Raw genomic sequence first — 57,671 nt, 5'->3', positions numbered from 1 at the left:
TGTCAATTGTTGAACGCACCTGTTAGAGGAGGATGGAAATCTTGCACTTTAGCAATGCCGGCTTTTGCACCTTCTTGGGAATAGGGGGAAGGCGCTGATGTTTCCCCCGTGAAATTTATTAATTAACCCAAACAATGTAAAAAAAATGGTAAAAAAAATGTATAAAAAATTGTGTTTTAACTGGGAAGCTGCTATACTAAGCTTAGGCCCTTCGCCGATCGCTCGCACAATTGCACACACAAGTTAAAAAGATGAATTTGACACTAAATCAGGTAATTTCCGAAGGTCATACGCGCATTTTGTGTTGGTATCTTAATAATACTAGCAAAGTGCAAATCGCTCGCATTACAAATATTCCTAATTGGTATTTTGAGAGGACGGTGTTTCCGGGGGAACGTTTTTTGTTTGAAGCACTGCCGGAAGCTCAGTTAGAAGTTTGCAGGAGTGCGGATACGGGTGCTATAGTGTGCGAGCGAATTTTGTGCGATCGGCTGCGAGTTGAAGAATTAAGCACGGCTGATTAAAGATAATCCTTAGACTTACCAACGAGAGGTAGAAACCCGGTTTTTTTTCAGAAACCGGGTTTCTCTGTATGATTATAAAAACTTAGTTGGCTTACACACTCGCGACCTCAAAAACCTCGTTTCTTCGTATACTTCTGGTTCCTCGTCGCAAAATTCGTAGAAAGCGGGTTTATAACCCTCATGCGTCAGCCCTGAAACTGTCGCAAATGTTAATCTAAGCTAAATTATAAAAAATCCACCACTCTTCAATCCTAAAACCCGATGTCCCTCACCGAACAAATCCTCTCCCAACTGCCAGGAGACGCCCTCGGAGGCCTGAGAAAAGTCGATCGACTCTGGGAAAACCTCAAACAAAACCCCGCACCAGCACCCCAAGCAGTCAAACACAGCCAACAACCCCTGGAAATTCTCGACTTCGACATAGTTATCGGCGGTGGAACCCTAGGAATATTAATCGGTACAGCCTTAGCCGTGCGGGGTTGGCGGGTAGCCCTGCTCGAACGCGGTACCCTGCGAGGGCGCGAGCAAGAATGGAACATTTCTCGCAAAGAATTAGACGCCTTCTTAGAACTAAATTTGCTATCTGTTGAAGAGATAGAAAAGGCGATCGCCACCGAATATAACCCAGCCCGCATCAGCTTTGCCAACACCCCAGACATTTGGGTGCGCGACGTACTCAACATCGGAATAGACCCACTTTACCTCCTAGAAACCTTGAAACAGCGATTTCTCCAAGCCGGAGGCGAACTATTTGAAAATACACCATTTAAAACAGCCACAATTCACCCAAATGGAGTCCTTATAGAATCTGAAAAAAACGACTCACCACCTGCTAAAAATTTATTTAAAACCCGATTATTATTAGACGCAATGGGACATTTTTCGCCGATTGTCCGCCAAGCAAGACAAGGCAAAAAACCCGACGCCGTATGTTTAGTAGTCGGCAGTTGCGCTCAAGGATACCCCAAAAACGACACTGGCGATATATTTGCATCCTTCACCCCAATGCAAAATCAGTGCCAATATTTTTGGGAAGCATTTCCAGCCAGAGACGGCCGCACAACCTACTTATTTACTTACATAGACGCCGACACAGAAAGATTCAGTTTACAAACATTATTTGAAGAGTATTTGCGCTTGCTTCCCCAATATCAAAACGTCGAACTCGAACAGTTAAAATTCCAAAGAGCACTCTACGGATTTTTCCCCTGCTATCGTCAAAGTCCTCTAAAAACGGCTTGGAATCGCATACTCCCAGTCGGAGACAGCAGCGGTAGCCAATCTCCCCTCAGCTTTGGCGGTTTCGGCGCAATGGTGCGCCACCTCAAACGCTTGACTCTAGGAATTGAGGAAGCTTTGACAAGCGATAGTCTCAGCAAAAATTCCCTCGCACTTTTGCAACCCTACCAGCCCAATCTATCAGTTACCTGGTTGTTCCAGCGTTCGATGAGTGCTGCGATGAATCAAAAAATAGACCCCAATCAAATCAATCAACTTTTGGCTGCCGTATTTCAGGTAATGGAAGAGTTGGGAGAACCGGTACTCAAACCGTTTCTTCAAGATATCGTGCTGTTTCCGGCTTTGTCCCAAACCCTGTTTAAAACAGCAATAAGCCATCCCGGATTAGTTATGAAAATTATCCCGCAGGTGGGAATAGCCAACTTGCTCGATTGGATGACTCATTATGTAAATTTAGGGGTTTATACGGGATTGCAGCCTTTGGGGAAAGCCGTAGAACCGCAGTTAAAAAAATTAGCCCCGGAGCAGCAATACTATTTTCACCGATTAGTTGAAGCGTGGCAATATGGCGCTGGAGGCGATTATTAACTGATTAATTGTGGCACGGGCATCTTGCCCGTGGCTAATATATGAAAAGGCTTCCCGGCCTGTTCCACAACATAATTATATTAGTTGTGAGTCATGAAGGAGCTATAACTGCTAAAGCTTGGGGAATCACTCGGAATTTGGCAGGGGTGTAAGTTGTGATTTCACCGTCGGTATTAATCGGACGACGTTTGCTAGTATTAACCTCAAATTCTTGAGCGTGCAAGGCGCGAACGTTAGGCCAAATGGTATGATTTCCTTGCCTCATAGCTGGCAGCAAAGCAATGATTTCCCACCATTTTTTTATTTCCAAACTGTACAAATCCAGTCGCTTGTCGTCGATTGTGGCATCTTCGGCAACTGTCATCCCACCACCGTAGTAGCGGCCGTTGCCAATGGCAATTTGAATAGTTTTAACATTAAAAGATTGGTTTTTTACCTTAATTTCGGCTCGGAACGGTCGCGCTGACAAAATTGTTTGCAAAGCAGTAAAAGCATAAGCTAAAACTCCCCAGCGCTGCTTTACGTCTTTAGTCAGCCGCTGGGTAATTTCCACGCTCAATCCCAAACTTGCCACATTAAAAAAATGCTTGCTGTTCACCCAACCCAAGTCTATGAGCCGAACTTTACCGCTGGCGATGACTTGACAAGCTGCTGATAAATCTGTAGGAATTCCCAGAGTCCGGGCTAGGTCGTTAGCAGTTCCCATCGGCAAAATCCCCAAGGGTAACTTGGTGTCTATCAAACCTTCTATTGCAGCGTTGAGGGTGCCGTCGCCGCCGCCGATTATTACTAATTCGACGCGATTTTGGTAGCGGCGAATAGTCTCTGGAAGTTCGTGGGCGTGGTCAGTAGATTCTATAATTAACTCAAAACCCAGTGCTTCTAATTCTACAGTGGCTTGAGACAATAGCTTTTGCCCTTTTAGGGAGTGCTGGTTTACTAAAAGTAGAGCCTTCTTCATTTGTTAATTTTTAATTAGGAATATTGCTGATTTTAAATTACAAAAAGTATAGCTTGATGCCTTAAGTGCATCAAATTAATGCTTTACTTCCATTTTAGCAGTTATGCTGGATTGACAAAAATGTTAAAAAATGGATAATTATAGCAAAAGATTCGTAAAAATTAGCTCTCTACCGCTCTGACCTAGCAGCAAAAAACCTCGCTGCTCGATCGAACTTAATTTAAAATTATGTATAATTTTTTACAAAAAGCGCAAGTCGCTGCCGATCGCCAAAACTGGCCTGGGTTAGTCGAATGCTTGCAGCAAGTGACAGCCAAGGGCAGTAAGCCACAGGAACAAGACATTTTAGAGCAAGCTGTCAGTTTAGCAATAGAAGCCTTAGAATGGGGCGATTTTCAAGACCGCTGGGAAATTGCTAAAGTATTGCCCAATCTGGGAAATGGCGCGATCGCACCTTTAATTGCCGTGCTCGAAGACGAAGACGCAGACACCGAGCCCCGGTGGTTTGCAGCCCGCATTCTCGGAAAGTTCGATCGCCCGGAAGTGATTCAAGCTTTAGTAGAATTGGTCAAAAATTCCGACGAAGAATTGAGCCAAATCGCCGCCGAAACCCTAGGGAATTTCGGCCCGACAGCCATAGAATCCCTCGCAACTCTCCTACTCCAAGAAGACTCGCGACAGTTTGCCACAGCAGCACTTGCCCAAATTCGGCGCACCGAAACCATCCCACCGCTGTTGAGCGTAGTCGGAGACTCTCAAGTGGCGGTGCGGGCGCACGCAATCGAGGCCCTGAGCAGCTTTCACGACTCCCGCATCCCGCCGGTACTGGTAGCAGCACTCAAAGATCCGGCGACAGGAGTCAGAAAAGAAGCCGTGCGAGCTCTCGGGGTGCGCGCCTATTTAGACGCAGAATTAGATTTAGTTAACTTGCTCAAACCGTTGCTTTCGGACATTCGATTAGAAGTTTGTCAGCAAGCGGCGATCGCGATCGGGCGAGTGAAAACCGATGCTGCAGCGGCTGCTTTATTTGAATTGCTGCGATCGCCCCTAACTCCGGTTGAATTGCAAATCGAAGCTGTGCGCGCCCTAAGCTGGATGGAAACTGCAACCGCTTTAGCATATTTGCATCAGACATTAAGGGCACAATTTACTAACATACATTCTACTGTTTATCAAGAGATAGTCACTGTTTTAGGGCGAGTAGAAAAGCCGGAATTAAAAGCTGCTGCTGCTGAAATTCTGATTGATTTGCTGAAAACCGGTCATCCGGCCGTGCAGGAGGCAGTTAGCAAAAAATCTTTAGCTTTAGGTTTAGGAAAATTAGGAGATATGAGAGGGCTAGATGCTCTGATTCCAATGTTGGGCGACGCAGACAGCAGCGTCAGGCTGCACTGCATGGCAGCGATCAAACAGCTAGGTGCTGCCGAGGTCAGGCAGAAATTAGAAAGCTTAGTTAAGCAAGACAATCTCGAACCAAGATTGAAACAGGGAATTGTGATCGCGCTGCAAGAATGGCAAGAAAATTAATCAGAAGATAGAATACCCAAATCCCCAACTTTTTGGAAAAGTCGGGGATCTAATAGCGATCGCATCTTTCTTCTTCCGGACCTCCGTTACATCCGTTAGAGAATCTGTTGCCGAACTTCCTGCGGCTAGATCATCGATTTTTTTTGTGAATTTTGGCGATCGCACTTGTCACCCGCTCTAAATCTTCATCAGTTAAATTAGAGCCAGAAGGCAAACAAAGCCCGTACTCAAATAACTCTTCAGCCACCGCACCGCCCAAACATTCGCAATCAGCAAATACTGGCTGTAAGTGTAAAGGTTTCCAAACCGGACGCGCTTCTATTTTCTCTTGAGCAAGCGCTAGGCGAACTTGTTCTCTATCTGCACCGAAAGCTGCCGGAGCGATGGTCAAACAAGTCAGCCAGCGAGTAGCTTTTCCAAAAGCCGCTTCCGGCATAAATTCGATTCCCGGCAAGTTTCCTAAAGCTTGTTTGTAAAACTCAAAATTGCGTCGTCTCGCTTCCACTCGCTCCTCCAAAACCCGTAATTGACCGCGACCAATTCCCGCCAAAACATTGCTGAGACGATAATTGTAGCCAATTTCTGAATGTTGGTAATGAGGAGCGGTATCACGGGCTTGTGTTGCCAAAAAACGAGCTTTTTCTACCAGTTTTTGGTCATCTGAAACTAACATTCCTCCGCCGGAAGTGGTGATTATTTTATTGCCGTTGAATGAGAAAATGCCGATTTTACCAAAGCTTCCAGGCGATCGGTTTTTATAGGTAGCCCCTAGAGATTCTGCCGCATCTTCTATTAGGGGAATTTCATAAGCATTGCAAGCTGCCAGAATTGGGTCGATATCACAACTTTGACCGTAGAGGTGTACGATTACAACAGCTTTGGGTAATTTACCAATTTTTGCTCGTTTGTCAAGTGCTTCTCGGAACAAATCGGGGTTGAGATTCCAAGAAGTGCGATCGCTATCAATAAAAACAGGTTTTGCGCCAAGATAAGTAATCGGGCTAGCAGTTGCAATAAAGGTCAGAGTAGAGCAAAAAACCTCATCTCCCGAACCGACACCAATTAATTGTAAAGCCAAATGCAAAGCTGCGGTACCGGAACTAACAGCCGCTGCGTGTTTAGCGCCAACTACATCGCAGAATTCTTGCTCGAAAGCGTCTACATGGGGACCAACGGGGGCGATCCAGTTGGTGTCAAAGGCTTCTTTGACGAACTCCTGTTCGAGGGAACCCATGTGAGGTGTTGAGAGGAGGATTTGTTTGTTCATTTTATCTTCAGTTGGGAGATGGATAGGCAGGAAAAAAGTTTGACTTGAGGAGTTATTTAGGCTGAATGTTTAAAAAATTGACCCGCACTCCCACTAAATAATTATATTTTTCTTTGTGTCGTTTTAGTGTCTTATAGATTGAGCAATCAGAGAAGCCAGGGGATTTAACCCCGGGCTCATAGCTTAAGTGCTTTTTAGAAGACTCTCAAAAATCTTTAGTCAGTTTTAATAAACGAACTTCTACCGACTGGCACTATTAGTTTGGGAATCGTCTAGCACACCTGTAAATTCAGGGGCTGTAGCATAGCCTTCTCGGTTAATTCCGTCTCTTTTCAAGACTTTCAATACTGTCAGAAACAGAATTTTCAAGTCTAACCACAGAGTCCAATTATCGACATACCAACCATCAAGTTTGAATTTAGCATCCCAGCTAATAGCATTGCGACCATTGACTTGAGCCCAACCTGTAATTCCCGGCATAACTTCGTGGCGACGTGCTTGTTCTGGAGTATAGCGATCGAGGTATTTTACGAGTAAAGGACGAGGGCCAACAAAACTCATGTCACCTTTGAGAACGTTCAAGAGTTGAGGGAGTTCGTCCAGACTTGTTTTGCGAAAAAATTGACCGAGGGGTATGAGACGCTGTGCGGTGGGCAGCAAATTGCCATCAGCATCGCAATCGCTTGTCATAGTGCGAAACTTATAGAAATTGAAAACGTGACCGTTTTTACCGGGACGGGGTTGGCAGAAAAAGATTGGCCTGCCCATGCGGATGTAAATGGCGATCGCAACCATTAACATTACGGGAGAGAAAACTGCCAGCGCGATCGCGGCCACTAATCTATCTAATATTGCCTTTAGCAGTCTGCTGTATTTACTGAAACTATTGGTAGAAGCAACTTCTGAATTCATGATCACCATCCTTTTGAGCTTAAAAAATCTGTCAATTCCTTCACGAACATTTTTAAACTTTAGGTTCTTAAAAGACGAACTCTAATTCGCGATCGCCCCCAAATTCAGAACCGGCATTATTACCGCACTTAAGACAAAGTTCATGAATCGATCATAAAATTGTCTCTAGTTCAGCCAAGGAAAGAATTGTGCGATCGGCTTCCTAGCCCGGTGCTGGTGGAGTCTTGCAATACTCTCATCTTGACGAGCGATTTGAACTGTTAGCAAACTCAGTTTCTTGGCCGTGACGAAATCTTTGTGAGGATTATCTCCTACATAGACGCATTTTTAGCCTTGAAATCCCATGAATTCCCTGACTTTTAAGTAGGGTATTGGGCTGCGCTTCCAGTTTTCTCTACCGTATTCATCGCTGTAAATGATAGTATCACAACTATTTGCTATGTGCAATCCTTCAACTTTATTGCGTTGAGTTGTTAGGTAGCTATCTGTGCTCGCGCCTAGTTTTTTGTTACCTTTAAAATATTCGCTCGCCGAGCATCGCTATACAGAGAAATCTGCCGCTTATGTTGTCGCTCCATTGAGATGATCTCCTGAATTATTTGAGAGTCATCCTCCATGCTAATTTCTGCTAAAGCTCAATTAAAAATTTAGCCTCTGTTTCCTGGCACAAAAGACTTCCAAGCTATTTCAAAAATCTGGGAACCGCATATTTATTTACTATCCAATCCCCGACTGCGTGAAATCCGAGCCGCACAAATAGTTCGGAAAACATAGTATCATCTACATCAAAGACGGTAACTTTAATCATGCCAGCATTTCCTTTGTTACAAAAATTGCCTCGTCGTACCGCAGCATGACAACTCCATCCTGCCAATCGTCAATTTTAATTTCAAGGTTTTTCCCCAAAACCATTTCGATAATCCAGAGAGGGAAATTAGCACCGGCTTGAAATGCGAGAGGAAATCCTCCGCCAAATCGTGGATTAATTTCAATAAATTTAATCTCACCGCTGGCGAGCAAAAAACATTGCACCGTAATGCAGCCTATCGCACCGGGCAATGACTCAGCCACCTTTTTTCCCGCCTCAATCAAGGCGGGATTTTTAACTGTTATCCCCTTACTAATTTCCCCAGCTCTGGTTTCAATGCGGAGCCGGGGAACCACCGATCGCACCTTTCCTTGGAAATCCACTAAAATATCTAATGTGTATTCTTCACCAATGAGAAATTCCTGAATAATCGCATTAGCAATGTACTCTCTAAAAAAATCCAACTCTTTAGCATTTCTGACCTGATTTACTCCCACACTGCAACTGCCCTTCGCAGGTTTAATCAGAAAAGGATAGCAGGCGTTAGGATCTGCGAGAATTGTGTCTCCATCTAACAATTCAGGGGTGGGAACACCAATCTCTTTGAAAAACTTAAAAGTATTACGTTTGTCATAACAAATCTCATTGGTTTCAGGAGAACAGACGAGTAGGGTAACGCCTTTCGCTTCAAATTCTAGTCGGTGAAGCGAGAGCAAATACAGTTCCGGGTCGATCAGCGAAATCAATAGCTTAATTTGATGTTTTTCACAAATTTCTAGCAAAATATTGATGTAATTGGCATCAGTAATTCGCGGAACAACTTCTGAAACATCAGCGACGAAAGCAGCAGGAGCATTGTTCTGAGAATCGGTCGTGACAATAGTGCCAGGAAGTCCTATATTGCTCAAAACTTTTTTAAAGGATTGAATTAGTGCTACCCTTCTGCCTGCACTGGTGAAAAGAATGTTGAAAGCATCCATAAGTTGATAAAAGTGGTGAGTTTCCGGTAAAAATTCTGGAATCTTTGCGTATTCAGAAAGATTTTATCCGCGTGTATAACTTGATGCGTTCTCAGACAAAGCCTCGCTATAAAGACGTTCGTAAAGCTTTATGATATGTGGCGCGTCATAATTAACCATATCCTTTCGTCCGCGCTTGCCCATCTTTTGAGCTTCGTCTGGACGATCTAAAACCCATGCCATTGCTTCAGCCATTCCGTTGATATCTCCCACTTTTACCAGCCGCCCATTTCCATCTACTAATAAATCGCGAGTGCCGCGAATTTCTGTACCAATGACGGGGGTTTCCATGCACAAAGATTCCATAACGCAATTGGGAAGTCCTTCGTGTGCAGAAGCAATCAAAGTAGCTACAGACGCACGCATTAAAACTGGAATATCCCTCCTTCGTCCCAAAAAATGCACTTGGTTTTGAATCCCCAACTTGGCTGCGAGTTGCTGCATTTCCTCAAAAATTCTTCCATTTCCGGCGAAGGCTAAATGTACTTGAGGCCGACCGAGTTGGGCAAATGCCTTTAAAATATCCCCTGGACGTTTGCGGGGAATAAATTCAGCTACCGACAAAAACAAAGGGTTTTCCGGTGCTAATCCCAACTCTTGACGTACTCCCATTATCTCAGCTTCGGAAATAGCATCGGGATTAAAGCGATCGAGATTTAAACCAGTTCCGGGGATATAACGAACTCGTTCGGGAGAAATGAGTCCATAGCGCTTTGCTGCTGACTCATCTTCCCGATTCACTACTACTAAATAGTCTGTCCAAGGCCCAGCAATCTTTTCTAGTCCCAAGAATATAGCATTTTTATGGGGTGCGCCTCCCTGGTAGAAGTGAAAACCTTGAGCAGTGTAGATTACCTTGAATTTTCCCTGCTTTCTCCAATTGTTAAGAGCATAGCGGGCAACAAAAGCAGCTACTGGCGTGGAAACATTTACTAAATTGTATTCTTGCTGAGCAAACACCTGACGAATTTGTTGGGGAGCCGCGATCAAGTTTTTCGGATCTAGGGGGTTGCGCGACCACTCGATATCCCAAACGCGATCGAAAAAATGTGCATATTCCTCGCTAGTAGAAAGTTCTTTTGCCATTGCATCCACCTGCCAGCCTTGACTGCGTAGGTGCTTGGTGAGAGGCAGGAAAAATTTAAGAGTAGATGGAATAGTGGTGATAATTAGCAGGCTCTTCATGATGGCTCCTCAATTTCCTCGTAAACGCTAGTCGGCATAAAATTAATCCTTATTAAATCTGACCAACATTGAGACCGTCCTAGTTTTTTTGCTTCAGCCAAGCTTCAGTCATCTCTCGTACGTAGCGGTAAAATTCATTCCGCTGCTCGCGGAGGGCTTCATCGCGGTACTCTTTAGCTTTTTCCAAATTCCTGGCTGACATTCGAGCCATGCGTTCTGGATCAGTCGTCACCTCGCGGATTTTGCTCGCCAAAGCTGCTACATCACCGGGGGGTACTAAATCTTCCGGGAGGAGCAGTTCTGGGATGCCGCCAACTGTCGAGCCGATGCAGGGTAATGCGCGCCCCATTGCTTCCACCATTGCTCTAGGTAAACCTTCTTGATGGGAAGGAAGAACGAAAATGTCAGCTAGATCCAACTGATTTTGCACCGCATCACCTGCAGTCAATTGACCTTTGAAACAAACCCGATCGCCCAAACCGTGCCCTTGAGCTCGCGCTTCCAGTTTTTGACGATACTGGCCGTCTCCAACTAGAACCAACTTGATATCTAGTCCTTCTGAGACGCAAACAGCAACGGCATCGATGAGTACATCGGGAGCTTTGTAAAGTTGAGCCAAACTGGCCAGTGTAATCAATGTCAGCGACTGCTTTTCCTGAAAGCCCGATCGCGGTGTTGCCGCAAATGCTGAATCCGGCAATTCCGTCATCGAATAGTGAGCGGTAAAAACCCCTGGATTTGGCGGATATCGGCGCTGGAGAGCCTTTTCTGTAATGTAAGCAGCGGCGCTAGCGTTCACGCACTGATTTCTGAGCCGACGCGGTGACCACCAGCGGAAGAACGGGCGCACAGGGCTTTTGACGGAGCCGGGAGCGAATACGTCGTAAGGGTCGGCGATGACATAAATGCCGTAGGGATGACCAATCCGGCGCAACATCGGTTCGATACAGGATGAAATTTGAGAAGAAAGATAAAAAATCACAGCATCCTCTGTGCGGACAGCTTTTCTGGCAGCCTGCTGAACTTGCCTGGCCTTGAAGAGGTACTGCCAGGGGCCTATATAGTAAGGTATTGCTGCAAAGGAAACTCTTTCCCCGTCAGCTCGCTTCCAGTCAGAAGGCACGTCAGGTACGTCGCGCACGCGGGCTACTGCCAGGAGCTCGTCAAATACCTCAAAGTAACGCTGCCAGTAGGAATGGGCGAACATTGTCTGCGTCCACACTGCCCCGTCCGGCGTGCGAACAAAGCGGTGTTCAACAGCTACAACTACTCTCATACAATCGGTAACTCCTTTAACAAAAACATTTCTACATTTGATTCATAAGTTGTTTGCTGTCATTCATTGTGCCAATAGCGATCGCATCGATCGGTCATGGCACTCTGGTATCGTCACAGAATAAGTCTGTAAACGTGAACGTCTAAAGGGTCGATCGACCCAAAAAGTTTACCTTCCTTGACTGCCATACCCGCAGGTCGATTTTGAAACATCGATCGCGCTTCCCTAACTGCGATCGGAAGTTCAAGTGCTACTTCTCTTGGTTTCCCGTAATTGCTGTTGACGACAACAGCGACACCTTGGTTTTCGCGTGTCCATATCCCCGCTACTATATTCGACATCTTGGTATCAATTTTTTGGAACTCTCCATCAAGCAATAGCGGACTAATTGATTTCAATTCAGGCACTAAAGATTTAACTCCCTCCCACAAATCCGGGTGGTCTCGCAAATGCCAAACGGGATCGTCATAAGTGTAATAGAGAATCCCTTTTGTCCCTGCAAGCAAAGCTTGATAGGTCATATTTCGCACTTCGTGAAATGTAGGGGCTTGAGAGCCATCGTATTTTTTAGAAGGGTGTAAGTCCCAGTTATATGTTTGTAAATTAGCATAAGTGGAGCGATTGAATTTTGCAGCGGCTGCCCGTGCATTTGATATGTCAGAATAAGTCGCCGGCAATTCTTCTGGCTTCCTCCATTTAATCGGATAAGATTGCCTCGCAATGACATCAGAACAATTCGCAAACTGCTTGAGTTTATTTGAGTAGCCGCTAACATAAGTGATGTGGTTGGGATCTGCTGTCTTCGCTTGCTGGTGAGATTTCAACAGATTGTCTACACTCCATTTACCGTTGTCAACATCGTCAGCTATACTCCAGCCGAGTACCGCTGGTTTTTGCTTAAAGGCGTTGATTAAATTCAGAAGTCCGATGGAATTTTGCTCTGTTAAAACATATACTCCCAGCCGCTCTGCTTCGTCTAAAAATTCTCCATAATCATCTAGGTTGGTAGCCGAAGCGTGAATTGTGTTAAATCCAGCAGCAGCGATGTCGCGGAGTGCCGACTTGCGCTCTTGGGCGGTGGATTCCCAGGAAACATGATAGAAACCGAAGGGAAAAAATGGTTTCTTGTCTATCACCGTAGTTCCGTCAACCCTAGTTTCTACTATTCCCTGGTTTTTGGGAGTTTGAGTGATAGGTGCGGCAACAGCAGCAGGACATGATGAGCCAACCTTTAAAATCTGAGAATAAGCTAAAGCCAAAATAATTCCAGATATTAAGAAAGATGCGAATAGCGTTAATCCTCGCAATTTATTATTTTTAGGGTTTCTGTGATTCATGTCGGCGTTTTTAATTCAGGGCTGATTGTCAAAAATCATTCAAATCAGAAGTATATTTTTTTTAATGATACCTTCTGCCTTCCTACTGCTGCATTTTCCCGGTGAGCGGCCTTGATATCACAATACCTATAGACAGCATATAGGCAAGTGTCATGGCATTACCTAATGAGCCAAACATCCCTTCAGCCATAGACAAAAACCAGAAGCATACTGTAATCAGGAATGGAGCGATCGCAGCACAATCCTCTTTGGCATAAGTTTTGAAATAGGCGTAAGTATAGAAAAAACTGGCGATCGCAAAAGCGACTAGCAAATTTGCTGCTATAATGCCATTTTGTCCGATGACTTCAATAATTGTGTTGTGTCCTCCCAGTCCAAAGTTTAACTGAAAGTATTTGCTGCCGTGACCCAATAAATCTGATTCATCTAATGTCTGTCCCCAGATGCGATCTCTTCCGCTCAAACCTTCCTTAGCTTCAAAGTTGTTGTTGAGACTCTTATTCATAGCCTCAATTTGTTCGCCTCCAAATAGCAAGACTGCCGTCACAGCCACAGTGGCGATCGCTATCATTCTTTTAACTGCTTTGGAATTTTTTACAAACTGGCTAAAAAACACAGAAAACATGATAAAACATACTATCATTGAAGTCCGAGAGTTCGCTAAAATTATCAGCACAAAAAGGCTCAACAGAGCAGCAGATATTGGCAATAAATACCGCGCATCTTTTTTTGCAGACCAAGCACCAATCAACAAAATAAATAAACCCGCAGACATTGTGGCACAGGTAAATCCCATTTGATTCGAGTTGGCAAATACCCCACGATACAGCGTACCATTCCCCGGAGGATGCGACACAAGAGACGTAACAATATAGGGAATGTGGCCGAGGAAAAGTCCCATTCCCATTAGCAAGTTGGCATTTTCTTTCAGCGCCTTTGGGACAGCATTAAACAGAATTAACGGTACAGCAATCATTTGCCACAACCCGTCTCTAAAAATAGTTGTGTCATTGTTAGCAAGTCCCGATATGAGTAATCCGCAGCCGAATAGAATCCACAGCAAGAGGAGAGGTCGAGCTTGACGGTGGAAACCCCACTGTTTAAAGGGAGACATGAGGATGAGGATTAGTAAACTTGAGGCAACTAACAGATAGCGCAATTTGAGGACGGCTGGATCGAGGGGAATATTATAACTGCCCAAGCTAATCAGAGATGTGCCACCAAATAGCACAGATAGCGCCATAACTATAATGACTTGTCTTAGCATAAATTGAATAACTGATTTAAGACCAAGTATCCGATGGGATTGCTGTCATGATTTTGAGAGATTAGCCTCGTAAACCTCTGTCAGCTTTTTGACGCTGGCTGCTATATTGAAAGGGCTCTTTTCAACGACTGCTAAGGCATCTCTTTGGCTAATTGCGGATGCGCCGCTTCTTGCTGACATAACCGCTTCTGCCCAAATTGATGCGGGTTTTGACAGGGAAATTCGTTGCAGCAGAGGTCTGACTAAATCAGCTTCTTCTGGAACAACATCTGAGAAAATGCAGGGTAGTCCGGCTGCTTGTGCCTCGATTAATACTAAGCCCAAACCTTCGTGGAGGGATGGAAACAGAAATACATCTACAGCCTTTAACATTAGTCTGGGTACGTCAGACCTATTGCCGGTAAAGGTGACGCGATCGCTCAAACCCATTTGCACAACTTTCTGTTCGATATCCGAACGCAGTGAACCGTCTCCGATCAGCAACAGGTGCATTTTCACTTCTTGTTTCGCAACTTCTGTGGCAATTTCTAGCAGGAACGGATGATTTTTTTGCGTTTCAAATCTGCCGATATGACCGATCACAAAAGCATCTGCAGGAATGCCGAATTCAGCGCGAACGCCGATGGAATCTACCCGATCGTAGAACGGTTTCAGGTCAACGCCGTAGTCAAGCACCTGCCAGCGGGTATCAGTTTTCCAAGCTGCACCGAATAGATCCGCTACAGCATTACAACTGCATCCCAGACCAACTGTTCCGCACCTGGAAATCGACCATTTGGTTAAACTTAGATACAACTGCCGATGTAATCCTGCTGTGGCATCAATTGCAGAGGTATCATTATGGCTGTGGGCAATGCGGACAGGTACTCCTGCTTGTTTCGCCAAATAGAGAACGTAACCGCTAAAGTGGTGGACATGACTGTGAACAATGTCATAGGGCCCGTATTCGCGTAGAATTCGTTTAAAGTTGCGACCGTAAAGCCAAGGTTTTGACGGAGAGAGGCACGGGATAATCTTGCTACCAAGAGCACGAGCTTCGTCATCGTAAGGACAGGGTTTCTCAGTGTGAACTAGAAAGTCCATCTGGAAGCGATCGCGATCGATATTTCTCAAAACGTGCATCAGCCAAGTTTCTACTCCGCCCCGATTCATTCCGCCGACGACATGAAGAATACGGATGGGACGCTGCTTACTCAATATTTGATTTTGTTCCTTGATATCTATCGAGTCTGTATACTGCATAAGCAATCACTGCAAAACTAAAAACTGCTTGAACGATCGCCCCAACGATTAGCGCGATTACGGCCCCTTGCACTCCCATCGTCGGAATTAACCAAAGACAAGCGAGCCCAGAAGCCCCTGTCACTAAAGCAAACAAAGGCATTTGCACTTGAAAGTACCTAGCTGCCGTCATCCCGTAACCCAAGAAGGATGACACATAGCTAATACCTGCAACCACCATTAGCCAGGCGAACAAATCAGCTCGCTCGCCATACTCCGGTTTATAGAGTAAAGTTAGGATTTGCCTGCCGGCAACAACAGCGACAAAAACGCCTCCCGCACCTAACATCAAGCCAACCCCCACCAGCTTAAATAAAAGTGTGCGAAAAGCAGTGCTATTTCCCGCTGCATAATATTTTGCCAGCCGCGGACTAGCAGACTGCGCTAGGGCACTGACTACCATGTTCCCTGCTACCATCAGGTAAGATATTGCAGAGAAAATCCCCAGTTCGCGTTCGCCCAAATACCGCTCGAGAAAGTATCGAGGAATGTTAGTATTCAGGGAAATTAACATCATCACCAAACCCAGAGGTAAAGCCAGCCAAACTAACTTGGCCAAAGTTTTTCCCTCCCAGCGGGGGTACAAGGGATTTTGGCTGTTTGCAGGTTCAGCATCGGCCACTAATAAATCTTCTCGAGCTCTCCCCTGCGAAGAATTCTTTAAAATTAATCTACCATTGCGAAGATCCCAGCCGAATAGGACTAAACCCCACGCAACTGCTAATCCGATCGCTCCCCCTACAACACTCCCAGTCAGAGAAACTCCGATGCCTAAAAGTAATAACGACAAAGGCCCTTTAATAATCAAGGCGATCGCAATTCGATCCATCCGTTCGTGTTGTTGAATCAAGCCGTAAAACACATCGCTGATCGACTCAAAAGCCTTTGCCAGGGCGATCGCCCAAATCACCTGCGAAGTTTCCCACCGATATCCAGCTTTGAGCGTAATTCCGGCAATTATCAAGAATGCTACCGCCGTTGCAATTAACCTCAGACCCAGATAATCGCTAAAAACATACTCGCCTTTGGCATCTGTTGCTTGGATCTGACGCAATTGGAGATTGGTAAACATGATCACAGGTGCTGTCACCGCCAGACCCAAGGTAAATTGACCCACCATTTCAGGACTGCCCAATTTAGCAAGCAACACCAACATCCCCCACTGGGAAGCCGCATAAACGAGGTGCCCAGTGAAAGTCCATGAAAAATTTCGGCGTAATGTTAGTGGTTTCAACTGTTGCATTAGTAGCTAATTACCTGCTTGCTAATTGGTGTATTTCCCATTGCAAAGTTATTCACAAATGCCCCATTAATTTTGAGCAACCTTAGCCCTAATCAATTTCCCTACCGCCGCACCTTCCACAGGCTCCGAGAAAAAGTATCCCTGTCCGTAGACGCAATCCAGGGATTTTAGCTGAGCTATTTGCCACTTCGTTTCTACTCCTGTGGCAATCATGTCCATACCTAACTCTTGAGTGATTGCAACAATTTTATGAAGAACTTCTAAGTTGGGGTTGCTAGCATCCAGCCCGCTGACTAGAGAGCAATCTAGCTTCAAACTGTCGAATTTCCCATACTTCAGCCGCGTCAATTGGTAAAGGTGAGTTAATGATAAATCACTCAGACCACAGTGGTCTATTTGTACTTGCAACCCTAAAGTTTTAAGTTTGAAAAAAACAGCTCCAGCCAACTCGGAATTTTCCGTCACCACATATTCAGGAATTTCTAACCTCAAACTAGAAGCCTCGAGATTTGTTTCCTTCAATATTTGGTTGATCGTCTCGATTAAGTCCGCTTGGAAAAACTGTTTGCTAGTCAGATTCACGCTGACTGTTAAAGGAGAGTTAAGACGAAATTGCGACTGCCAAATCCGCATCTGGCTGCAAGCTTGCCGGAGTACCCACTCGCCAATAGGAACAATCAAGCCAGTTTGTTCGGCCGCTGGTAGGAATTCGTCTGGCCAAAGCAAACCTCGATTCGGGTGCTGCCAGCGCAACAGCGCTTCAAAACCACTAATTTGATCGGTTTCCAGGCAGACGATCGGCTGATAGTGCATCCGAAACTCCTCATTGGCAAGAGCCATCCGTAAATCATTCTCTAACTGAACAGATCCTGCACTGCTAATCTTTGCCACAGCGGTTGTTTTTTGGGCTGTCTTGACGTGCAAATTGGTAGTTGAATACCCTTGTACATACTCAGGCACTAACTGCTGTAGCATTGAAACAATTAAATTTTCATCATTGCGATCGCTCGCTTGACAAAGGGCTTCTACTTCCTGGTCAATATTCTCTTTGACTAGGCGGCTGGCATTGCCAAGACTGAGAATTTTTTGGTGTTTAGTGCGGTTGTATTTCTCGCCCGGAATAAACAGCTCTTCAAACAATTTTTCTCCCGGCCGCAGCCCTGTAAACGCGATTTCTATGTCTTTGCCCACTTCATATCCTGAGAGCTGAATCAAATCTTTTGCTAAATCAAAAATTCTAACTGGTTCCCCCATCTCAAGCATGAATACTTCCCCGCCACTGCCGATGACTGCCGCCTGCAAAACCAGTTGAACAGCCTCGGGAATTGTCATGAAATAGCGAGTGATATCTGGATGGGTAATTGTGAGCGGCCCACCCTCAGCAATTTGTCGCTGGAAAGTAGGTACGACACTACCCCGGCTGCCAAGAACATTACCGAAACGAACCACTACAAACGGGTTTTTACTTTTTTTGGCTGCTTGCAGCACCAGCATTTCGGCAACTCTTTTGCTAGCTCCCATAATGCTAGTTGGATTCACCGCTTTGTCGGTGGAAATCATCACAAATTGTTCCACATTGTATTTCAATGCCAGATCCAGCAGATTTTTCGTCCCCCGCACATTGTTAGTAATCGCTTCCGGCGGGTTTAATTCCATCATGGGTACGTGTTTGTGAGCCGCCGCATGAAAAATGATGTCTGGTCTTATTGTTATAAAAAGGTACTCTAAGCGATCGCGAAAGCGAATATCGGCCATAAAGGCTGTCACGCGAGTAATATCTGTTGGGGTTTTGCTGGTTTTTTTGAGTGCGGACAGGACTTTTCCTAATTCTTGTTGAATGTTGAAGACAGAATTTTCTCCGTGTCCGACGATGATAATTTCCGCAGGAGCGCACTTTAATATTTGCCGACAAAGTTCGCTGCCGATGGAACCCCCGGCACCCGTAATTAGAACTTTCTTGCCTCCTATCAATCCCAAGACTTTCTGGGTATCGGTTTGGATGGGGGCGCGGCGGAGCAAGTCCTCAATCTGTACTTCTCTGAGGCTACCTAAACTGACACGACCGTTGATGATTTCATTGAGGCCGGGGAGGGTGCTGGTGGGAATTCCAATTGACTGACAAATTTCTACGATCTCCCTAATCTCTTTTCCCGGAGCTGAGGGGATGGCAATCATGACTTTGCCGATGTTTAGCGAGCGAACTACTTCGGGAATGCTATAACGATTGCCGACTACAGTTAGTTTGCGAATCCGCTTGGTGATTTTTTTTGGGTCGTCGTCAACGAAAGCGATTGGATCGAGTCCTACCTCCGGGCTCCTCTGCATCGTTTGCATCATAGATGTGCCTGCACTGCCTGCACCGACTATCAGGACCCGATCGCGTTGCTGAACTTTCCACGGTTTTTGGTTCCATCTTTCGAGGGATGGAATGCTGAAACGAATGGCTGCAACTAACAAAAAGCTGATGATAGCGTCTAGTAGTGGCAGCGAGCGTGGCAGATTTGCGATCGGCGAATTATTTAGCTGGTAGAGTTGTTGGAACACGATAATTTCCACTGCTAGGGATATACCTATCAGCATGGTTATTTGTGACATTTCTTCCAGACCCGCATACTGCCAGTAACGCTTGTACAAGCCGCCGCCATAAAATACTGTAAGCTTGACTGCTAAAAATAATACTGTAACTACCGCTAGGCTCTGTAAGTATGGAGCCAGATTCAATATGCCATCTAAACGAATTTCCAGAGCCAATAACGGTGCGATCGCCAAACAAATTGCATCGATTATCAAAAAATGACGGGTTCTTAATCCCACCAACACTTTGCTAATTTTTTTTATGATCATATCTCCATCATACTCTATTACACAAAAACTTTACTAAAACTCTATCTACTACCTAATGCTGAGGTATTTTTATTAGACCACCCTGACCACTGAAATTAATCACCCTTTCTTTTAATCGGGCATCACTCAAGTGATATCATTAAGGCGATTACCAAGAATATTTTTCGCCTCCTATTTTTTGATTTTATTGTATTAAATTTTGTTATCTTAATGCTGTGTCGATTTTATTCTAAAACTGGTTCCATTGCTCGTAAATTTATAATTCTTTACTTCTTTTTAACAAAAGTATTTTTTTTTGTGATGTAGATCACAAATATATTTGTTAAAACCAGGACAGTGCTTGAATTAAGTGATACAATATATATCCTCAATAATGAGTTGAAGAGCCTAGAGTGTTACTGTTTACAAAAAATCATTTTTCGGGAGTAACTAATGGAATCAACTGAAAATGGTATTGGATTTCAGGAATACTGGCAGATTTTGAAGCGCAGGTGGCTGCCAGCCTTAGCTGTATTTGCCTCGGTTGTTGCACTCACCACCTACGGCACGCTGCAGGAAAAAGCCGTTTATGAAGCAGAAGGAAAGCTGTTATTTAAGAAAACGACTCCGGGATCTGCTTTAACAGAATTGGGCAAAGAAATCGGAGAGTTGACTCCTGCGGCGGAGCAAAGCAACCCTCTGACTACCGAGATAGAACTGATTCGTTCTGTCGAAATTATCCAAAAAACTATAAATAGGCTTCAGTTAAAAGACGAAAAAAATAATCCTCTAAAAACGAAAGATTTTTTTAAGAAGCTGACCGTAGCTACTATTAAGGGCGCTGATATCCTAACGGTTTCATACAAAGACCACAACCCGGAAATAGCAGCCGAGGTCGTAACAATTATGATGAGTTTTTATATAGATAACAATCAAAAAGTGAATCGATTAGAAGCTGTGTCTGTTCGACAGTTTATTGAAAGAAAACTGCCTAAATCCGACCAAGCTATGCGGAAAGCAGCGGCCGAATTGAGAAAATTTAAAGAAGATAATAAAGTTGTAAATCTTGAAGAAGAAACTAAATCAGCGGTAGCAGTTATGGCGGAACTAGAAAGTAAAATCGACCAAGCTAAGTCGGATTTACTCAATGCCAGTGCTAAGTCCAAAGCATTTGAATACGAATTAAAAATGAACCCTCAGCAAGCATTGGCCGCCAGCACTCTCAGCCAATCTAGCACTGTGCAGGAAGCTCTGAAAGAGTACAAACAAATAGAGCGTCAGTTAGCAACTGAGCAAAATCGCTACCTGGATAATTCGCCTATAATAACTAGGTTAGAAACTAAAAAAGCTACCATAAAAGCTTTACTAGACCAACAAATACAACAAGTTTTAGGTGACCAACAGCCGTTGCCCAATCAAAGTTTACAGATAGGAGAGGTGAAACAAAAACTGATCGAAGAATTTATTAAGGTAGATGTAGAGCGCCAAGGTTTGGCTGAGCGAGTGACTATTCTCTCAAATGCTCTAGCTGGCTACAAGCAGCGGGTAAAAGTTTTGCCGAAGGTAGAGAAGGAACAGCGGGAACTAGAAAGAAAACTTCAAGAAGCGGAAGCGGATTATCAGGAATTGCAAAAAAAACTCCAGGAAATTCGGATTACTGAAAATCAGCAAGTGGGGAATGCTCGGATTATCCAAAAGCCGAGTGTTCCGGAGGAACCAGCGCGTTCTCGCAAGTCTTTATTGCTGGTATCGGGCGGTTTGTTGGGAACTCTGCTTGCTATAGGTGCGGCGCTGCTTTTAGAATCTCAAGATAAGTCTGTCAAAACTATTGAAGAGGCGAGGGAATTATTTGGGTTTACTTTGTTGGGGGTGATTCCTTTCCATAGAAAGTCTGAAAAAAATCCTCGGCGCAATTCCTGGCGACATAAGTCTGCCGCACAGGATTTAGAGCTATCTCCTCGACAGATTGTGGTTAGAGATACTCCTCATACTTCGAGCAGTGCTGCTTACCGGATGCTTCAGGCAAATCTGAGGTTTTTGAGTTCTGATAAAGAGCTGAAAGTGCTTGTCGTGAGTAGTTCGCTACCGCAAGAAGGCAAGTCTACTGTATCGGCTAATTTGGCTGTAGCTATAGCTCAATTAGGACGGAAGGTTTTGCTGGTAGATGCGGATATGCACTGTCCTGTTCAACATCGGGTTTGGGAGCTTCCCAATCAAGTAGGTTTGAGCAACGTGATAGTTGGACAAGCTGGGTTTGGGGATGCGATCGCCCAAGTTATGGAGAATTTAGATGTGCTGACTTGCGGGGTGATTCCGCCTAATCCAATGGCTCTGTTGGACTCGCAGCGGCTCACTTTATTAATTAAGCAATTTTCGGCTAGTTATGATGCCGTGATCGTTGATACTCCTGCTTTGAATGTTGCTGCTGATGCTCTAATTCTCGGAAATAAAGCCGATGGGATTTTATTGGTAGTGCGACCTGGAGTTCTTCATTCTGGTACTGTGGCTTTTGCGAAGGAGCTATTGAAGAAATCAAATCAGCACGTTCTGGGCTTAGTGGTGAATGGAGTAAGTCCTAAAAACGAACCGCACAGCCATTACTATTTTACCAATGAATCTTACACTCAAGAGCAGAGTCCTGGTATTAAAAAAACGAATAACCAGTAACCAATAACAAGAGTTAACTGTTGTTATTGATTATTGGCAGCCGCACTCCGAAAGTCGATCCGAGTCCTTCCCCAGGACTTTCGGCCCAGACACTGCCGCCGTGGAGTTCCACGAGATGGCGGACGATCGCCAATCCCAGTCCCAGCCCGCCGTAATTGCGCGTAGAAGTGCTGTCAGCTTGGCGGAAGCGATCGAACACAAAGGGCAAAAACTCCTTGCTGATGCCAATCCCCGTATCGCTGACAACGATCAAAACAGAGTGAACCGGAGACGGCCCCGACAACATGGCGCCACCCGCTGCTCCCGGTTCCCCATCCTCCGAGAGCGTGATTTCCACGCGACCCGATGGCGGCGTAAACTTAATAGCATTCGAGAGCAAATTCCATACCACCTGCTGCAAACGAGTAGCATCGCCCCTCACCAAGCTCACCCCTTCGCTACAAAAACTCACTAATTCAATTCCCCTAGCTTCAGCATCAGGGGTCAGCGCCTTCACCGCCGTTTCTACAATCCGCACCAAATCCACCGGGAACAGCTTCAAACACACTTTGCCACTCACAATCCGGGAAACGTCCAGCAAATCCTCAATCATCTGAGTCTGCAACCGCGCGTTTCGCTCAATAGTCTCCAAACCGACAGCCGTTTTTTCGGCACTCATCTGACGCTGCCGCAGCATCTGCGCCCAGCCCAAAATGGCGTTCAGAGGCGTCCGCAACTCGTGAGAAAGCGTTCCCAAAAACTGGTCTTTAATCCGGTTAGCCTCCGCTGCTTCCCGGTAAAGCCGCGCATTGTCGATCGCCACCGCCGCATCCCGCGCCAAATCCTCCAGCAAAACCAAATCCTCCTGCCCGCAGCGGCGGCCCGACTCCCCGCACAGCAACGAAATCGCTCCCAGCGTCCGCCCGCGAGCGATCAGCGGCACGCAGATTGCCGAGAGCACTTGGGATTGGGATCGCAGCACCAACTGCAGTTCCTTGTCCGGCACAACCGCTTCGATCACCCATTCCGGTATTTCTGGGTAGAGCTTCGACTCACCAGTCCGCAGCACCTTTGCTACTCCGTGCCGTCCCTGGGGGTCTAGTGGCATACGCCGATCGACTTGCCGCAGCAGAGCGACTTTGCTCGGATCTGAGTGAGCAACTGCTTGCAAGCGGATTGAGCCGTCTGCATCAAGCAAATGCACGCAGCACCAATCCCCCAGCCCCGGTACTGTTAAATCTGCCAAACCTTGCAGCGCCTTCTCGTAATCCAGGGAAGCCGACGACAGCAAAGCCAAAGCTTGAGCGTTAAAATAGGCTGTTTGGGCCGATCGCTGGCGATCGTCAATATCAGTACAAGTCCCGAACCATTTGAGAATTTTCCCCTCAGCGTCCCGCACGGGCAATGCCCTGCCCAGATGCCAGCGATAAGATCCGTCAGATGCCCGTTTAAAGCGGTATTCAACCTCGTAAGTCTTCCCTGTCTCCACCGAGGTCTTCCAGCTTTCTACAGCATCTTCCACGTCATCTGGATGCAGGGCTAGCTGCCACCCCCAGCCTTGAGTTTCCTCCAGGGTCAAGCCAGTATATTCAAACCAGCGCTGGTTGTAGTAGTCGAGCCAGCCGTCGGCTTTGGCAGTCCAAACTATTTGCGGGATGGCTTCAGCGAGGACGCGGTACAACTGTTCGCTGGCTTCGGCTTGGCGACGGGCGGCCTGTTCCCGCGCCAATGCCCAATTCCGCTGTTCTTCGGCCTCTTTGCGAGCGGTGATGTCGCTAATCACGCCGATCCATTTGTAGGGATTGCCTTGTTTGTCAAGCACTGCTTTGCCTCGATCGATCCAGTGGAGCAAGCGGCCCCGCTGGCACTGAACGCGGTATTCCTGAAAAAATGGGGCGGCAGAACTGTCTGGCGCACTCAAATACCGATCGACTGCGGCCAAAACTCGATCGCGGTCGATCGGGTGCAAGATACTGTTCCAAGCTGCTCTTGTCCTCGGAAATCCCCCTTTTGCGTACTCCAAATGTTCGTCTACGTGACCGAACCACAGCACGATCCCGGTTTCGATATCCCATTCGTAAATCAAATCGCTGGCACTTTCTGCAGCAATCCGAAACCGCTCTTCAGACTGTCGCAGCACTTCCAGAAATTTAAAGCGTTCCGTCACGTCCAAAACCAGAGACAGCACCGATACCAACTGTCCCGAATCGCTGTAAAAAGCCGAATTGTACCATTCGCAGTGTACCAACGAACCCCACTTATTATAATTGCTGTTGCGAACTACATTGCAGCGATTTTCGGGTTTTTTTAAACTATAAATTGCCGATTCTACCTCTTCCAAATCGCCCTTAGAAATAAAGTTCCATTCGCTAAAATGCTTGCCTAAAACTTCTATTTTTTCCCACCCAAAAATCTTCTGTGCCGCCGGCGACCACCCGCTGAGACGAAAATTTTCATCCCACTCAATCACCGCTAGGGGCGTATTTTCAAAATGAGAAGTGAGTTTTTGTAGCGCCTCGCGCAGGGATGCTTCTACTTGCTTACGCCCAGTAATATCGCTAAAAGAAATAGCAATGCCGTCGCCCAATTTAACAGTCATAATCCGAAACCAGGCGACAATGCCTTCGTTGTTGTAATAAATCTCGGTATCGAGGGGAATTCCTGTTTCTACAACTTGCACGTAACGGTCGAACAAATTGTTATCTTTATGACCAGGCAGCACTTGCAGCAATCGCTTGCCCGTTAATTCTTCAGGGGTACGGTGTTGCATTTTTGCCGCTGCGGGATTGACGTATTCCCATTCAAAATCCACAATTGTGGATTCGTCGCGGATGCTGCGGAATACGTTAAATCCGTCTAGAGATAATTCCTGAAAAACGCGGAAGCGTTCTTCGCTTTCTTGCAACTTGTCTACAGTGTCAAGCAGGAGGTCCTCGACTCGCTCGCGCTGTGTTATTTCTGCAAGCAATTGCTGGTTAATTTGCTGGAGTTCGGTTGTGAGGGAGGGGACGGAATTTGTAATAGCAGAGTTGGCTTGCAGTCGATCGACCTTTTCAGTTTCCAGCGCCGTATTTGCTGGTAAAGAGGCCGCCCCAGCCAAAGCCAACACTTGAGGAACCCAGGGTATCAGGGACGCTACAGCCCACAAACAGATGATAGCGGTAACGGCGGCGATCGAACTTGACAGCCAGTAGCTGGGATGCACCAGCATCCACACTTGCATCAAGTGAGTTGTCCCGCCGCAGAAAAACCAGGCTCCCAATAGCAGAAACCCCTTGCTCAAAGGCACGTCCCGCTGCTTCCGGGCATAGTATGTCAGAATTGCTGGAATTGAATAATAAGCCAAGGCAATTAACAAATCGCTGACCGCGTGCAGTCCCATCAACTGGGGTTGCCACTGGCAACAGCCATCTTGGGGAATAAAATTGTGGTTAAATGACATAATCTTAATAAATGGCAGCATTTCGGCTTTCCTGTGCGATCGATCCTAGTTGCACTTGTGTTGCTGAACCGCTAATTTCTAGTTTATACACAAAAAAACATAAAACAAGAGTGACTTTAGTCCGGGGAGGAAAGTTCACAGCAGGCTTTAACCTGCCTGAAATATTCGTAAATTTATTGAGAGGTTAAGGGAGAGTGAGGTACTATAATTCCCCAGGAGGTACGAAATTCAATGCTATATTTTGAATTCACAACTTACGGAAAAACAAAGCAATTGAGCGCACGGGATGAAGGGATTACTAGAGTGCCGTTCATTGACACGGTTTAGCTAGAAGCTTGCAATATTCGATAAATTCATCTTTATTGAATCTATTTTTTGATAACTTTGCAGATTCAGAAATCCCTTCAACATAGGAGAATCGACCTCTACTTCGAGGCTCAGAAATCCTGCCGGAGCAGATTCATACTTGGAGCGAACCATCCCCGCCTCTCGCCTCGGAATGAAAACTAATCTGTACCTGTATCAAAGTCTACTAAATTCTGCTACTAAATCGGTTAATGTCACAGATTATCTTCCAGTCAAATTTCTGAAACCACCTCGAATTAAACCTCCATGCGCTTAGAGCAGCTTCAAGCATTTCTTTCAGTTGCTGAAACTGGTAGCTTTCAGCAAGCGGCCCGGAAGTGTGGCGTTACCCAATCGACTATTAGCCGCCAAGTGCAGGGATTAGAAGCGGAAGTGGGTTTGTCGCTGTTTCACCGCACGGCCCACGCGAAACTGACTGTGGGAGGGGAATGCCTGCTACCTCACGCTCGCAAAATCTGTCAGACTTGGCAAAATGCTGCTGAAGAATTGGGAGACTTACGGGCGGGAAAGCAGCCGGAACTTTGCGTGGCTGCGATTCACTCGGTTTGCGCTGCTTATTTGCCACCTGTGCTGCAAAAGTTTTGCCGCGACTATCCAGACGTGCAGTTGCGGGTGACTTCCCTCGGAAGCGATCGAGCCCTGAAAGTCCTCAAAGATGGTTTGGTGGACATAGCGGTGGTGATGAACAACCGCCATTTTACTCAAGCCCCGGAAATGTTGGTTGAGGTGCTCTACAATGAGCCGATCGAGGTGTTGATGGCGGCGGGTCATCCCCTGGCTCAGTACGAACGAGTACCTTGGCCGGAATTGATTTGTTACCCGCAAGTGGTGTTTAAGGACGGGTACGGAATGCAGCGGATGGTGCAAGAACAATTTGGACGCATCGGTGCTAAACTTCATGCTGTTTTGGAACTCAACACTCTTGATGCTTTTCGGGGTGTGGTGCGACAGGGAGAGTTGATTGCTTTGCTGCCGCATTCAGCTTTGCTGGAGGCGAAGGGCGATCGCACTTTAGCTATTCGGTCGATCGCCCAAGATCGGTCAAATTCCAAGGTTTCGACGATCGGTCAATTGGCAGCAGATCCCACTTGGACTCGCGAAGTGGTGTTGGTGACAACTCACGATCGAATGCAAATTCCGCCGATCGCCCATTTCTGGAATCTGGTACGCGAATTTGTGCCGCCATTTGATTTAATCAAGCTAGAAAAATCAGGGAGTTAATTCGATAATTTTGAATTGAATTTTGGGAAGTTTAAATTTAAACGGATTCAAATATTACCAATTACTAACTACCAATTACTAACTACCAACTACCCATTACTAACTTCAAAAGTTATGAGTGACGCATTTAGAGAACTGCTGCGAAAAATTGGCAGCGGAGTACACACAGGAGAAAACTTAACTCGCTCCGAAGCAGCAGCAGCCACGCGGATGATGCTGCTGGGGGAAGCAACACCAGCTCAAATCGGAGCTTTTATGATTTCCCACCGCATTAAACGGCCCACCGGCGAAGAATTAGCCGGAATGCTGGATGCTTATGAAGAATTGGGGCCTATGCTTGCCCCCCCAAACCGAGAAAAAGGTTTTTCCGTCTCAACCGTCGCCGTGTTTGGCGTTGCTTACGACGGGCGATCGCGCACGGCTCCAATTAGCCCTTTAACAGCCCTAATTTTAGCCGCCTCTGGCGTCCCAACTCTCATGCACGGGGGGGATACCATGCCAACGAAAGAAGGCATTCCCCTGATTGAAATTTGGCGTGGTTTGGGAGTGAATTGGGGAAAACTCAGTTTAGAAAAAGTCCAGCAAGTTTTTGACAATACAGGTTTGGGTTTTGTTTACCTTCCCAAGCATTTTCCTCAAGCCACCGCTTTAGTTCCCTACCGCCGCGAAATTGGTAAACGGCCACCTTTTTCGACAATGGAGTTGATGTGGTGTCCCTGTGCCGGCGACGTTAACGTCATCTCCGGCTACGTCCACCCGCCCACAGAAGGTATGTTTCAAAAAGCCTTTGAGCTGCGCGGAATCAAAAATTATACCACAGTCAAGGGATTGGAGGGAAGCTGCGATTTGCCGCGCGATCGTACTGCGATTATCGGCATTGCTAAGCCGGACGCTGAGTTTGAACGAGTGCTTTTAGCTCACGGAGATTACGGTTTTAGCAACACAAATCCTGCCTTTGAATCAGCCCCAGAGTTATTCAAACAAATGCAGGAAGTGTTGCTGGGAAAACCCTCGGAATTGATGCAGTCCGCTATCTGGAACGGCGGATTTTATCTGTGGCGCAGCGGAGTTTGTTTGGATATAAACTCGGGTTTGATTGAGGCCGAAACTTTATTAAGTCGCGGTCAAGTGGTGCAAAAACTTGAGGAAGTTAGCCAAGCCGTTAGTGTTTTGAGTTGACTGTTGACTGTTGACCGTTAACTAATGACTACTGACTACCAGACATCTCCAATAATTATTGTGGAACAGGCATCTTGCCTGTTCAAAACAGGTAATTCTTGCGATGACTACTGACTACTTACTGCTGACTACTGACTACTGACTAATGACTAATCATAAAATTGCTGTAATTGTGCTTGCAGGCGGTCAAAGTTCGCGGATGGGTAAGGATAAAGCTCTACTGGAAATTGAGGGCAAATCCCTATTGCAGCGGGCGTTGGAAGTGGCCGCAGTTGTAACCCCCGAAGTTTATGTTCTGACTGCTTGGCCCGATCGCTATCGATCGACCTTAACCGAAACATCCCAATTTCTGGTAGAGTACAATCCGGGTTCCGGGCCTTTGGTTGCATTGACTCAGGGATTGACAGAAATTGCCGCCGAGTGGATTTTACTGTTAGCTTGCGATTTGCCTTTGTTGGATGCCCAGATTATTCAGAATTGGGCAAGTCAGTTAACAGAATTTTCCCCATCAACTTTAGCAGTTGTGCCTTATCAAAATTCGCGCTGGGAGCCTTTGTGTGGCTTCTACCGCCAACAATCTCTGCCCAGCTTGCAAAGTTTTATTGACAAAGGGGGACGTTCCTTTCAAGTGTGGTTAAATCAAATCTCCTCAATACCTCTACCTGTAGGGGAACCAGAAGCAGTAATGTTATCCAATTGCAATACATTAGAAGAGTTTGAGCAATTAAAAGGTAAAATGGTTAACGGTTGACAGTTGACTAATGACTAATTACTAATTACTAATGATTAACCAATATTGGTTGCTTGATCGCAATATAACTTTCCTCAATCACGGCTCTTTTGGGGCCTGTCCCATTCCCGTACTCGAAGCGCAAACCATTTTTCGAGAACAACTGGAAAGAGAACCATTGCGCTTCCTTCTGCGGGAATTTGAACCCTTGTTGGATAATGCGAGAAATCAGTTAGCAGCATTTCTCGGTGCGGCTGAGGATGACTTGGCTTTTGTGCCGAATGCCACGACGGGAGTAAATGCTGTTTTGCGATCGCTCTGTTTTTCTCCGGGCGACGAATTGCTAACTACAAATCAGGAATACAACGCTTGCCGCAACACACTTAATTTTGTAGCCGAGCGTACAGGCGCTAAAGTAATAGTAGCAGAAGTCCCCTTTCCAATTGAATCACCCGACCAAATTATTGAAGCAATAATTAAGTGCGTTTCACCGCAAACAAAGTTAGCTTTATTAGACCACGTTGTGAGCCAAACAGGTTTAATTTTTCCCATCAAACAGTTAGTGGGCGCGTTAGCTAACCGTGGCGTGGATGTATTGGTAGACGGAGCTCATGCGCCGGGAATGGTAGCACTGAATTTAGATGAAATTGGCGCGGCTTACTATACGGGAAATTGCCATAAATGGCTGTGCGCGCCCAAAGGTGCGGGCTTTTTATACGTGCGGCGCGACAAGCAAGATGCAATTCGCCCAACTACGATCAGTCACGGTGCTAACTCGCCGCGCGCTGATAAATCGCGCTTTCAATTAGAATTTGACTGGATGGGGACAGTCGATCCTAGCCCCTATTTGTGCGTACCTGTAGCTATTGATTTTATGGGTTCTTTGTTGAGCGGCGGCTGGCCGGAATTGAGGGCAAAGAATCATGCTTTAGCATTGGCGGGGAGAAAAATATTGGCGGACAAATTAGATTTGCCACTGCCTTGTCCTGATGAAATGGTGGGTTCGATGGCTGTTGTGCCTCTGGCAGACGGCCAGTCTGATGAGGTTGCAAAGGGAGGAATTCCACCTTTGCAAGAGGCGCTGTGGGAGATTTTTAAAATAGAAGTTCCGGTGATTCCTTGGCCGAATGCTAGTAAGCAGTTGGTGAGGATTTCGGCTCAGTTATACAATACTTTGCCGCAGTATCAATATTTAGCTAAGGCGCTGGTTGAACTGACGAGAATTTGAGCTGGAGCTTCCCCAAAAGAAACATCACACCCAGCTACCAACAGTTATAGGTTTGTAGTTAGGGTGTCGGTTATCATAGTTTGGGAGAAGACAGACTATTCGTCCTTACTCTAAACGTAGTAAGGGTTATACAAATAGGCAGAATAAAAGTAAAAATCCTGCAAGGAATCACCTTTATTCCTCTTTAATTTTGCTACTATTTACCTCAAATAAAAAACTCAAAAAAAAATTGCTCTAAAACCCCATCGCCCTCAACTTCGCCCATCCACCCAAACCGAATAAAATTTTTAAATAACCCGGAAAAATTCCTAAGTTAAAACAGGCTGGTCAAAGCGGATAGCGCACAACTTCCGCGCAACAGAATATAATGTATCCACACTTGCATTTTTGCAAACAAAACAAAGGAAATGAAAAGAGGCGAATACCATGTCCAATGCCATGATGGTAATTTACCCCTATCGCGAACAGTACACCTGGGTTTTTGACGACGAGCGAGTCGGACTTGTCCGAGAACCATTTGTTCAGGGCGTCCCCGAAATGATTAACGCGCTTGTCGCAGACATTCCCAATGCCGCTCAAGGTTTCCGACTTTTATTTTCAGCCAATCCATTTCCCGGATATCAAGCAGAAATGCTGTGGTTGAAAGCAGAATACGGCGGTAACTGGTATCGGTGGGAATCGAAAAATCTCGAAGGCTGGCTGTGTCCGGCTATGTTCAAATACTTTCCCGAAGCACCGCCCAAGTTTTACTGCAAAGCTGAAAAACTGCAATAACCAACAGCAAGTCAATGAAAAACTTGTCAATTTTTAAAAGAAACTTTGTTGAACGAGTCGATAAAACATCTCGAAAAAAGCCTAAATTCTTCCTATATATAGTGGGGCTATTTTTCTTAGTTTTCACAGCCGCCATCTCAGCCACAATGGGAGCAATTACTGCCCTGTTAGCTCCCGTGGAACCGCCAATTATCAATAGAGTATTAGAGGCGACTGGCTTTGACTATCTATCCTCCAACCGCTCTGGATACCGCCTTTCGCGGCCCGTTAATATCTTGATATTGGGAATTGACCGCGTGCCGGAAGCTGCAGCCAATGGCCCTAAGATATTTAACGGTCGCAGCGATACAATACTCTTATTACACCTCGATCCTAGAGATAAATCTATTAGTTTGCTTTCTGTTCCACGAGATACTAAAGTCGAAGTTCCCGGAATTGCCTTCAGCAAAATTAGCGAAGCCAATGCTAGAGGAGGAGCAGCTTTGGCGACGCGATTGGTTAGCAGTATGCTGAACAATACGAAAATTGAACGATACGTGCGAGTCAGCAGCAGTGCGTTTCGGGAATTAGTGGATTTGTTAGGCGGAGTTGAGGTATTTGTACCTCGACCAATGTCCTATACAGATACCGCCCAAAAGTTAAAAATAAACTTAGCTAAGGGATGGCAAACTCTCAACGGAGAACAAGCAGAACAATTTGCTAGATTTCGCAACGACGGTTTAGGAGATATCGGCCGCATTCAGCGGCAGCAATCTTTAATTCAAGCTATTCGCGATCGCCTCGCAAGTCCATCAGTATTGGTGCGCTTGCCACAAATTGTTCGATTGATGCAAAAATATGTGGATACAAACCTAAATTATGAGGAAATATTGACGCTGGCAAATTTCGGTTTGCAATTGGAGCGAGAGAATTTTAAAATGGTAATGTTGCCGGGAAGTTCTAGTTCAGAACAAGCCGATTTGAGGAGTTATTGGATTGTAGATGCGATGGGGCTCGATCGCATTATGACACAATATTTAAACCCGGGGGTGCCGGATTTTGCCCAAGGACGATTTCGCAACCCAACCGAGTCTGTTTTGCCCAGAAACCTCAAAATAGCTGTCCAAAACGCTTCTAACAAACCGACAACCGCAAAAAATGTTGCTGACTTTCTCACAAAAAAGGGCTTTTTTAATGTATCTGTAGTGCAGGATTCGCCAGAGAAGCAGCGTCAAAGTCAAATTATTGTTCAGCAAGGCGATTTAGAGGCAGCGAATTTACTGCGAAAAGAGCTAGGCGGCGGTAAAATTGAAGCCTCTTCTACCGGTGAAATCAATTCTGACTTGACGCTTCGCGTCGGCGAAGATTGGGTAAAACGATTTTAATTAGTCATTAGTCATTAGTCAATTACCATGAGTCCAATATCTGTGAAAAGAGTCTTCCGAATTTTCCTGAGCCTGCTTTTAAGTTTAGTGTTGGCTTTGGGGTGGGTGCTGCTGAGTGCTACTCCGGCATTTGCCCTGCCGAAAACAAGTATTAATTACACAAATATTAATTTGTCCGATCGCGATTTTTCTAACTCTGATTTAGCAGGGGGAACATTTGTCGCAGCCGAAATGCGGGGAACCAATTTTCAAGGTGCTGATTTAACTAATGCGATTTTGACTAAGGGAGTTTTGCTGAATGCCAACTTGTCAGGTGCTAACCTCTCCGGTGCTTTGGCAGATAGAGTTACATTCGACGGCGCTAATTTGACAAATGCTAATTTTTCCGAGGCAATTATGACTCGAACTCGGTTTTTTGATGCTGCAATTTCCGGGGCTGATTTTACTGACGCGATTATCGACGCTTATCAAGTGAGTATCCTGTGCGAGAAAGCAGATGGTGTCAATCCCGTGACGGGAGTGTCTACCCGAGACAGTTTGGGATGTCCGTAGAAATTCACACTAAAAAAATCCGTGGCTAATTATTTGATTAGATGCACCTGTAGGGAAGTGAAATACACAAATTAAAGCCCCTCTCCTGCAAGGCGAGGGGTTTGAGGAAATTTCCAAGTATTGGCTCTATCGAGCGCTACAAATGTCTGTGCTGGCAGTACCAACTACCAAATCGGAATTCAGAAGCAAATCTAAATCGGTGTCAGGATTAACAGCATACAAATCGACTTTATCTCGACCCAAAAATACTCCGATCAAAGTCCCAATTCCCGCACCGCCGAGCACCTCTTCAGTCGCGATCGCCCGATCGCCCGTAACACCTGCGATCGCCGCCGCTGCTGCTGCACCCAACGCCGTATTCTTAACCAGATTACCAACATTAACGCCCTTGGTAACAGTTTCTTTCCTAGTAATCAGTTGCGAAGTAGCATTGAGAGGCACTCTGCTGCCGTTGATTATACTTAATTCTTGAGCCACAAACTGAACCCCCGAAGCAGTCGAGCGCAATTCGCCGCTAATTTTCGAGCCTTCGGGTATCAGCACTTGGCTATTATCGCCCGTAATATCCGAAGCTACAGTCAGCGTAATCGGAGACTTGTCATTGGGGCCGAGCAAAATCTTGCCTTTTGTGTACTCGATGGGGATAGTCACCCCACTGGGAATTTTCACAGCTACAGATTCGCTAACATCAATCTTAGCAATGTAAGGAGAATTAATTGCTCTTGCTTGATTGGTACTCACTAATGTTTGATAGATAAAAGCAGCTACTTCAGCTCGCGTTGCTGACTTGTTAGGTTTGAGAGATTTAGGATTGGGATAGCTGACAACCAACTGTTTTTCAGTAGCAGCAGCAACGCTTTTGACAGCATAACTTTGAATCTCACCCGCATCGCTATAGTAACTAAGAACATCTTGAAAATCGCACGTAGGCTCATAGCCCATTCCGTTATTTAAAGCGACTACTACTTGAACGCGAGGAATCTGCTGTGTCGGCCTGAAAACATTGCCGGGATAGCCAGACATCCATCCCATTTCGTAAGCTTCTGCGATCGCCCCACTTGCCCAAAAATTAGACGGAACATCGGCAAACCCCACAGCAGCGCGGGTTTTTGCCTTTTTCACAGAACGGATCATTGCCGCGAATTCAGCCCGTGTTACCGGTGCATCCGGGCGAAAACTACCATCGGGAAATCCTTTGATAATGCCTCTTTCTGACAAATCTTGAATAAAGTCTTTTGCCCAGTAGTTATTATTAACATCAGAAAAAGCTGTTTGAGCAAAAGAAGGCGCGGGAGCTAGCATCGGCGCTGCGGTTCCGGCAACGGTTCCCAAGGTTAATAAAACAGATGTACCGGATTTGATGCGATGTAATACAGACATTTTTTGATTCTCCAATTTACACATTTTTTTATTGAGGATAAGTAAGCTTTTGAGAGGCTGATTAATTCTGCCAGAACTTGCTTTTTCCCTCACTTATGTAATCATTATTGAATGCTTTTATTTTTAGTGCGGGGAAGATACGGTCGTTTAAAATAAATATTTTTATTCTCAGTGCGGGATTTTAAAATGCTTAAATTCCTTAAAATCCTTATGTTGCTTATCTCCCTTATCTACCTTGTGTCTGCAATTAACAGGATTTAGGGACAAAGCCGAAAGGCGTTTGATATTAGTTAACTATATTAACTAAAAGTGAATATAATTGACTCGATCGAGAAATACCTGTTTGTTGCTTATGAGTAGCTTGACGTTTGCCTCTGCCCATCAGCTAGCGCGAATGATTCGCGATCGCGAAGTCTCTGCCGTCGAAGTTCTCGACGCTTACCTTACTCAAATCGCCAAACACAACTCGCAATTAAACGCCATTTGTACGCTGGATGAAGACAATGTCCGTACTAGAGCAAAACTTGCGGATGAAGCCCTAGCCAGAGGAGAAAACTGGGGTGCTTTGCATGGGGTTCCCATCACGATTAAAGACATTTTTGAAACAGCCGGACTCCGCACCACAGCAGGCTATATTCCCCTCAAAGATTATGTGCCTCAACAGGATGCAACTGCTGTTGCGAGATTGCGGGCAGCAGGTGCTGTCATCATGGGAAAAACAAACATGGCGGAACTGGCTGCCGATTATCAAAGCACAAATTCTCTGTTTCCACGGGTGAATAATCCTTGGCATCTTGACTACACACCAGGTGGCAGTTCTGGAGGAAGTGCCGCTGCTGTCGCAGCAGGACTTTCACCGTTAGATTTGGGCAACGATTTCGGGGGTTCGGTGCGTCAACCCGCTCATTTCTGCGGCATATATGGTTTAAAGCCGACAGATCGCCGTATTTCTACAGCAGGGCAGATTCCTGAAGTGCCGGGAATGCCACTATCTATTCGGCAAATGATGACCGTTGGGTGTTTTGCTCGATCGATCGAAGACATCCGGCTTTGTTTTTCGTTAATTGCAGGCGCGGATCTGCGACGCCCCGATGTCCCGCCGATGCCGCTCGATCGACCCTCTGGCAAGCCTTTGCAGCATCTCAAAATCGCTTGGACGGCTGAATGGGCCGAAGTTCCGGTTGCTTCTGAAATTCGAGCAGCTATGGAGTCGATCGTGCAAAAACTCTCTGACACAGGTGTCCAAATCGAACGCTGGCTTCCCAAAGACTTTGACCTTTCCAAAATATTGAATCTCTACGGGCGGATGTCAATGTACCTCACTATCTACGCTCAACCGCAGGATAGATATAACGTGCGTCGTAGTTTAGAGTTAATCTTCCGCACCGCAACCCAAGGCGACAAGGAACTCCGAAAATTGGGAGATTTCAGCAGATTCCTACCTGAGATATTGAATCCAAGTTTGAAAGGATATTTCGAGGCACTCACACAGCGCGATCGCTGCACTGCCCATATAGATGAGGCATTAGAACCGTGGGATGTATGGCTTTGTCCAGTTGCGGCAACCGCTGCGTTTACTCACCGTCCCGCTTGGAGTGCCGTTGACATTGATGGCAGATCCTATCCTTATTCAGTGGCAAACGGGGCTTACACCATGCCTTCTAATCTTAGCGGACATCCTGCTGTGGTAATTCCAATTGGGCAAACTCAAAATGGTTTACCGATTGGAATGCAAATTGTTGGTAAGCGGTGGTGCGAAATGGAGTTGTTGGCGATCGCGACTGAGATTGACAAAGTGGTTGGTAGCTTGCAACACCCACCTGGTTACTGAGCATTTTATCAAGTTTCACTTGATGGTCAATGTTTACTCTTGTGGTAGCGTGCGTCAGGTTTGAGATTTTTAATTGGCACGGAAAGTATTAATTTAACCCACAGTTTTTTGCGGGGGTGCGTCAGTTGTTAGATTATTAGTTGGAAATCAAAATAATCCTAGCTGACGCACCCTAATTGATTGTTACTGATGTGTAATGACTACCTTGTATCTGCCATTAACAGGATTTACGGACAAAGCGGTTTGAGAAGAACTGTCTCTGTTTTTTTAACTTGAGTTTACCTAGAGAGAGCGATCGCACCCAACATTTTGAGCAAGTTCGTATTTTTATCTCTTAAATGTTGGGAATCGGTAAGTGAAAACAATCCTTTGTACTTCTACGGCGGCACTTGGAAAACCAGCAAGAAAAAATAGCAATTACCAGCTTCTTCTTCTGTTCTCTTCCTTCGCGTCCTCCCCTACGGGAACGGCTTCGCCGAACGCGTCTTCGCGGTTCGATCGTCCTTTTTCACCTTTCCCCAAAGTTTCAACGTCGGCGCGGGGCCGGAAGCCTCGCGCTATTGCCATTTTGCGGTTGCGGTTTTTCTTGCAGCTTCATTGTCAAACTAACCCGCTTTAACTTCTCATTCACCTCCAAAACCCGCACTTTCACAACTTGTCCGACTTTAACAATCTGTTTGGGGTCATCTACAAAGCGATCGGCTAATTGAGAAACGTGAACCAAACCATCTTGGTGCACTCCCACATCAACAAAGGCTCCAAAGTTAGCTACATTCGTGATTATGCCTTCTAATTCCATCCCAACTTGCAAGTCGGAGATTTCTTTGATTCCTGCTTGGAAAGTGGCATATTTAAACTCGGCGCGCGGGTCTCTTCCCGGTTTTTCTAGTTCGGAAATAATGTCTCGAAGTGTTGGTTCACCCACTTTTTCAGTGACATATTTCTTGATATTTACAGTCTTGATTTTTTCCGATATTTGTGTTATTCCTGTCAGCGGCAAGTCTAAATCCTTGGCGATCGCTTGCACGACAGGATAACTTTCGGGATGAACTGCTGTATTGTCCAGGGGGTTTTCGCCGCCGCGAATGCGGAGAAACCCGGCTGCTTGTTCAAAAGCTTTTGGCCCGAGTTTGGGAACTTTCAGAAGTTGACGGCGATTTTTAAATGCGCCGTTTTCGTTGCGGTAATTGACGATATTTTTGGCAACTGTTGCCGTCATTCCTGATACAAATGTCAGCAGTTCTTTGGAGGCTGTGTTTAAGTCAACTCCCACATAATTAACGCAGCTTTCGACTGTTTCGTCGAGTTTCTTTTTGAGCAGTTTTTGGTCAACGTCGTGCTGGTATTGACCGACTCCTATTGATTTCGGGTCGATTTTCACGAGTTCGGCGAGGGGGTCTTGCAAGCGCCGTCCGATGCTGACTGCACCGCGGACGGTGATGTCGAGGTCTGGAAATTCGGCGATCGCCACTTCGCTTGCTGAATAAATCGATGCACCGGATTCATTCACCATGACTTTAATCGGTTTCCTGTCAATTTCTGCCAAAACTTCCGAAACAAATTCGTCTGTTTCCCGGGAAGCTGTACCGTTGCCGATCGCGATTAATTCAATTTTATATTTTTCAATTAAATGCTTGACAATTTTACCAGCTTGCTGTCGCTGAGCGGCCGCTTGGTGGGGAAAAATTGCTTGATATTCTAAAAATTGCCCGGTTTCATCGAGGGCGGAAACTTTGCACCCCGTGCGAAATCCCGGATCGATCGCCAGTGTCGGTTTCATTCCCGCCGGCGCCGACAGCAGCAACTCGCGCAGGTTGGTTTCAAAAGTGGCGATCGACTCGATATCAGCGACGGCTTTGTTGTGCGATCGTACTTCTGTAATTAACGAAGTCTTCATCAGTCGGTTAAAGGCATCCTTCAAAGTCGATCGATAAAACTCTTTAACTTCCGGTATCCTAGTTCTAATTTCCTGAGCTTCCAAATAAGCCATCACTGCGGATTCATCAAAAGCCAGTTCCAAATCTAAAACCCCTTCCGTTTCCCCCCGAAACAGCGCTAACATATTGTGCGATTGAACGCTTCTCGCTGCAACTTGGTAATTGCGGTACATTTCAAATTTAGTGCTTCCTTCAGGGAAATCATCTTTAATTTTCGAGACAAAAACTCCTGTTTTCATCAAAAACTCTCGCAAATAAGCCCGCAATTCTGCTTTTTCAGAAACCGCTTCCGCCAAAATATCCGCAGCACCTTTGAGAGCTTCTTCTGCTGTTTTCACTCCCTTTTCTTCGGAAATATATTTAGATGCTTCCGCCTCAAAATCTGCTGGTTTAGCCGTCGGTAAATTCAGACCTTTGATAAAATTCGCCAGCGGTTCCAAGCCTTTTTCCCTAGCAATTGTGGCTCGCGTCCGCCGCTTGGGTTTGTAAGGCAGATAAAGGTCTTCGAGTTCGTTCTTTTGCAAACACGATTCGATTTTAGCTTGCAGCTCTTCCGTGAGTTTCCCCTGAGAGCTAATCGTCTCTAAAATCGATTTTTTGCGCTCTTCAATTTCCGTCAGATACGTGAAGCGATCGGAGATGTCCCGCAACTGAATTTCATTCAGCAAATCCGTGCGTTCTTTGCGGTAGCGGGCAATAAACGGAATAGTTGCTCCCTCGGCGAAAAGTTCCAGAGCATTATTGACTTGAGACAGATTAATGGAAAGTTCTTGAGCAATCAGTTGAGGAATGTCGATCATAGTGCAGAATTTCAGCTCAGTCGATTTGAGATTTGAGAGGTAAGATTTACTTCACCAAATAGAGGAAGAAAAGTTTGAAATAAACGTTTTACAGGGTGTTGGCGCTCGTCCTGCAAGTATTAAAATGATGTTAGCATAAATGCAGTCATTTCTCAATATTATATGTTGCCTTTTAAATATCCTGTGTCGCAAACCGATCCGCCGCGATCGCCCAGAGAAACGCTGCCGACAATGTATGATTTACCCAGCGAAGACCCGGAGGAACCTGGTTTCCGGGACGAATTTCACGATTTGCAGCCGCAGTTGTTGAGTCTGACGTTTCGACCTCGGAATTATCCAGCTTCTGAGATATTTAGCGGCACCGACATGAACCTTTATTATGACGTGAATCACACTCTGTGGCACAAGCGACCGGATTGGTTTGCAGTTGTGGGAGTTCCCCGACTTGACGATCGCTCCGAACTGCGGATGAGTTACGTTACTTGGCCCGAAGGCGTGAAGCCTTTTGTAATTGTAGAACTGCTTTCGCCGGGAACAGAAAAAGAAGATTTAGGCGACAATACCGATGAGGAAAAGTTGCCACCTCAGTCGGAAAACGCTGCGGGTAACAGGCAAGTTTTGGAGGCCGAGACGAAGGAGAAACCGCCTAGAAAATGGGAGGTTTACGAGCAAATTTTGCGGGTTCCTGTTTATGCAGTTTTCAGTCGCTATACTAACAGGTTGCGAGTGTTTGAATTGAAGGGCGGACACTATCAAGAATTAGAATTGCCCTAGTCGCGAGTGTGGATTGCTGACCTAAGTTTGGGCTTGGGTTTGTGGCCGAATTTCAGGAAATCGATCGACTGTGGTTGCGCTGGTATGATGTTGATGGCAAGGGGATTCTGACTGAAGCGGAACAGCAACGGCAGCGGGCCGAGTCAGCAGAATCTAGGGCTCAACAAACGGAAGCTCAATTGCAGTCTTTAATTCTGCGGCTGCGGGAATCTGGCATTGATCCCGATCAATTTTTAAACAGTTAGAGAGGACTGAAGTCCTGACTAAAAACTGGTTCGCAGTCAGGACTGGAGTTTTTTTTTACTTCAACATAAGACTGAAGGCCTCACTATACACAGGCTTTAACATTTGATCCAAACTTGATTGATTGCGACTTGTTTGTTTGTTGCTGGTACTCTTTGCGGTCAAGTCATCCGTATCGACAGAGTGATGCAAATAAGCTTTACCGACAGAACCGAAAAGTTGCAGTTTGTCAGAAATGACCCATCGCATGGCATCGATAGCTTTTTCCATTATTTCCAACAAATCCGGATGTGCCTCAGAAATGCTACTTTTTAACACCTCCATATAAGCTTCGCGAACTTCCGTATTCACATTAAATTTAGATACTCCGAATTTAATACATTGATGAATCATTGAGTCCGGCAAACCGCTAGCACCGTGCATCACTAACGGCACTGAAACAGCAGCCCGGATTTTTGCCAGACGCGGAAAATCGAGTTTCGGTTCGCTTAGATATTTGCCGTGAACGTTACCAATTGTTACAGCCAAAAAATCCACCTTAGTTTCTTTGATAAACTCTACTGCTGCTACGGGATCGGTCATCCTTGCGGCTTTCTCATCGATTGTCAAACCTTCTTCCCTGCCACTAATTCTGCCGATTTCTGCTTCAACTGCCGCACCGTTAGCGTGGCATAATTTAGTCATTTCCCGGCTAAATATTAAGTTTTGTTCGTATGGCAAAAAAGAACCGTCTGCCATAGTTGATTTGATGCCAGCGGCTAGGGCGAGGTGAATGTCTTTTTCTGAGGTGCTGTGATCTAAGTGTACTGCGATCGGCACTAAAGATTCGCGGGCCGCTTTGATGCACAGCGCGACTAAAGGCGATTGTCCGTATTGGAGGGCGCTGGGGTGAAGTTGCAGTATAGCAGGGCTGTGCAGCGCTTCGGCCGCATTGATGACGGCTTTTACTCCTTCGAGGTTGTAGACGTTAAAAGCGCCGATCGCATAACCATTTCTCAAAGCCGTGTTCAGCAATTCGCTAGTTGAGGCGAGCATATAGTACCTACTTTAAAAACTTTTGTGAATGTCGATCATTCTATGTCGATCATTCTATCAAAGCTCTATGGCAAACTCAGCTTAATTTGTGTTTATTTTAATTGCGAATTCTTCCGCTAGCATTTATTCTAAATGTCGATCGTTCTATCAAAGTTCAAGGGCAAGCTCAGCTTAATTTGTGTTTATTTTAATTGCGAATTCTTCGGCTACGATTTATGTTGTGAAGTGCATTTATTATTGGGTAAGGTGCGCCTAGCGCACCCTACTATTTGTTTGGTGCGCTGCACCTTACTCCTTAAGTGATTTACTATGTTTGTGCGTTACCAGCGTGCAAACCGCATTCTTTTACGGTCGCTTCTTCCCACCACCAGCGACCTTCGCGTTCGTGTTGGTTCGGCAATACCGGCTTCGTACAAGGTTCGCAACCAATACTTACAAAACCCCGTTCGTGCAACTTGTTGTAAGGCACATCCAAAGCGCGAATGTATTCCCAAACCTCTGCTGAAGACCAGTTTGCTAAGGGGTTGAATTTAATTAATTCATGGTCAGGAGTTGAGAATGCAGTGTCAACTTCAATGACCGGAATACCGTTGCGGGTACTGGGACTTTGGTCTTTCCGCTGACCAGTAATCCAAGCATCGAGAGTATTCAGTTTGCGGCGCAGCGGCTTGACTTTCCGCACGCCGCAGCATTCTTTGTGACCGTCTTGATAAAAACTAAACAATCCCTTTTCTTCTACTAGGGCTTGTACTTCTGCTGCATCGGGAAACATTACTTCTAATTTAATGCCGTAATGTTTTCTGACTTGATCCAAAAATTGATAAGTTTCCGAGTGCAATCGTCCGGTGTCTAGGGTGAAAACGCGGAAATTCTTGGTAATTTTTGAGGCAAGATCGATCAGAACTACATCTTCAGCCCCGCTGAAAGAAATTGAGATATTGTCAAAATTTTCTAGGGCAAATTTGAGAATGTCTCGCGGTGTTTTTTGACTGTATTCTGCTTCTAGCGCGGCAATGTTGAGATTTCTTTGGATGGCAACCATATTTTCGGGTTTTCGGTGTTCTTTTCCTCTAGCCCTTTATTATAGCCGATCGCCGTCTCTCTCTCACCGAGTAATTTGACAATCAAGCAATGTCGTCCGGGGCCCCCGGATTCATCCGTGAAGCGAGAAAAAAGCTCCGACTGCTCATCACCCGCCCCGGATTTATCAGTGTGAGCGCTTCTTCAATTCTGAAACCTAAAATCTAAAACCTAAAATCGATTGACCGCATCTTGCAGCAGTCTTTTCGGCTGGGTCCACAATCAAGCTCAAGGATGGCGATCGCCTTCTGGTAGTAGTTTTAGTGAAACCCACACTTCTCTACTGGGTAAAATGGGACTGCAGCGCGGTCAGTTTATTTTCCCCCAAAATTATAAATTACAGACAATAAAATTATTTAAATTTCATTGTTACCTTCCTCAATTTGGGCATTAATTATTAATTCAATAATAGCGACAACTCAGCAATATAGTGCTGTATATTAAGTTAAAATTTTTATATCAGTACCAGTATTAACTGCGCCCTAGCTACTTTTCAAGGGCTGTTATTTGAACCAATGAAATAACTTAACCAGCACGACTTAGGCAATGCGCTGAACTAGACAATTGGGAACAAATCTCAAAAAAGTACGTAGAAAATCCCGCTTTGGTACCCCAGTCGCTCTTTCTCATAATAGCTGTTGGTTTCAACACAGCGAATTACCAATAATCAATTACCACTTACCGATTAATTTATTCAGACCGATTCCGTTAGCAAAGTAAATTTTTATCGTTTTTAATCACTGACAGCTAACCTTCAGCCATGCGATCGGCTATATTGTATTTGGAAGTACATTAATTTGTCCGCAAAGCGGTATAGTCCCATCGCCGCCGGTCGCGCCAGCTTCTGAATAAACGTAGTCCGCTGTCAACAACAGCAAGGAAGTGTGGAATTATGTCAAAAATTTTAGTAGTGGACGACGTTAAGACCGAACTAGAAATCATCTGTCGCATTCTTCAAGATGCCGGACTGGATGTGATCCGGGCAGGCGACGGCGAAGAAGCGATCGCCATGATCCGCAAAACTCCTCCGGCTTTGGTCGTTTTAGATGTAGTGATGCCACGAATGAACGGGTTTGAAGTGATCAGAGAATTGCGGGGCGATCGCGCAACGGCAAAATTGCCCGTAGTATTTTGTACTCATAAAAACACCGAGATCGATAAAGCTTGGGGAACTGATTTAGGCGCCGACGCTTACGTTAGCAAACCCTTTGAACCTCAGCAACTGGTCCACATAGTGCAGCGTCTGCTTTCGGCGTAGTCCGAATATAAAGTGATCGCCAGCTTTCCCAAAAATATTATACCGATAAACCCCGTTTTTTTTTAATAAACTGGGTTTTTGAATTCCATAAAAGTTTATGTTTAATGATAAAAATCTGCTTATTTGCCCAGCCGAGATTTATTTAACGGAAACATTTGAGGCACCCAAAGTTATCCTGAAAAACTCGATCGGCGATCGAGTTTAGGGTCTAAGCAAAATTCTAATTTGTAAGCTACACTATAAACTAAAAATAAGCCATGAAAATAACGGCTTCCCCCGCTGGGGGGAATCAGACAAGTGGAACAAAGCAATTTCTCCTGTTCGGTCAAGGAGGCAGTCTGTTCGCCATAGACTTAGAGGCAGTGCGGGAAGTCCTTTCCCTCAAGGAACAACCGATTTCCCTGGTTCCCAACACCCTGCCATTTTTGCTGGGATTAACCAACTTGCGGGGCGAAATCTTAGCAGCAGCAGACTTCGGACTGTTCGTCGGTATTGAGTCGGTTGACATCCACCACCCAAACAGCCGCATCTTAGTTGTAGAAGCCTCCGATCCACGAGACGTGAGATTGTTGTCGAGAATCAGCCTGGGATTAGCCGTCTCCCGCGTCGAAGGAGTTTTACCTCTCAATCCCGATCGCATTGTCTCAGCACTAGATGTCAGTCCCGACCTAGCTCCATTCTTAAAAGGTCTGTACAATTCCGAAGGACGTTTGCTAATGATTGTCGATGTAGAAGCGATCGCCCATTCCGAACGCTGGTAAAAAGCAACCATACAGGTAAGTCTACAACTGCTTTCCATCAATAATTTTAACTAACGATCGCCCGCATCCGATTTGCCCATCCTTAATTTTATGATCAAAATTCTCTATACCTTGATCGCAACGACTTTAACCCTGACGTTGCCTGACTTCTCCCAATCGGTGCTAGCTGGAGCTGCTAATTGCATCATTTGTGTGTGTTACTTTGCCATCGCCTGGATAATCAGCTTAGGTTTGTGGCGAAACCGTCAATTCGGGTTGGACATCTTCGCCACAGCCACAGCAGCCATATTTTGGACCTGCGCTTTCGGCCACAGCGGCCACGCCGCCGAATACCTAGGGCTGCCCCACTCTCCAGTGGCACAAACTGTGTTCGATTGGATCACTGTAATGGCGGCGCTCGTTTTTTTGAGTTTGTCCAACCGCTACGGATTCTTAGTAGGTTCCACCCGCATCCTTAACGCTAAAAAAGAAACAGAACAAGCACTGAGCGAAACTAACCAGCGATTTCACGCAATCTTCGACCAAGCTTTTCAAGCGATCACATTATTGGAGCCAGACGGTACTGTGCTCGAAGCAAATCAGACAGCGCTAGAAGTGGGCGATTTCCCAGCATCAGAAGTGCTGGGGCTGAAATTTTGGCTGACACCTTGGTGGGCCTCAACTCCAACCAACCAGCAGCGCCTAAAAGCGAACATTCAACAAGTTTCGGCCGGTAATTTTGTCCGGGAAGAATACGAAATCATCGGCCCCAATAACCATGTGACAGTAATGGACGTGTCGTTTAAGCCGCTGTTAAATGCAACAGGAGAAATATTTCAAATCCTCGCCGAAGGCCGCGATATTACCCAGCGCAAAAAGGCAGAAGCCGCATTGCAGCAGCTAACTGCAGAACTAGAGCAGCGAGTGAATGAAAGAACCGAGCAGCTCCTGCAAACTAACGCACAAATGGAACAGGAAATTCGCGATCGCACCGCAGTACAAGAGCAATTAAAAGCCTCAGAACAATTCTTAAACAACATCCTCAACAGCATCCCTGACCCGATTTATGTCAAAGACCAACAGCACCGTTGGATCATATTAAATGATGCCTTTTGTCAATACATAGGTCATAGCAGAGAAGAACTAATTGGCCAATCCTACGACCAGTTTTTGCCCAAAGAGGAAGCAGAGACATATCGAGAAAAAGACGAATTAGTTTTCTTGACCAATACCAGCACCGAAATCCAAAAAACCATCACAGATCCAGCAGGAAACACCCGCTTTGTCTCCGCCAAGAAATCTACCTTTGTAGATGCCGACGGCAGACAATTTCTCGTTTGCGCGATTAGAGATATCACCAATCGCGTGGAAATGGAAGAACAACTGCGGCACACACTCGCCAAAGCAGAAAGCTCCCAAAACTTGCTGCGTACAGTCATTGACGCTACGCCAGACTGCATTTTCGTCAAAGATCGAAACTTGCGCTACACCCTAGTCAATGCAGGTTTCGCCGCCGCATTCGGCAAAACTCAAGCAGAAATTATCGGCAAAGACGACGCAGAAATCGGCATATCGGTTGATCGCATCTTCCCCAACTTCCACGCCCAAACCGATTCCGAGAACCAAATCCAAAACTTCCGGGCCGGCAACCACCTCGCCCCCGGTTCCAACGACTTAGCCACCTTAGCCGACGGCAAAGTACACAGCTTCGACACCCAGAAATTGCCCCTCAAAGATGCAGAAGGCAATATTTTAGGAATGCTCGGCATGGCGCGCGACATCACAGAGCGTCGCAAATCGGAAAAAGAACTATTGCGGTTCAAAGCAATTTTAGAAACCACAACAGACTGGGTAGGCATCGCCGACTCCCAACAGCGCGCCATTTATCTCAACCGCGCAGCCAGAGAAATGTTGGGAGTTGGCGACGACGCAGATTTAACTGGAATCAGCATTTCTGACCTGACATCCCCCAAAAGTATCGACACTATTGTGAAAGTCGGCATCCCCGCAGCTTGCCGAGACGGGGCGTGGAGTGGCGAGACAGTTTGGCAGAGTTTAGACGGCGAAGAAATACCAGTTTCTCAAGTAATTGTTGCCCACAAATCCGAGAATTCAGAAGTTGAATTTGTCTCAACGATCGCCCGCAACATTACTGAACGCAAGCGCGCAGAAGAAGCATTGCAGCAGAACTTGCAAATGCTCGACCTTGCCAGCGACGCCTTAATCGTTCGGGATATAGACGGCACGATTAATTATTGGAGTCAGGGAGCCGAACGGATGTACGGCTGGACAAAAAAAGCAGCTTTGGGAAAAGTCACCCATACTCTATTGCACACCATTTTTCCCCAGCCTTTCGCAGCTATTTCGGCACAGTTAGAAGATCAGGATTATTGGGAAGGAGAAGTAATTCACACCACAAATTATGATGCCAAAATTACCGTATTTAGCCGCTGGAATTTGCAGCGAGACGAACAGGGTAAACCCAAAGCTATTTTAGAAACTAACAACGACATCACGGCTCGCAAGCAAGCCGAAATAGAAAAACAAAGATTGATTTCGCTCGTAGAAAGTAGCTCGGATTTTATCGGCACGGCTACCCTGGAGGGAGAGGCAACATACCTGAATGTCGCGGGAATGAAACTAGCAGGATTGCCAAATATTGAAGAAGTAAAAAGCAAAAGCGTTTATGACTTCTTCTCAGCAGAAGACGTTAATATTTTCAAAGAAGAAATCCTGCCGGCTACTGTGCGAGACGGTTTTTGGCAGGGCGAATTCCGCTTGCGGAACTTTCAAACCGGCGAAAACTTTCCGGTTGACTTCACCCTATTTACCGTCAACAACCCAGAAACGGGCGAGCCTATGGGGCTAGCTACAGTTAGTCGCGACATCAGCGATCGCAAACGCGCAGAAGAGATGCTGCGCGATCGCGAAAGACTATTCCGAGCCATTTTTGACCAATCGTTCCAATTAGTGGGGCTGCTCAAACCAGACGGAACCGTTTTGGAAGTCAACCAAACAGCCCTCGCCGTCGCCGGACTGGAGCGCGAGGACTTCCTAGGCACGCAGTTTGTAGATAATTTGTGGTGGAAAATTTCCCCAGAAGCCAAGCAAAAAGTGCAAGCTGCGCTCGCAAAAGCCGCCGCCGGCGAGGTAGTCCGCTACGAAGCCGACGTGCTCGTTGCTGGGGGTGCTGTGATGACTGTGGACTTCTCCCTCAAGCCGATCGTAGACGACAGCGGCAAAGTCGTGCTGCTGATTCCCGAAGCTCGCGACATCAGCGATCGCAAAGCCCTAGAACGAGAATTAGTTGTGCGTCAAACCCGCTTTGACGCATTTTTCAAAGCCGCCCCGGCCTCAATGTTTATTCTTGACGAGCAGTTGCGCTTCGTCCAAGTTAACGAGAAATTAGCCGAAACCATCGGCGTCTCAGTTGCCGAACACCTCGGCAAGACTGTGAGGGAAGTTGTACCCGAAATGATCGATACCTTACAGCCGATGTTGCAGCAAGTTCTTGTCACCAACCAACCGCTTTTAAACGTTGAGGTGTCGGGATCAATCTTCAACGAACCGGGCGTCATGCGAGATTGGCTGGCGTCATACTTTCCTTTACCCGGCTCTGACGGCAAACCCATCGGTGTCGGCGGTGTGGCGCTCGAAATTACCGATCGCAAAAAAGCAGAAGAAGAGCGCGATCGATTTTTTACCCTTTCCCTAGACTTGATTTGTACTATAGGTTTTGAAGGCAAATTCAAGCGCATCAATCCCTCTTGGGAAAAAACACTCGGCTACAAGGCGCATGAACTTGAAGACAACTATTATATCGATTTAGTCCATCCAGACGATCGCGAATCAACCATAGAACAAGCGGAAAAAGTAGCCAGCGGCGCCGAAATAAAGTCTTATGAAAATCGCTACCGCTGCAAAGACGGTTCCTACAGGTGGCTGTCGTGGAAAGTGCGACCTGTAACCGAACAACAGCTCATGTATGCAGTTGCTCGCGACGTTACCGAAAGCAAACAGGCGATGGTGCAACTGGAAAAAACAACAGCCCAATTAGCCAGTTCCGAAGAGCAATTTCGCCAGCAAAGCAATCTCTTGCAACTGCTAATAAACAGCATTGGCGACGGCATAATTGCTGCCGACGAAAAAGGCAATTTTGTTTTGTTCAACCCCGCCGCCGAAGATATGTTTGGCATGGGTGCGACAGATGCTGTTCCCAATGAATGGTCAGCAAGATACGGTTTATTTTTGCCCGATACCGTAACTCCCTATCCCCCAGCCGACATACCTTTAGCGCGCACGGTTCGAGGAGAAGCCGTGGACGACCTAGACCTTTTTACCCGCCACGCAGGCAAGCCAGAGGGCCTGTGGGTGAAAGTTAACGGCCGGCCGCTCAAAGACGAAACGGGGGCGCTTAAAGGTGGCGTAGTCGTTTGCCGCAACGTCACCGAACAAAGAGCATCCCAGGAGCGAATGCAGCAGTTGGCCGAGACACAGGAACGCTTGCTGCAAGAACTAAAAACTCGGCAAAATGCCCTAGACGAATCGGCGATCGTCAGCGAAACTGATGTCCAAGGCATGATTACCTACGTCAACGACAGATTCATTGAAATCTCCGGTTACAGCATGGGAGAACTCCTGCACCGCAACCACCGCCTCATCAATTCCGGCTACCATCCCAAATCATTTTTTGAAGAAATGTGGGTGACACTTTCTCGCGGTTTGGTGTGGCAAGGGGAAATCAAAAACCGACGAAAAGATGGCTCGTTTTACTGGGTATATTCGACGATATCCCCCATTTTTGATACCAGCGGCACAATAGTCAAATATATCGCCATCCGCTTTGACATCACCGAGCGCAAAGAAGCAGAAGAACGACTAGAAAAATTGGCCGCCGAACGCAAAGCTGAAGCTGATTCTCTGACGCAGCAAGTCCTTAAATTGTTGGGAGAAATTAAAGGGGCTGCTCAAGGCGACTTGACAGTCAGGGCGGAAGTGACTAACGACGTTTTAGGTGCTGTCGCCGACTCTTTCAACTTCTTAATCGGTTCTCTGCGGAAAGTGGTAACGGGAATTCAAACTTTAGCGGAACAGGTAACATCTGCTACCGACGAGTCAATTAACAATACCAGTCAACTCACCCAACAGGCGGAAATTCAAGCAGCAAAAATATCTGCCATCATGCGCGAAATCGAGCGGATTGTGAATTCGATCCGCGACGTGCGAGATGTTTCGGTGCGGGCAGAAACAGTGGCCCAGCAGTCTTCTCAAACGGCTGAAGTCGGCGGTATGGCGGTCGATCGAGCTGTCGAAGGCATTAACGGGCTCCGGTTGACGATCGCCTCTACCTCGAAAATGATGAAGCGTTTGGGCGAATCTTCGCAGCAAATTGGCAAAATTGTGACTTCGATTTCTCAACTTGCTTCGCAAACTAATTTATTAGCTCTGAATGCTACTATTGAGGCGGCGCGAGCCGGCGAACAAGGTTTAGGCTTTGCAGTTGTTGCCGAAGAAGTGCGGAAATTAGCAGAAAGATCCGCCGGCGCTACGGAGGAAATCTCCGAAATTGTCGGTACAATTCAAGAAGAAATCAGCCGCGTGATGAAGGCAATGGAATCCGGGACGCTGGAGGTAGTGGAAGGCACTAAGCTGGCAAGCGAAGCTAAAACTCACCTCAATGCCATCATCGAAGTTAGTCGAGAAATGAATGCTTTGGTGCAGAATATTACTAGCGCATCTGCCAAGCAAACTGTTTCGGCTGAGGGAATTGCTAACAGTATGCAGCAAGTCAACGAGATTGCGAATACGACTGCACAAAAAGGTGCGGATGTCAAAGCATCTTTGGACGAGCTGTCTGGTTCTTTGGGCCAATTGCAAAAGTCTGTGGCGAATTTCCGCAGTTAGTTCAGTTGACTGTTAACAGTTAACAGTTAACAGTTAACAGTTGACGGTTGACTGTTAACAGTTGACGGTTGACTGTTATACGAATCACTAATAACTATCGTTGTTGCCGGGGCGGGTTGAGAAATATCCTGAATGCGAAGTTATAGATAATCGTGAACCCGCCCCGATAACAATTACAGTGAAATAACGGGACATCATATATAAAAAAACTGCCAACAGTTAACAGTCAACAGTTAACAGTCAACAGACAACAGACAACAGACTAATATGAATGATGACGATTTAAACGAATTAATAGATGCTTTTACCGCAGAATGCGAAGAGTTTCTCCAGTCAATGGAGACGAATCTGCTGGCGATGGAAGCTGCGGGTTTGAAAGAGCGACAAGCGGCAGTTAAAGAAATGTTTCGGGCGGCGCACTCGATTAAAGGTGCGGGTTCGATGTTGGGCTTTCAAAACGTATCGGCGGCGGCTCACACGCTGGAGGACTGTTTTGTCATTTTGCGCGATCGCACAGACTTGTCGGCTCTGGAACCGACTACTGTGAGTGTTTTGCTGCAGGGGGTGGATGCTCTCAAAAAAATTACGATCGAATCAGTTCAACACTCCGATGTCACAACTCCGGATCAAACGGAAAACTTGGAGGCGATCGCCCAAATTTTCGCCCAGTTCCAGGCCAAGTACGGCAAGTCAGAACAGCCGCCAGTCCCCGCAGCCAGCCAATCGCCCGCCCCCGACACCCTGAAACTGATTTTTGAACAGCAAGTGCCGGCACTCTTCAATCGCCTAGAAACCGAGCTTTCCCAAGCTTCCGAGGCAGATTTGGCAAAAAGCGTCACCGCCCTCAACCAGATTTACTACCAACTCTCCGGTTTGGCTGGAATGCTGCTATTGCCGGATTTTGGGAAAATCGCCGCAGCCCTCAGCGCTTTGATCGACTCTCCCGACTTGACTCTACAACGGTTGCAATCCGAGGGTTGGGCGATCGCCCAAAACTTGCAAACCGCACGCCAACAAATATTGGAAGGAAGGGCGATCGACATCCCCGACATCTCCCCCTCCCCGACTCCCCCCGACTCCCCCCCACTCTCCGACTCCCCGCCATCCCCGGAAATCTCCCCCTCCCCCTCCCTCTCCCTCCCCGACTCTCCCTCTCCCTCCCCGACTCTCCCCGACTCCCCGACTCTCACAGTCTCCAACCCGCAAAGACCGACCATCCGGGTAGACTTGGAACGCTTGACAGAATTAGTGAATCTAGTCGGAGAATTAGTCATCAACCGTACAAATTTAGAACTTCAAGAATCCGAACTGCGTGGCGAAGTCAAGCGTATCCGCCGCAATATCGTAGATTTAAACCAATTCGGCGGTCAGTTGCGAGAAGAATACGACAGACTGACTTTTGCAGAGTGGAGAGGGGGAAACGGGAACTCTGGATTGGGAAAACTTGCAGCAGCAGAAACTGAATTCCCCATGATTGCTAACGGCAAATCCTCTCCGGTTCATGCTCACTTCGATATCTTAGAGATGGATCGTTATACAGAGTTCCACTCGACAGCCGCAGAAGTCATCGAAACTGCCCAAGCAATTTCTCACTCCGCCACCAAATTAGACACCTTAGCGATGAAATTCGAGCGCAGTACCGACCAACTGCGCCGCATTACCGAACAACTACGCAGCCGCGTCATGCAGTTGCGAGTCGTGAGTTTCAGTCGCGCCGTCGATCACTTGCCCAGAGCACTCCGGGAGATGTGTCTCACATACGATAAAGATGTCAACCTGCTGCTAGTGGGAAGAGATACCAAAATTGACGAAAGTTTGCTCGACGCTTTGCGCGATCCCTTAATACACTTAGTGAGAAACGCTTTCGACCACGGTATCGAAATGCCCGAAGTTCGGAAAGCAAGTGGCAAGCCCGCCAGCGGTCAAATTGAAATAGAAGCCCGCCACCAAGGCGGCCAAACGATTATTACTGTCGCCGATGACGGCAAAGGCATTGACCCGGAAATGATTCGCCGTAAAGTTGTCACAAAGGGTTTGGCGACGGAGGAACAAGCTCAAGAATTTTCCATTGCCGAACTCTACGATTTTCTGTTTTGGCCGGGTTTCAGCACTGCAGAAGGGGTCAGCGACCTTTCGGGGCGGGGAGTCGGGCTCGACGTGGTGCGAACAAATTTGCGGACTGTGCGGGGGACGGTGAAGGTAGACTCTCGCCTGGGAAAAGGTACGAGTTTTATTATTAAACTGCCACTGCTGCTGTCGATTACTGATGCTTTGATGGTGAAGACCGATCACAATAAAATAGCAGTGCCGCTGGATGCAGTCGAGGAAATTCTGCACATTAAAGCCTCGGAAGTTCACATTGCCGGCAATCAGCCAATGCTGTGGTGGCGGGAGGAATTTATTCGTTTGGTGAGGATGCAAGATTTGCTCGAATATAGCGTCGTCGGGCCGGATGCCCCCTCTCCTGACCCTTTGACCCAAGACGAAATTCCCGTCCTGGTTTTGGCTTCTACCGAAGGAATGCTGGCGGTGGCCGTAGAACGGCTGATCGGTCAGCAGGAAATAGTGGTTAAACCTTTGCCACCGCCTCTATCCAAGCCTCGCGGCGTTTTGGGGACTACGATTTTGGGGGACGGGCGCGTGGTGAATATTCTGGATGTGGACGATTTGGTGGGCCAACCTGGGGTAAATAGTTCGATCGCCGCTGTCTCCGGTAAAGTGCAGGAGATAACGCCGAGTTCGAGTAAGTCACCGCAGATTTTAGTAGTGGATGATTCCTATACAATTCGCCAGTTGCTGTCTATGACGCTGACTCGTGCTCGCTACCAGGTGGTACAGGCTAAAGACGGTGTGGATGCCCTGGAAAAGTTGCAAAATGGTCTTGATTGCAGTTTGGCGATCGTGGATATTGAAATGCCTCGGATGGATGGATTTGAATTGTTGCGATCGATCAGATCGACCGAACGGTTTGCTAAGATTCCCGTAGCCATGCTGACATCCCGTAGCGGGGAAAAACATCGGCAAATGGCAATGGAATTAGGCGCCAATCAATACTTCACCAAACCTTACAGCGAAGCCCAACTTTTACAAGCTATTCCCAAATTAATCCACCAATCAATAATTTAATCCATAATCTCAAATTTCCATCAAATAATCCCTAATGTCAAACAAAACTTAGGTCAAAAGTAATTGAATACGCAAATAAGAGTGGGAACTACGCACCCGACTCACCTACTAAAATCGAATAATCTAAAATCTAAAATCCTCAATCTAAAATCTAAAATCCAATAATCCTTAATCTAAAATCTAAAATCGAATGACTCACGCCAATTACAATCGCCGCTTTCGGAGCAAGAAACAAGCCACTGTTAGAATTGCCCCTAAAAAATTTGTTTCCTTTGAACTGGGAAATATTTACTATGCTGTTCCTATCGAACGAGTGGAGCGCATTGTTAAAAACTTTAAGGCCTACGGTCTTTTACCGAACGGTAATAGTCTACTGCGGCATCAAGAAGAACTGATTACCATAATTAATTTATCCAAAATATTTCCCAGCAGTCCGAGCATGGCTGACTGCAAATACCTGGTTATTTGTACCTTAAATAAAAGCGATCGGTTAGGGATTCCCCTTCCTGAGATGCCAAAAATTTTGGAAATTACCGAAGAAAGCTTCTGCGAGATTCCCGAATTGTACCGTCAACAACAACTGCCTCCGGTAATACAAAAGTTAATTCGCGCACCTGATGGTTCCGAAGTTTTTTATCTAAATTTTGATTTATTTAGCGAAATGTAGGGTGTTCACTTTTCGAGGTATTATACCATATAAATGGTATTTTCGCAAACAAAAAGTTATAGATTTATGAAAAAACTCACCATAATGTCGATCGCCCTACTAATTTTTGCAGCAACTCTCGAACTGCCGAAGGTGGGGCTGCAACTAAGTGCGATCGGGCAAATAGAAACACCCCAACCAATCCCAACACCCCAACCAATCCCAACACCCCAAACAATCCCAACACCCCAACCAATCCCAACACCCCAACCACAAACACCCCAACCACAAACACCCCAACCAATCCAAACACCCCAACAAATCCAAACACCCCCAATACAAACACCCCAACCAAAACCACCCGACCCCAAAAACCTCGGCTACGTCTCCCCAGAATTTGCCGAAAATTTCTCCCAGCAACAAATCGACGAAATCAACGCCAACGTCGAAACGTTGCTGCTAACTCAAAGCTGCTCCCGCTGCGACCTCCGAGCCGTAAAATTAGTTAACATTAACTTAAAAAATCCCATCCTTACAGGAGCAGATTTATCAGATGCCAACCTCAGCGGTAGTCGCTTCGAGATCTCAGATTTTGTCAACACCAATCTAGCTCGCACAAACTTAAGCGGAGCCGAATTAGTAGGAGCGAGAATCAGCAACGCTAACCTCAGAAAAGCTAACTTGACAAAGACAAATCTAGACGGTGCAGACCTACGATTTTCCGACTTGAGAGATGCCAATCTTTCCGATGCCAACCTCCGCAATGCTAATATAGATGGCGCTAGTATCGATCGAGCAAGTATGGCCGGCACCACAATGCCAGACGGTCGAAAAAATCAATAATAATAGAGGTAGTCTTATGTCGCCGATTAAACAACGCCTTCTCGAAGCGATCGAACGGACTCCTGAGCCACTTTTAGAGCAAACGCTGGCATTTCTGGAATTTTTGACCAGTCGGACACAATCCGCGATCGCCCCAGACTTCGACTCAGATTTTGACTCAGATACCGACTCCAACGAGCAAATCCTCGCCGATCTGAAAGCCTCCCTCCACCAAGCCAAAGCGGGACAAACCTTTCCCATATCGGAACTCTGGGACGGTATCAATGTCTGATATGTCAGTCCAAGTCACATTCACGGTACTCTTCAAACGTCGCCTCAAAGGACTCGCTAAAAAGTATCGCCAAATTCAAACCGATATTCAGCCAGTCCTTGATGAGCTTATCCAAGGAAACTTCATAGGAGACCAGATTACAGGGACTCAATACACCGTTTACAAAGTCCGGGCTAAAAACAGTGATTCCCAAGTTGGTAAGAGCGGCGGTTATCGCTTGATTTATCAAGTTGAATCACCGACTCAAGTTGTTTTACACCTGATTTACTCGAAATCAGAACAAGCAAATGTGTCCGCCGAGGAAATCCAAACTGCGATCGCAGAATACCAAGCGAACCCAGACGAATAAGCCATTTTTCAAATCTAAACGCTTGCCCTTCTTGCTCTTTGAGGCGATCGCTGTCATCGTCAAAATCCGTGTCGTGCCTTCCTTCAATTCTATTCAAACAGCCAAAAACCTCTGAATCACCTCATCACTTAACTCGCTAGTGCTTCCCGAAGCCACAATTCCGCCTTTTTGCATAGCATAATACCAGTCAGCTTGCCTCACAAAATGCAAATGTTGCTCCACCAACAAAACAGAAATTCCCCTAGTCGCAACCACGCGGCGCACCGCAGCTTCAATATCTAAAATAATGGATGGTTGAATCCCCTCCGTAGGTTCATCCAAAACCAGCAACTGCGGCTCACCCATCAAAGCCCTAGCAATAGCTAACTGCTGCTGCTGTCCTCCGCTCAAATCACCTCCCAGGCGATCGAGCATAGTTTTCAAAACCGGAAATAACTCATAAATTTCATCAGGTACTTCAGGATTTTTGATTTTGGTTGGTTTCGCTTCCAAACCTAACAATAGATTTTCCTTCACCGTCAAACGTGGAATGATTTCGCGCCCTTGAGGCACATAACCAATGCCTAATCTAGCCCGCTGGTGAGTCAACTTAGAAGCAATAGATTCTCCGCCAAAAGCAATAGTGCCGCTGCGCGGTTGCAGCAACCCCATAATCGTTTTTAGCATAGTAGTTTTGCCCACACCATTGCGGCCGATTAAGCAAACCATTTGCCCCGCCATGACGCTTAAATCGACATCGCGCAAAATGTGACTTTCGCCGTAATAAACATTCAAATTAGAGACTTGTAGCATAGTTTTTAATTGGTAATTGGGCATGGAAATTGGTAGCAACTAACAAATAACTTCTTCCTTTTTCCTTCTTCCTTCTTGCTTCTTCCTTTTTCTTACTCTTCCGGTTTTCCCAAATATACCTCAATTACCCGATCGTCATTTTGCACCTCATCCATAGTTCCCTCACACAAAACCGCACCCTGATGCAACACCGTAACCTGCCGCGCAATTTGCCGCACAAACTCCATATCGTGTTCAATTACCAACACCGAATGACTTTCCGCTAGCGAAATTAGCAACTCACCAGTTAACATCGTTTCCTCATCCGTCAAACCCGCCACAGGTTCATCTACCAACAACAAATCAGGAGATTGAGCCACCAACATTCCAATTTCCAACCATTGCTTTTCCCCGTGAGAAAGCAAACCAGCCGAAATATCAGCTTTAGCAACTAAACCAATTGTTTCTAACAAACCGGAAACCGTGCGTTTTTCAGCAGCAGAAGCAGGCTTGAACAAAGTCGAAAAAACATTTTTATGGCGGCTGCAAGACAATTCCAAATTTTCGCGTGGCGTTAAATTCAAGTAAACTCGCGGCGTCTGAAACTTGCGACCAATTCCCAAGCGCGAAATCCTATCTTCGGACAACTTGCGTAAATTCTGTCCCTTAAATAACACCCGGCCCTCTGTCGGCTGCACTTTCCCGGTAATCGAATCGAGAAAAGTTGTTTTGCCCGCACCATTGGGCCCAATAATAACTCGTAGTTCGCCCGCATCCATGCTGAAATTTAAACCGTTAATGGCTTTAAAACCATCAAAACTAACAGTCAAGTTTTCTATTTCTAATACTTTGCCATTCATAGCTGATTTTTCCAGGTAGGGTGCGTCAGTTAACAGTCTCTGGGTAAGGCGGAAAATCTGCTGGCTGACGCACCTGACAGCGCTGATTTTCTCTGAGAAGGTGCGTCAGTTAACAGTCTCTGGGTAAGCCGGAAAATCTGCTGGCTGACGCACCCTACACAAGCACATAAATGGTTATTTTACTCTCAACTAAAACTGCTAGAACTGCTCGAAATAGGAGGTGGAGCAGCAGCTAAAATCCGTTCAGCTAACTTCGAGAGTGGCAAACTTTGCACATATACTTTTCCCGGCCCAGTCATCTTTGCCAAAAACAAGCCTTCACCTCCAAACAAAGCATTCTTAAACCCGCCAACAAACTGAATATCGTAATCTACACTCGCTGCAAAAGCTACTAAACAGCCGGTGTCTACTCGCAACACTTCGCCAACTCCTAAATTTTTCTCAACTATTGTTCCTCCCGCATGAACAAAAGCTAGCCCGTCACCCTGCAATTTTTGCAGAATAAAACCTTCTCCGCCAAAGAAACCGGCACCGAGTCGCTTGGTGAATGCTACCTCAATTTCAATGCCGTTGGCCGCACAGAGAAATGAGTCTTTTTGACACAAAAACTTACCGCCAAGTTTGCCTAAATCTAGAGGAATTACTTTACCCGGATAGGGGGCGGCAAAAGCGACGCGGGCCTTGCGATTTCCGGCGTTGACAAAGGTGGTAATGAAAAAACCAGCTCCTGTCAGCATCCGTTTGAAACCTTGAAATAAGCCGCCGCCTGTGGATGTTTGCATTTGGATGTCGCCTTCCATGTATGTCATGGTTCCAGCTTCAGCCCTGACGCCTTCTTTGGGGTCGAGTTCAATCTCGATGAGTTGCAAATCGTCGCCGTAAATTTTGTAGTCAATAATATCTGCCATATGTTGCCCCTCAAGTTAAAGAACGAAGCTACTTGCTACGGATATCTAAGTAGGTGGACATATATATTACGTTTCCTCAGATAGAGAGAAACGCAGCGTTTGCCAAGTCTATGGCGATTGCTTTGTTTGTCTGTTGCAGGTGACATTTATTTATGT

40 protein-coding genes and 1 pseudogene (1 of these 41 only partly in view) are annotated in these 57,671 nt (G+C 46.2%); 22 read left to right on the top strand and 19 right to left on the bottom strand.

Annotated features, from left to right (window positions below):
- The 3 genes from QUB25_RS01240 to QUB25_RS01230 all read left to right on the top strand — a co-directional run.
- On the top strand, positions 1-84 hold the 3' end of the coding sequence (locus QUB25_RS01240; protein ID WP_333036417.1) for a hypothetical protein. The gene continues 135 nt to the left of window position 1, outside the view; 84 of the gene's 219 nt are visible here — the last part of the coding sequence; its start codon lies beyond the left edge, outside the window; it ends in the stop codon at positions 82-84.
- Positions 85-251: 167 nt separating this feature from the next.
- Positions 252-524: a DUF1830 domain-containing protein gene (locus tag QUB25_RS01235; protein WP_333036418.1), complete on the top strand. Its 273-nt coding sequence runs from the start codon at positions 252-254 to the stop codon at positions 522-524.
- A 261-nt stretch (positions 525-785) separates the two neighbouring features.
- Complete coding sequence (locus tag QUB25_RS01230; protein ID WP_333181681.1) at positions 786-2,351, top strand: FAD-dependent oxidoreductase; 1,566 nt, start codon at positions 786-788, stop codon at positions 2,349-2,351.
- Positions 2,352-2,442: 91 nt separating this feature from the next.
- On the opposite strand, the gene QUB25_RS01225 is transcribed toward QUB25_RS01230, so the two are convergent.
- Complete coding sequence (locus QUB25_RS01225) at positions 2,443-3,312, bottom strand: lipid kinase (RefSeq protein WP_333181679.1); 870 nt, start codon at positions 3,310-3,312, stop codon at positions 2,443-2,445.
- A gap of 228 nt (positions 3,313-3,540) precedes the next feature.
- On the opposite strand from QUB25_RS01225, the gene QUB25_RS01220 reads away from it, so the two are divergent.
- A complete protein-coding gene (locus QUB25_RS01220) occupies positions 3,541-4,839 on the top strand; it encodes a HEAT repeat domain-containing protein (protein WP_333181677.1) in 1,299 nt (432 codons plus the stop codon).
- 130 nt (positions 4,840-4,969) lie between these two features.
- On the opposite strand, the gene QUB25_RS01215 is transcribed toward QUB25_RS01220, so the two are convergent.
- From QUB25_RS01215 to QUB25_RS01170, 10 genes are all read right to left on the bottom strand, one after another.
- A complete protein-coding gene (locus QUB25_RS01215) occupies positions 4,970-6,106 on the bottom strand; it encodes a DegT/DnrJ/EryC1/StrS family aminotransferase (RefSeq protein WP_333181675.1) in 1,137 nt (378 codons plus the stop codon).
- A gap of 240 nt (positions 6,107-6,346) precedes the next feature.
- Positions 6,347-7,018 carry a sugar transferase gene (locus QUB25_RS01210; protein WP_333181673.1) on the bottom strand — a complete coding sequence of 224 codons (672 nt, stop codon included), beginning with the start codon at positions 7,016-7,018 and terminating at the stop codon, positions 6,347-6,349.
- Between the two features lie 804 nt (positions 7,019-7,822).
- Positions 7,823-8,806 carry an ATP-grasp domain-containing protein gene (locus tag QUB25_RS01205; RefSeq protein ID WP_333181671.1) on the bottom strand — a complete coding sequence of 328 codons (984 nt, stop codon included), beginning with the start codon at positions 8,804-8,806 and terminating at the stop codon, positions 7,823-7,825.
- A 63-nt stretch (positions 8,807-8,869) separates the two neighbouring features.
- Positions 8,870-10,030, bottom strand: coding sequence for a glycosyltransferase (locus QUB25_RS01200; protein ID WP_333181669.1), 1,161 nt, complete (start codon positions 10,028-10,030; stop codon positions 8,870-8,872).
- 79 nt (positions 10,031-10,109) lie between these two features.
- Positions 10,110-11,306 (bottom strand): glycosyltransferase family 4 protein, encoded by a 1,197-nt coding sequence (locus QUB25_RS01195; RefSeq protein ID WP_333181668.1) that lies wholly within the window; start codon positions 11,304-11,306, stop codon positions 10,110-10,112.
- 113 nt (positions 11,307-11,419) lie between these two features.
- Positions 11,420-12,643, bottom strand: a complete 1,224-nt coding sequence (locus QUB25_RS01190; RefSeq protein ID WP_333181666.1) for a hypothetical protein — start codon at positions 12,641-12,643, stop codon at positions 11,420-11,422.
- Between the two features lie 82 nt (positions 12,644-12,725).
- Complete coding sequence (locus QUB25_RS01185) at positions 12,726-13,910, bottom strand: O-antigen ligase family protein (protein WP_333181664.1); 1,185 nt, start codon at positions 13,908-13,910, stop codon at positions 12,726-12,728.
- A 45-nt stretch (positions 13,911-13,955) separates the two neighbouring features.
- A complete protein-coding gene (locus QUB25_RS01180) occupies positions 13,956-15,152 on the bottom strand; it encodes a glycosyltransferase family 1 protein (protein WP_333181662.1) in 1,197 nt (398 codons plus the stop codon).
- Positions 15,100-16,434: an oligosaccharide flippase family protein gene (locus QUB25_RS01175; RefSeq protein WP_333181660.1), complete on the bottom strand. Its 1,335-nt coding sequence runs from the start codon at positions 16,432-16,434 to the stop codon at positions 15,100-15,102. Before QUB25_RS01175 ends, QUB25_RS01180 begins: the two co-directional genes overlap by 53 nt.
- A 66-nt stretch (positions 16,435-16,500) precedes the next feature.
- Positions 16,501-19,278, bottom strand: a complete 2,778-nt coding sequence (locus tag QUB25_RS01170) for a polysaccharide biosynthesis protein (RefSeq protein WP_333181658.1) — start codon at positions 19,276-19,278, stop codon at positions 16,501-16,503.
- Between the two features lie 432 nt (positions 19,279-19,710).
- Between QUB25_RS01170 and QUB25_RS01165 the strand changes: the two genes are divergently transcribed.
- Positions 19,711-21,924 carry a polysaccharide biosynthesis tyrosine autokinase gene (locus QUB25_RS01165; RefSeq protein ID WP_333181656.1) on the top strand — a complete coding sequence of 738 codons (2,214 nt, stop codon included), beginning with the start codon at positions 19,711-19,713 and terminating at the stop codon, positions 21,922-21,924.
- A gap of 13 nt (positions 21,925-21,937) precedes the next feature.
- Here QUB25_RS01165 and QUB25_RS01160 read toward each other — a convergent pair whose 3' ends face one another.
- Complete coding sequence (locus tag QUB25_RS01160) at positions 21,938-25,366, bottom strand: PAS domain S-box protein (RefSeq protein ID WP_333181654.1); 3,429 nt, start codon at positions 25,364-25,366, stop codon at positions 21,938-21,940.
- A gap of 591 nt (positions 25,367-25,957) precedes the next feature.
- Between QUB25_RS01160 and QUB25_RS01155 the strand changes: the two genes are divergently transcribed.
- From QUB25_RS01155 to QUB25_RS01125, 7 genes are all read left to right on the top strand, one after another.
- A complete protein-coding gene (locus QUB25_RS01155; protein ID WP_333036428.1) occupies positions 25,958-26,932 on the top strand; it encodes a LysR family transcriptional regulator in 975 nt (324 codons plus the stop codon).
- A gap of 114 nt (positions 26,933-27,046) precedes the next feature.
- Positions 27,047-28,111, top strand: coding sequence for an anthranilate phosphoribosyltransferase family protein (locus tag QUB25_RS01150; protein WP_333036429.1), 1,065 nt, complete (start codon positions 27,047-27,049; stop codon positions 28,109-28,111).
- Positions 28,112-28,256: 145 nt separating this feature from the next.
- A complete protein-coding gene (locus QUB25_RS01145) occupies positions 28,257-28,862 on the top strand; it encodes a molybdenum cofactor guanylyltransferase (RefSeq protein WP_333036430.1) in 606 nt (201 codons plus the stop codon).
- Positions 28,863-28,893: 31 nt separating this feature from the next.
- On the top strand, positions 28,894-30,069 hold the full coding sequence (locus QUB25_RS01140; RefSeq protein ID WP_333036432.1) for an aminotransferase class V-fold PLP-dependent enzyme: 1,176 nt from the start codon (positions 28,894-28,896) through the stop codon (positions 30,067-30,069).
- Between the two features lie 426 nt (positions 30,070-30,495).
- Positions 30,496-30,843 carry a DUF6717 family protein gene (locus QUB25_RS01135; protein ID WP_015175132.1) on the top strand — a complete coding sequence of 116 codons (348 nt, stop codon included), beginning with the start codon at positions 30,496-30,498 and terminating at the stop codon, positions 30,841-30,843.
- A gap of 146 nt (positions 30,844-30,989) precedes the next feature.
- On the top strand, positions 30,990-32,207 hold the full coding sequence (locus QUB25_RS01130; protein ID WP_333181650.1) for an LCP family protein: 1,218 nt from the start codon (positions 30,990-30,992) through the stop codon (positions 32,205-32,207).
- A 27-nt stretch (positions 32,208-32,234) separates the two neighbouring features.
- Positions 32,235-32,759 carry a pentapeptide repeat-containing protein gene (locus QUB25_RS01125; protein ID WP_333062839.1) on the top strand — a complete coding sequence of 175 codons (525 nt, stop codon included), beginning with the start codon at positions 32,235-32,237 and terminating at the stop codon, positions 32,757-32,759.
- Positions 32,760-32,885: 126 nt separating this feature from the next.
- Here QUB25_RS01125 and QUB25_RS01120 read toward each other — a convergent pair whose 3' ends face one another.
- Entirely contained in the window at positions 32,886-34,139 is a 1,254-nt protein-coding gene (locus QUB25_RS01120) for an S-layer homology domain-containing protein (RefSeq protein ID WP_333181648.1), read from the bottom strand.
- Positions 34,140-34,491: 352 nt separating this feature from the next.
- On the opposite strand from QUB25_RS01120, the gene QUB25_RS01115 reads away from it, so the two are divergent.
- Entirely contained in the window at positions 34,492-35,970 is a 1,479-nt protein-coding gene (locus tag QUB25_RS01115) for an amidase (RefSeq protein ID WP_333181647.1), read from the top strand.
- A 526-nt stretch (positions 35,971-36,496) separates the two neighbouring features.
- On the opposite strand, the gene QUB25_RS01110 is transcribed toward QUB25_RS01115, so the two are convergent.
- Complete coding sequence (locus QUB25_RS01110) at positions 36,497-38,707, bottom strand: Tex family protein (protein ID WP_333181645.1); 2,211 nt, start codon at positions 38,705-38,707, stop codon at positions 36,497-36,499.
- A gap of 162 nt (positions 38,708-38,869) precedes the next feature.
- On the opposite strand from QUB25_RS01110, the pseudogene QUB25_RS01105 reads away from it, so the two are divergent.
- Positions 38,870-39,726: pseudogene (locus QUB25_RS01105) on the top strand (Uma2 family endonuclease).
- 55 nt (positions 39,727-39,781) lie between these two features.
- Here the strand turns inward: QUB25_RS01105 and QUB25_RS01100 are convergent.
- Together QUB25_RS01100 and QUB25_RS01095 are read right to left on the bottom strand one after the other, a co-directional pair.
- On the bottom strand, positions 39,782-40,759 hold the full coding sequence (locus tag QUB25_RS01100; protein ID WP_333181644.1) for a class II fructose-bisphosphate aldolase: 978 nt from the start codon (positions 40,757-40,759) through the stop codon (positions 39,782-39,784).
- Between the two features lie 307 nt (positions 40,760-41,066).
- Positions 41,067-41,801, bottom strand: coding sequence for a phosphoadenylyl-sulfate reductase (locus QUB25_RS01095; RefSeq protein WP_333181642.1), 735 nt, complete (start codon positions 41,799-41,801; stop codon positions 41,067-41,069).
- A 930-nt stretch (positions 41,802-42,731) separates the two neighbouring features.
- On the opposite strand from QUB25_RS01095, the gene QUB25_RS01090 reads away from it, so the two are divergent.
- From QUB25_RS01090 to QUB25_RS01055, 8 genes are all read left to right on the top strand, one after another.
- A complete protein-coding gene (locus QUB25_RS01090; protein WP_333062848.1) occupies positions 42,732-43,097 on the top strand; it encodes a response regulator in 366 nt (121 codons plus the stop codon).
- Positions 43,098-43,354: 257 nt separating this feature from the next.
- Entirely contained in the window at positions 43,355-43,858 is a 504-nt protein-coding gene (locus tag QUB25_RS01085; RefSeq protein WP_333181640.1) for a chemotaxis protein CheW, read from the top strand.
- 90 nt (positions 43,859-43,948) lie between these two features.
- Entirely contained in the window at positions 43,949-49,741 is a 5,793-nt protein-coding gene (locus QUB25_RS01080; RefSeq protein WP_333181639.1) for a PAS domain S-box protein, read from the top strand.
- A gap of 267 nt (positions 49,742-50,008) precedes the next feature.
- Entirely contained in the window at positions 50,009-52,867 is a 2,859-nt protein-coding gene (locus tag QUB25_RS01075) for a hybrid sensor histidine kinase/response regulator (RefSeq protein WP_333181637.1), read from the top strand.
- A gap of 190 nt (positions 52,868-53,057) precedes the next feature.
- Positions 53,058-53,534: a chemotaxis protein CheW gene (locus QUB25_RS01070; protein ID WP_333181635.1), complete on the top strand. Its 477-nt coding sequence runs from the start codon at positions 53,058-53,060 to the stop codon at positions 53,532-53,534.
- Between the two features lie 66 nt (positions 53,535-53,600).
- Entirely contained in the window at positions 53,601-54,356 is a 756-nt protein-coding gene (locus QUB25_RS01065) for a pentapeptide repeat-containing protein (protein ID WP_333181633.1), read from the top strand.
- A gap of 16 nt (positions 54,357-54,372) precedes the next feature.
- Positions 54,373-54,627: a hypothetical protein gene (locus QUB25_RS01060; RefSeq protein ID WP_333036453.1), complete on the top strand. Its 255-nt coding sequence runs from the start codon at positions 54,373-54,375 to the stop codon at positions 54,625-54,627.
- Between the two features lies 1 nt (position 54,628).
- Positions 54,629-54,976, top strand: coding sequence for a type II toxin-antitoxin system mRNA interferase toxin, RelE/StbE family (locus QUB25_RS01055; RefSeq protein WP_333181631.1), 348 nt, complete (start codon positions 54,629-54,631; stop codon positions 54,974-54,976).
- A gap of 93 nt (positions 54,977-55,069) precedes the next feature.
- On the opposite strand, the gene urtE is transcribed toward QUB25_RS01055, so the two are convergent.
- The 3 genes from urtE to QUB25_RS01040 form a co-directional block, all read right to left on the bottom strand.
- Positions 55,070-55,768, bottom strand: a complete 699-nt coding sequence (gene urtE, locus QUB25_RS01050) for an urea ABC transporter ATP-binding subunit UrtE (RefSeq protein ID WP_333075855.1) — start codon at positions 55,766-55,768, stop codon at positions 55,070-55,072.
- 92 nt (positions 55,769-55,860) lie between these two features.
- The gene (gene urtD, locus QUB25_RS01045; protein ID WP_333062859.1) at positions 55,861-56,607 is read right to left on the bottom strand and encodes an urea ABC transporter ATP-binding protein UrtD; all 747 of its coding nucleotides are present in this window, start codon (positions 56,605-56,607) and stop codon (positions 55,861-55,863) included.
- A gap of 185 nt (positions 56,608-56,792) precedes the next feature.
- Positions 56,793-57,515 carry a TIGR00266 family protein gene (locus QUB25_RS01040; RefSeq protein ID WP_333075854.1) on the bottom strand — a complete coding sequence of 241 codons (723 nt, stop codon included), beginning with the start codon at positions 57,513-57,515 and terminating at the stop codon, positions 56,793-56,795.
- Between the last annotated feature and the right edge of the window lie 156 nt (positions 57,516-57,671).

It is taken from the genome of Microcoleus sp. B3-D7 (assembly GCF_036705305.1).
Lineage (GTDB): Bacteria > Cyanobacteriota > Cyanobacteriia > Cyanobacteriales > Microcoleaceae > Microcoleus.
Note: the sequence above shows the minus strand (reverse complement) of the source record. Positions and strands in the feature narration are given on the sequence as shown.

Coding starts and splice junctions, on each gene's coding strand:
- QUB25_RS01190 (WP_333181666.1), bottom strand. CDS start 12,643: ATGAATCACAGAAACCCTAAAAATAATAAATTGCGAGGATTAACGCTA.
- QUB25_RS01225 (WP_333181679.1), bottom strand. CDS start 3,312: ATGAAGAAGGCTCTACTTTTAGTAAACCAGCACTCCCTAAAAGGGCAA.
- QUB25_RS01205 (WP_333181671.1), bottom strand. CDS start 8,806: ATGGATGCTTTCAACATTCTTTTCACCAGTGCAGGCAGAAGGGTAGCA.
- QUB25_RS01065 (WP_333181633.1), top strand. CDS start 53,601: ATGAAAAAACTCACCATAATGTCGATCGCCCTACTAATTTTTGCAGCA.
- QUB25_RS01095 (WP_333181642.1), bottom strand. CDS start 41,801: ATGGTTGCCATCCAAAGAAATCTCAACATTGCCGCGCTAGAAGCAGAA.
- QUB25_RS01210 (WP_333181673.1), bottom strand. CDS start 7,018: ATGAATTCAGAAGTTGCTTCTACCAATAGTTTCAGTAAATACAGCAGA.
- QUB25_RS01155 (WP_333036428.1), top strand. CDS start 25,958: ATGCGCTTAGAGCAGCTTCAAGCATTTCTTTCAGTTGCTGAAACTGGT.
- QUB25_RS01175 (WP_333181660.1), bottom strand. CDS start 16,434: ATGCAACAGTTGAAACCACTAACATTACGCCGAAATTTTTCATGGACT.
- QUB25_RS01075 (WP_333181637.1), top strand. CDS start 50,009: ATGAATGATGACGATTTAAACGAATTAATAGATGCTTTTACCGCAGAA.
- QUB25_RS01070 (WP_333181635.1), top strand. CDS start 53,058: ATGACTCACGCCAATTACAATCGCCGCTTTCGGAGCAAGAAACAAGCC.
- QUB25_RS01140 (WP_333036432.1), top strand. CDS start 28,894: ATGATTAACCAATATTGGTTGCTTGATCGCAATATAACTTTCCTCAAT.
- QUB25_RS01160 (WP_333181654.1), bottom strand. CDS start 25,366: ATGCTGCCATTTATTAAGATTATGTCATTTAACCACAATTTTATTCCC.
- QUB25_RS01080 (WP_333181639.1), top strand. CDS start 43,949: ATGATCAAAATTCTCTATACCTTGATCGCAACGACTTTAACCCTGACG.
- QUB25_RS01195 (WP_333181668.1), bottom strand. CDS start 11,306: ATGAGAGTAGTTGTAGCTGTTGAACACCGCTTTGTTCGCACGCCGGAC.
- QUB25_RS01120 (WP_333181648.1), bottom strand. CDS start 34,139: ATGTCTGTATTACATCGCATCAAATCCGGTACATCTGTTTTATTAACC.
- QUB25_RS01230 (WP_333181681.1), top strand. CDS start 786: ATGTCCCTCACCGAACAAATCCTCTCCCAACTGCCAGGAGACGCCCTC.
- QUB25_RS01220 (WP_333181677.1), top strand. CDS start 3,541: ATGTATAATTTTTTACAAAAAGCGCAAGTCGCTGCCGATCGCCAAAAC.
- QUB25_RS01090 (WP_333062848.1), top strand. CDS start 42,732: ATGTCAAAAATTTTAGTAGTGGACGACGTTAAGACCGAACTAGAAATC.
- QUB25_RS01100 (WP_333181644.1), bottom strand. CDS start 40,759: ATGCTCGCCTCAACTAGCGAATTGCTGAACACGGCTTTGAGAAATGGT.
- QUB25_RS01180 (WP_333181662.1), bottom strand. CDS start 15,152: ATGCAGTATACAGACTCGATAGATATCAAGGAACAAAATCAAATATTG.
- QUB25_RS01150 (WP_333036429.1), top strand. CDS start 27,047: ATGAGTGACGCATTTAGAGAACTGCTGCGAAAAATTGGCAGCGGAGTA.
- QUB25_RS01060 (WP_333036453.1), top strand. CDS start 54,373: ATGTCGCCGATTAAACAACGCCTTCTCGAAGCGATCGAACGGACTCCT.
- QUB25_RS01145 (WP_333036430.1), top strand. CDS start 28,257: ATGACTAATCATAAAATTGCTGTAATTGTGCTTGCAGGCGGTCAAAGT.
- QUB25_RS01235 (WP_333036418.1), top strand. CDS start 252: ATGAATTTGACACTAAATCAGGTAATTTCCGAAGGTCATACGCGCATT.
- QUB25_RS01185 (WP_333181664.1), bottom strand. CDS start 13,910: ATGCTAAGACAAGTCATTATAGTTATGGCGCTATCTGTGCTATTTGGT.
- QUB25_RS01110 (WP_333181645.1), bottom strand. CDS start 38,707: ATGATCGACATTCCTCAACTGATTGCTCAAGAACTTTCCATTAATCTG.
- urtE (WP_333075855.1), bottom strand. CDS start 55,768: ATGCTACAAGTCTCTAATTTGAATGTTTATTACGGCGAAAGTCACATT.
- QUB25_RS01215 (WP_333181675.1), bottom strand. CDS start 6,106: ATGAACAAACAAATCCTCCTCTCAACACCTCACATGGGTTCCCTCGAA.
- QUB25_RS01115 (WP_333181647.1), top strand. CDS start 34,492: ATGAGTAGCTTGACGTTTGCCTCTGCCCATCAGCTAGCGCGAATGATT.
- QUB25_RS01170 (WP_333181658.1), bottom strand. CDS start 19,278: ATGATCATAAAAAAAATTAGCAAAGTGTTGGTGGGATTAAGAACCCGT.
- QUB25_RS01135 (WP_015175132.1), top strand. CDS start 30,496: ATGTCCAATGCCATGATGGTAATTTACCCCTATCGCGAACAGTACACC.
- QUB25_RS01055 (WP_333181631.1), top strand. CDS start 54,629: ATGTCAGTCCAAGTCACATTCACGGTACTCTTCAAACGTCGCCTCAAA.
- QUB25_RS01085 (WP_333181640.1), top strand. CDS start 43,355: ATGAAAATAACGGCTTCCCCCGCTGGGGGGAATCAGACAAGTGGAACA.
- QUB25_RS01165 (WP_333181656.1), top strand. CDS start 19,711: ATGGAATCAACTGAAAATGGTATTGGATTTCAGGAATACTGGCAGATT.
- QUB25_RS01040 (WP_333075854.1), bottom strand. CDS start 57,515: ATGGCAGATATTATTGACTACAAAATTTACGGCGACGATTTGCAACTC.
- urtD (WP_333062859.1), bottom strand. CDS start 56,607: ATGAATGGCAAAGTATTAGAAATAGAAAACTTGACTGTTAGTTTTGAT.
- QUB25_RS01125 (WP_333062839.1), top strand. CDS start 32,235: ATGAGTCCAATATCTGTGAAAAGAGTCTTCCGAATTTTCCTGAGCCTG.
- QUB25_RS01200 (WP_333181669.1), bottom strand. CDS start 10,030: ATGAAGAGCCTGCTAATTATCACCACTATTCCATCTACTCTTAAATTT.
- QUB25_RS01130 (WP_333181650.1), top strand. CDS start 30,990: ATGGGAGCAATTACTGCCCTGTTAGCTCCCGTGGAACCGCCAATTATC.